Source organism: Streptomyces sp. NPDC048383 (assembly GCF_040651775.1).
In the GTDB taxonomy this organism is placed as follows: Bacteria; Actinomycetota; Actinomycetes; order Streptomycetales; family Streptomycetaceae; genus Streptomyces.
In genome coordinates this window covers 1-54,685 of record NZ_JBEZKS010000036.1, presented here as the reverse complement: position 1 = coordinate 54,685, position 54,685 = coordinate 1, and the positions used below count along the sequence as shown (strand labels likewise).

Annotated in this window: 51 protein-coding genes and 5 tRNA genes (1 of these 56 cut by a window edge); 15 read left to right on the top strand and 41 right to left on the bottom strand. The window is 73.4% G+C overall.

What is annotated here, in order from left to right; genetic code table 11:
• The 3 genes in view from AB0D46_RS23655 to AB0D46_RS23645 are tightly spaced (at most 32 nt apart) and all read right to left on the bottom strand, a layout consistent with a single transcriptional unit that may run on beyond the window.
• Nucleotides 1-478: the 5' portion of a GNAT family N-acetyltransferase gene (locus AB0D46_RS23655; RefSeq protein WP_362880168.1), read on the bottom strand. The gene continues 347 nt to the left of window position 1, outside the view; 478 of the gene's 825 nt are visible here — the first part of the coding sequence; its start codon is at nt 476-478; its stop codon lies beyond the left edge, outside the window.
• Between the two features lie 32 nt (nt 479-510).
• A complete protein-coding gene (locus AB0D46_RS23650; RefSeq protein ID WP_362880166.1) occupies nt 511-1,329 on the bottom strand; it encodes an aminodeoxychorismate lyase in 819 nt (272 codons plus the stop codon).
• Nucleotides 1,326-2,405: a chorismate-binding protein gene (locus tag AB0D46_RS23645; protein ID WP_362880165.1), complete on the bottom strand. Its 1,080-nt coding sequence runs from the start codon at nt 2,403-2,405 to the stop codon at nt 1,326-1,328. The genes AB0D46_RS23650 and AB0D46_RS23645 overlap by 4 nt, the downstream gene beginning before the upstream one ends.
• A gap of 180 nt (nt 2,406-2,585) precedes the next feature.
• Here AB0D46_RS23645 and AB0D46_RS23640 point away from each other — a divergent pair.
• The 5 genes from AB0D46_RS23640 (at nt 2,586) to AB0D46_RS23620 (ending at nt 3,072) form a co-directional block, all read left to right on the top strand.
• A tRNA-Gly gene (locus tag AB0D46_RS23640) sits at nt 2,586-2,658 on the top strand.
• Nucleotides 2,659-2,699: 41 nt separating this feature from the next.
• Nucleotides 2,700-2,773 (top strand) — tRNA-Cys (locus AB0D46_RS23635).
• A 1-nt stretch (nt 2,774) separates the two neighbouring features.
• Nucleotides 2,775-2,846 (top strand) — tRNA-Val (locus AB0D46_RS23630).
• A gap of 19 nt (nt 2,847-2,865) precedes the next feature.
• Nucleotides 2,866-2,937 (top strand) — tRNA-Val (locus tag AB0D46_RS23625).
• Between the two features lie 60 nt (nt 2,938-2,997).
• A tRNA-Val gene (locus tag AB0D46_RS23620) sits at nt 2,998-3,072 on the top strand.
• 70 nt (nt 3,073-3,142) lie between these two features.
• Here the strand turns inward: AB0D46_RS23620 and AB0D46_RS23615 are convergent.
• The 4 genes from AB0D46_RS23615 to AB0D46_RS23600 form a co-directional block, all read right to left on the bottom strand.
• Nucleotides 3,143-3,445, bottom strand: a complete 303-nt coding sequence (locus AB0D46_RS23615; RefSeq protein WP_362880163.1) for a zf-TFIIB domain-containing protein — start codon at nt 3,443-3,445, stop codon at nt 3,143-3,145.
• A gap of 65 nt (nt 3,446-3,510) precedes the next feature.
• A complete protein-coding gene (locus tag AB0D46_RS23610; RefSeq protein WP_362880217.1) occupies nt 3,511-4,548 on the bottom strand; it encodes a phosphotransferase in 1,038 nt (345 codons plus the stop codon).
• 8 nt (nt 4,549-4,556) lie between these two features.
• Nucleotides 4,557-4,730 carry a hypothetical protein gene (locus AB0D46_RS23605; RefSeq protein ID WP_362880162.1) on the bottom strand — a complete coding sequence of 58 codons (174 nt, stop codon included), beginning with the start codon at nt 4,728-4,730 and terminating at the stop codon, nt 4,557-4,559.
• 774 nt (nt 4,731-5,504) lie between these two features.
• Nucleotides 5,505-5,690: a hypothetical protein gene (locus AB0D46_RS23600; protein WP_362880161.1), complete on the bottom strand. Its 186-nt coding sequence runs from the start codon at nt 5,688-5,690 to the stop codon at nt 5,505-5,507.
• 549 nt (nt 5,691-6,239) lie between these two features.
• On the opposite strand from AB0D46_RS23600, the gene AB0D46_RS23595 reads away from it, so the two are divergent.
• Nucleotides 6,240-7,424 (top strand): serine/threonine-protein kinase, encoded by a 1,185-nt coding sequence (locus AB0D46_RS23595; RefSeq protein ID WP_362880159.1) that lies wholly within the window; start codon nt 6,240-6,242, stop codon nt 7,422-7,424.
• A 60-nt stretch (nt 7,425-7,484) separates the two neighbouring features.
• Here the strand turns inward: AB0D46_RS23595 and AB0D46_RS23590 are convergent, their stop codons facing one another.
• The 9 genes from AB0D46_RS23590 to AB0D46_RS23550 all read right to left on the bottom strand — a co-directional run bounded on the left by AB0D46_RS23590 (nt 7,485) and on the right by AB0D46_RS23550 (nt 20,390).
• The gene (locus AB0D46_RS23590) at nt 7,485-8,300 is read right to left on the bottom strand and encodes an RNA methyltransferase (RefSeq protein ID WP_362880158.1); all 816 of its coding nucleotides are present in this window, start codon (nt 8,298-8,300) and stop codon (nt 7,485-7,487) included.
• 110 nt (nt 8,301-8,410) lie between these two features.
• A complete protein-coding gene (gene cobA / locus AB0D46_RS23585; protein ID WP_362880157.1) occupies nt 8,411-9,658 on the bottom strand; it encodes a uroporphyrinogen-III C-methyltransferase in 1,248 nt (415 codons plus the stop codon).
• A 754-nt stretch (nt 9,659-10,412) separates the two neighbouring features.
• Nucleotides 10,413-14,075: a nicotinate-nucleotide--dimethylbenzimidazole phosphoribosyltransferase gene (gene cobT / locus AB0D46_RS23580; protein WP_362880155.1), complete on the bottom strand. Its 3,663-nt coding sequence runs from the start codon at nt 14,073-14,075 to the stop codon at nt 10,413-10,415.
• Nucleotides 14,076-14,326: 251 nt separating this feature from the next.
• Entirely contained in the window at nt 14,327-15,550 is a 1,224-nt protein-coding gene (gene cbiE, locus AB0D46_RS23575; protein WP_362880154.1) for a precorrin-6y C5,15-methyltransferase (decarboxylating) subunit CbiE, read from the bottom strand.
• Nucleotides 15,551-15,628: 78 nt separating this feature from the next.
• Nucleotides 15,629-16,363 carry a GNAT family N-acetyltransferase gene (locus AB0D46_RS23570; RefSeq protein WP_362880152.1) on the bottom strand — a complete coding sequence of 245 codons (735 nt, stop codon included), beginning with the start codon at nt 16,361-16,363 and terminating at the stop codon, nt 15,629-15,631.
• Nucleotides 16,364-16,591: 228 nt separating this feature from the next.
• The gene (locus AB0D46_RS23565) at nt 16,592-17,458 is read right to left on the bottom strand and encodes a MetQ/NlpA family ABC transporter substrate-binding protein (protein WP_362880151.1); all 867 of its coding nucleotides are present in this window, start codon (nt 17,456-17,458) and stop codon (nt 16,592-16,594) included.
• A gap of 162 nt (nt 17,459-17,620) precedes the next feature.
• Nucleotides 17,621-18,289, bottom strand: coding sequence for a methionine ABC transporter permease (locus tag AB0D46_RS23560; protein ID WP_362880150.1), 669 nt, complete (start codon nt 18,287-18,289; stop codon nt 17,621-17,623).
• Nucleotides 18,286-19,350: an ATP-binding cassette domain-containing protein gene (locus AB0D46_RS23555; RefSeq protein ID WP_362880148.1), complete on the bottom strand. Its 1,065-nt coding sequence runs from the start codon at nt 19,348-19,350 to the stop codon at nt 18,286-18,288. Before AB0D46_RS23555 ends, AB0D46_RS23560 begins: the two co-directional genes overlap by 4 nt.
• Nucleotides 19,351-19,742: 392 nt before the next feature.
• Nucleotides 19,743-20,390 carry an HAD-IA family hydrolase gene (locus AB0D46_RS23550; protein ID WP_362880146.1) on the bottom strand — a complete coding sequence of 216 codons (648 nt, stop codon included), beginning with the start codon at nt 20,388-20,390 and terminating at the stop codon, nt 19,743-19,745.
• Nucleotides 20,391-20,458: 68 nt separating this feature from the next.
• On the opposite strand from AB0D46_RS23550, the gene AB0D46_RS23545 reads away from it, so the two are divergent.
• Both AB0D46_RS23545 and AB0D46_RS23540 read left to right on the top strand, forming a co-directional pair.
• Nucleotides 20,459-20,827 carry a hypothetical protein gene (locus AB0D46_RS23545; protein ID WP_362880144.1) on the top strand — a complete coding sequence of 123 codons (369 nt, stop codon included), beginning with the start codon at nt 20,459-20,461 and terminating at the stop codon, nt 20,825-20,827.
• Nucleotides 20,820-21,242 (top strand): hypothetical protein, encoded by a 423-nt coding sequence (locus tag AB0D46_RS23540; protein WP_362880142.1) that lies wholly within the window; start codon nt 20,820-20,822, stop codon nt 21,240-21,242. Before AB0D46_RS23545 ends, AB0D46_RS23540 begins: the two co-directional genes overlap by 8 nt.
• Here AB0D46_RS23540 and AB0D46_RS23535 read toward each other — a convergent pair.
• From AB0D46_RS23535 to AB0D46_RS23525, 3 genes are all read right to left on the bottom strand, one after another.
• Nucleotides 21,232-21,738 (bottom strand): GNAT family N-acetyltransferase, encoded by a 507-nt coding sequence (locus AB0D46_RS23535; protein WP_362880216.1) that lies wholly within the window; start codon nt 21,736-21,738, stop codon nt 21,232-21,234. The two genes, AB0D46_RS23540 and AB0D46_RS23535, sit on opposite strands and share 11 nt — an antisense overlap.
• A gap of 37 nt (nt 21,739-21,775) precedes the next feature.
• Nucleotides 21,776-22,309 (bottom strand): sigma-70 family RNA polymerase sigma factor, encoded by a 534-nt coding sequence (locus tag AB0D46_RS23530; protein WP_362880141.1) that lies wholly within the window; start codon nt 22,307-22,309, stop codon nt 21,776-21,778.
• 109 nt (nt 22,310-22,418) lie between these two features.
• Complete coding sequence (locus AB0D46_RS23525) at nt 22,419-23,609, bottom strand: glycerophosphodiester phosphodiesterase (protein ID WP_362880139.1); 1,191 nt, start codon at nt 23,607-23,609, stop codon at nt 22,419-22,421.
• Nucleotides 23,610-23,908: 299 nt separating this feature from the next.
• Between AB0D46_RS23525 and AB0D46_RS23520 the strand changes: the two genes are divergently transcribed.
• Complete coding sequence (locus AB0D46_RS23520) at nt 23,909-24,538, top strand: lysophospholipid acyltransferase family protein (protein ID WP_362880137.1); 630 nt, start codon at nt 23,909-23,911, stop codon at nt 24,536-24,538.
• A gap of 28 nt (nt 24,539-24,566) precedes the next feature.
• On the opposite strand, the gene AB0D46_RS23515 is transcribed toward AB0D46_RS23520, so the two are convergent.
• The 3 genes from AB0D46_RS23515 to AB0D46_RS23505 form a co-directional block, all read right to left on the bottom strand.
• Nucleotides 24,567-26,051, bottom strand: coding sequence for a membrane-associated oxidoreductase (locus AB0D46_RS23515; RefSeq protein WP_362880136.1), 1,485 nt, complete (start codon nt 26,049-26,051; stop codon nt 24,567-24,569).
• A 77-nt stretch (nt 26,052-26,128) separates the two neighbouring features.
• Complete coding sequence (locus AB0D46_RS23510) at nt 26,129-27,673, bottom strand: MFS transporter (protein WP_362880135.1); 1,545 nt, start codon at nt 27,671-27,673, stop codon at nt 26,129-26,131.
• Nucleotides 27,673-28,221: a helix-turn-helix domain-containing protein gene (locus AB0D46_RS23505; protein ID WP_362880133.1), complete on the bottom strand. Its 549-nt coding sequence runs from the start codon at nt 28,219-28,221 to the stop codon at nt 27,673-27,675. Before AB0D46_RS23505 ends, AB0D46_RS23510 begins: the two co-directional genes overlap by 1 nt.
• 101 nt (nt 28,222-28,322) lie before the next feature.
• Here AB0D46_RS23505 and AB0D46_RS23500 point away from each other — a divergent pair, with 101 nt between their 5' ends.
• Entirely contained in the window at nt 28,323-28,874 is a 552-nt protein-coding gene (locus AB0D46_RS23500) for an HAD domain-containing protein (protein WP_362880131.1), read from the top strand.
• A 52-nt stretch (nt 28,875-28,926) separates the two neighbouring features.
• Here the strand turns inward: AB0D46_RS23500 and argH are convergent, their stop codons facing one another.
• Nucleotides 28,927-30,354 (bottom strand): argininosuccinate lyase, encoded by a 1,428-nt coding sequence (gene argH / locus AB0D46_RS23495; RefSeq protein ID WP_362880129.1) that lies wholly within the window; start codon nt 30,352-30,354, stop codon nt 28,927-28,929.
• Between the two features lie 97 nt (nt 30,355-30,451).
• Nucleotides 30,452-31,645 (bottom strand): argininosuccinate synthase, encoded by a 1,194-nt coding sequence (locus tag AB0D46_RS23490; protein WP_362880127.1) that lies wholly within the window; start codon nt 31,643-31,645, stop codon nt 30,452-30,454.
• 368 nt (nt 31,646-32,013) lie between these two features.
• On the opposite strand from AB0D46_RS23490, the gene AB0D46_RS23485 reads away from it, so the two are divergent.
• The gene (locus tag AB0D46_RS23485; protein ID WP_362880126.1) at nt 32,014-32,730 is read left to right on the top strand and encodes a L,D-transpeptidase family protein; all 717 of its coding nucleotides are present in this window, start codon (nt 32,014-32,016) and stop codon (nt 32,728-32,730) included.
• Nucleotides 32,731-32,765: 35 nt separating this feature from the next.
• On the opposite strand, the gene AB0D46_RS23480 is transcribed toward AB0D46_RS23485, so the two are convergent.
• The 7 genes from AB0D46_RS23480 to AB0D46_RS23450 all read right to left on the bottom strand — a co-directional run bounded on the left by AB0D46_RS23480 (nt 32,766) and on the right by AB0D46_RS23450 (nt 39,380).
• Complete coding sequence (locus tag AB0D46_RS23480) at nt 32,766-33,302, bottom strand: arginine repressor (RefSeq protein WP_362880124.1); 537 nt, start codon at nt 33,300-33,302, stop codon at nt 32,766-32,768.
• A gap of 7 nt (nt 33,303-33,309) precedes the next feature.
• On the bottom strand, nt 33,310-34,521 hold the full coding sequence (locus AB0D46_RS23475; protein ID WP_362880123.1) for an acetylornithine transaminase: 1,212 nt from the start codon (nt 34,519-34,521) through the stop codon (nt 33,310-33,312).
• Entirely contained in the window at nt 34,518-35,471 is a 954-nt protein-coding gene (gene argB / locus AB0D46_RS23470; RefSeq protein WP_362880121.1) for an acetylglutamate kinase, read from the bottom strand. The genes AB0D46_RS23475 and argB overlap by 4 nt, the downstream gene beginning before the upstream one ends.
• A complete protein-coding gene (gene argJ, locus AB0D46_RS23465) occupies nt 35,468-36,640 on the bottom strand; it encodes a bifunctional glutamate N-acetyltransferase/amino-acid acetyltransferase ArgJ (RefSeq protein ID WP_362880119.1) in 1,173 nt (390 codons plus the stop codon). Before argJ ends, argB begins: the two co-directional genes overlap by 4 nt.
• Nucleotides 36,641-36,716: 76 nt before the next feature.
• Nucleotides 36,717-37,745 carry an N-acetyl-gamma-glutamyl-phosphate reductase gene (gene argC / locus AB0D46_RS23460; protein ID WP_362880118.1) on the bottom strand — a complete coding sequence of 343 codons (1,029 nt, stop codon included), beginning with the start codon at nt 37,743-37,745 and terminating at the stop codon, nt 36,717-36,719.
• 212 nt (nt 37,746-37,957) lie between these two features.
• On the bottom strand, nt 37,958-38,818 hold the full coding sequence (locus AB0D46_RS23455; RefSeq protein WP_362880116.1) for an SGNH/GDSL hydrolase family protein: 861 nt from the start codon (nt 38,816-38,818) through the stop codon (nt 37,958-37,960).
• Nucleotides 38,805-39,380 carry a PadR family transcriptional regulator gene (locus AB0D46_RS23450; RefSeq protein WP_362880114.1) on the bottom strand — a complete coding sequence of 192 codons (576 nt, stop codon included), beginning with the start codon at nt 39,378-39,380 and terminating at the stop codon, nt 38,805-38,807. Before AB0D46_RS23450 ends, AB0D46_RS23455 begins: the two co-directional genes overlap by 14 nt.
• 89 nt (nt 39,381-39,469) lie before the next feature.
• Between AB0D46_RS23450 and AB0D46_RS23445 the strand changes: the two genes are divergently transcribed.
• Nucleotides 39,470-39,904: a nuclear transport factor 2 family protein gene (locus AB0D46_RS23445; RefSeq protein WP_362880112.1), complete on the top strand. Its 435-nt coding sequence runs from the start codon at nt 39,470-39,472 to the stop codon at nt 39,902-39,904.
• Between the two features lie 258 nt (nt 39,905-40,162).
• Here AB0D46_RS23445 and AB0D46_RS23440 read toward each other — a convergent pair whose 3' ends face one another.
• Entirely contained in the window at nt 40,163-40,606 is a 444-nt protein-coding gene (locus AB0D46_RS23440) for a hypothetical protein (RefSeq protein ID WP_362880110.1), read from the bottom strand.
• Between the two features lie 118 nt (nt 40,607-40,724).
• Nucleotides 40,725-42,188, bottom strand: a complete 1,464-nt coding sequence (locus AB0D46_RS23435) for a PLP-dependent aminotransferase family protein (RefSeq protein ID WP_362880109.1) — start codon at nt 42,186-42,188, stop codon at nt 40,725-40,727.
• On the opposite strand from AB0D46_RS23435, the gene AB0D46_RS23430 reads away from it, so the two are divergent.
• Complete coding sequence (locus AB0D46_RS23430; RefSeq protein WP_362880107.1) at nt 42,187-43,227, top strand: DMT family transporter; 1,041 nt, start codon at nt 42,187-42,189, stop codon at nt 43,225-43,227. The genes AB0D46_RS23435 and AB0D46_RS23430 overlap by 2 nt on opposite strands.
• A gap of 61 nt (nt 43,228-43,288) precedes the next feature.
• The gene (locus tag AB0D46_RS23425) at nt 43,289-43,486 is read left to right on the top strand and encodes a DUF1918 domain-containing protein (protein ID WP_281209903.1); all 198 of its coding nucleotides are present in this window, start codon (nt 43,289-43,291) and stop codon (nt 43,484-43,486) included.
• Between the two features lie 15 nt (nt 43,487-43,501).
• On the opposite strand, the gene AB0D46_RS23420 is transcribed toward AB0D46_RS23425, so the two are convergent.
• Complete coding sequence (locus AB0D46_RS23420) at nt 43,502-44,794, bottom strand: family 10 glycosylhydrolase (RefSeq protein ID WP_362880106.1); 1,293 nt, start codon at nt 44,792-44,794, stop codon at nt 43,502-43,504.
• 154 nt (nt 44,795-44,948) lie between these two features.
• Between AB0D46_RS23420 and AB0D46_RS23415 the strand changes: the two genes are divergently transcribed.
• Nucleotides 44,949-45,851, top strand: coding sequence for a 3-hydroxybutyryl-CoA dehydrogenase (locus AB0D46_RS23415; RefSeq protein ID WP_362880105.1), 903 nt, complete (start codon nt 44,949-44,951; stop codon nt 45,849-45,851).
• 42 nt (nt 45,852-45,893) lie between these two features.
• On the opposite strand, the gene AB0D46_RS23410 is transcribed toward AB0D46_RS23415, so the two are convergent.
• From AB0D46_RS23410 to AB0D46_RS23380, 7 genes are all read right to left on the bottom strand, one after another.
• Nucleotides 45,894-46,430 (bottom strand): NUDIX hydrolase, encoded by a 537-nt coding sequence (locus tag AB0D46_RS23410; protein WP_362880103.1) that lies wholly within the window; start codon nt 46,428-46,430, stop codon nt 45,894-45,896.
• Nucleotides 46,431-46,483: 53 nt separating this feature from the next.
• Entirely contained in the window at nt 46,484-47,821 is a 1,338-nt protein-coding gene (locus AB0D46_RS23405; RefSeq protein WP_362880102.1) for a transcriptional regulator, read from the bottom strand.
• Nucleotides 47,822-48,261: 440 nt separating this feature from the next.
• Nucleotides 48,262-48,471, bottom strand: a complete 210-nt coding sequence (locus AB0D46_RS23400) for a hypothetical protein (protein WP_362880100.1) — start codon at nt 48,469-48,471, stop codon at nt 48,262-48,264.
• Nucleotides 48,472-48,658: 187 nt separating this feature from the next.
• The gene (pheT, locus tag AB0D46_RS23395) at nt 48,659-51,187 is read right to left on the bottom strand and encodes a phenylalanine--tRNA ligase subunit beta (protein WP_362880098.1); all 2,529 of its coding nucleotides are present in this window, start codon (nt 51,185-51,187) and stop codon (nt 48,659-48,661) included.
• A complete protein-coding gene (pheS, locus tag AB0D46_RS23390) occupies nt 51,187-52,314 on the bottom strand; it encodes a phenylalanine--tRNA ligase subunit alpha (protein ID WP_362880096.1) in 1,128 nt (375 codons plus the stop codon). Before pheS ends, pheT begins: the two co-directional genes overlap by 1 nt.
• A 161-nt stretch (nt 52,315-52,475) precedes the next feature.
• Nucleotides 52,476-53,663, bottom strand: coding sequence for an ATP-binding protein (locus AB0D46_RS23385; protein ID WP_362880094.1), 1,188 nt, complete (start codon nt 53,661-53,663; stop codon nt 52,476-52,478).
• Between the two features lie 55 nt (nt 53,664-53,718).
• Nucleotides 53,719-54,576 carry an RNA methyltransferase gene (locus tag AB0D46_RS23380; protein ID WP_362880093.1) on the bottom strand — a complete coding sequence of 286 codons (858 nt, stop codon included), beginning with the start codon at nt 54,574-54,576 and terminating at the stop codon, nt 53,719-53,721.
• Between the last annotated feature and the right edge of the window lie 109 nt (nt 54,577-54,685).

Below are 54,685 nucleotides of genomic sequence, written 5' to 3'. Positions count from 1 at the left end.
CCTCGGGCGACAGGCCCCGCTCGACCCAGCTCGCGGCGTACGCCTCCCGGGCCCGGGCGTTCCAGAGCTCGTACTCGGCCTCCGTCATCGGGCGGCCGAGGACCCCGGCGGAGAGCGCGGGCGGTTCGGCGGGCAGTTCCTTGGCCATGTTGCGGCTGTACTCGACGTACCCGAGGGCCGCCGCGAGGCGCAGGCCGCCCGCGGAGCCGGCCGGTACGGCGATCCGCACGCGTCGACAGCCCCAGCCGCGCATGACCTCCTCCGCGGCGAGCGCGGCGACGGTGGCCCGTCCGCGCCGGCGGTCCGGTTCGTCGATGACCAGGTCGCGGATCTCGCCGACCGTCGGCCCGAAGGGCGTGTCGGCGGCGATCAGGAGCCTCCCGACGCGCCGGCTGTTGACCCGGACCTCGTACGGGCGCGAACGGGCGCCGCCCTCGCTCTGCTGAAGCGGCCCGCTCGGCCGCAGGGTGGTGGTCATCGTCGATTTCTACCCGCCCGGCGGCCCCGTGACTACGGGTCGAGGTCGGAGGCCGCGCGCTCGTCGAAGACCCGCATGGCCTTCGCGGTGACCGGGCCGGGGGCGCCCAGGGTGCGGCCGTCGACGCGGTGGACGGCCTGGACGTCGCGCAGGCTGGAGGTGAGGAACACCTCGTCGGCGCGTTCCAGGACCTCGAAGGGGAGGTCGGTCTCCCGGGCTCCGGTCCACTCGACGGCGAGGGCCCGGGTGATCCCGGCGAGGCAGCCCGAGGCCACGGGCGGGGTGTGCAGTTCGCCGTCCAGGACGACGAACACGTTGGAGCCGGTGCCCTCGCAGAGCTGCCCGACGGTGTTGGCGAAGAGCGCCTCGGACGCGTCCTGTCGGTGCGCCCGGGCCAGGGCGACCACGTTCTCCGCGTACGAGGTGGTCTTCAGGCCGGTCAGCGGGGAGCGCTCGTTGCGGACCCAGGGGACGGTGATCACCGCGGTGCTGTCGGGCCGGCGGACCGTGTCGCCGAGGGCGACGACCAGGGTGGGGCCGGTATCGCCGCGGTCGGAGCCCAGCGGGGACAGGCCGCCGGTGTAGGTGATCCGCAGCCGGCCGAGCGGGACCGGATCGGCCTCCAGTACCGCGGCGCAGGCCCGACGCACCTCGTCGAGGTCAGGGTCGGGCAGCCCGAGGCCGCGGGCCGAGCGGGTCAGTCGGTCGAGGTGACGGGTGAGGGCGAAGGCGCGGCCGTGGTGCGCCTTCAGCGTCTCGAAGACGCCGTCGCCCACGGTCAGGCCGTGGTCCAGGACGGACACCTTCGCGTCCTCGGCGTCCCGCAGTGCTCCGTCGAGCCAGATCCTCACCGTACGGTCCCTCCACTCAGGTCGTGCGTCTCGTGTGTGCCCGACGCTACAGCGAGCAGCCGGGCGGCCTTGAGTTCCGTCTCCGCCCACTCGCGGTCGGGGTCGGAACCCCAGGTGATCCCGGCGCCGGTACCGAAGCACAGGCGGGGTCCGCCGGGTGCCTCGCGGTCGATCCAGAACGTACGGATGCCCACGGCCAGCCCGGCGGTGCGCCGGTCGGCGTCGACCCAGCCGATGCCGCCGCAGTAGGGGCCGCGCGGGGCGGTCTCCAACGCTTCGATGATCCGCAGCGCGGAGGACTTGGGCGCGCCCGTGACCGAGCCGGGCGGGAAGGTCGCGGCCAGCAGCTCGGGCCAGCCGGCGCCCTCGGCGAGTTCGCCGCCGACCGTGGAGACGAGGTGGACCAGGCCCGGGTGCTCCTCCACCGCGCACAGCGCGGGAACCGTGACGGACCCGGTGGCGCAGACCCGGCCGAGGTCGTTGCGGACGAGGTCCACGATCATCACGTTCTCGGCGTGGTCCTTGGGGAGCAGGTCGGCGGCGGTACGGCCGGTGCCCTTGATCGGACCGGACTCGACGTGGCGCCCGGAGCGGCTCAGGAACAGTTCCGGGGAGGCGGTGGCGATCTCCACGCCGTGCGCGGGCAGCCGAATCGTTCCTGCGTAGGGGGCGGGGTTGCCGCGCGCGAGGAGGCTCGTCAGGGCGTCGACGTCGGCGGTGTCCGGGTCGGGCAGCGGGGCGGACAGCACGCGGCAGAGGTTGGCCTGGTAGACCTCCCCGGCCGCGATGTGCTCGCGTATCCGGCGGACGCCGCCGACGTACGCGGCCCGGTCCAGGGAGGAGGACCACTGGTCCCGCCCGGGCCCGGACCAGGCGCCCGGCACGGGCGGGGGCACGGGATCGGGACGCACGTCCCCGAAGCGCGCGCAGACCAGCCGGCCCTCGAAGTCGGCGGCCACCGCCCAGAACCCGGTGGAGTCGAGGGCGGAGGCGTCGCTGGTGACGTCTCGGAGGTCGGTCGCGAGGAGGCCGCCGAAGCGGGCCAGGGGAGGCAGGTCGTGAGGCAGGTCGTGCACGGCTGCGAGTCTATGACCGGTGACGTGATGGCGCCGGAGAGGTGACGCTCGGGTGACCGGCGGTGATCGTGCGGCAGCACGCTGCGGAAACGTGTTTTTGAGCTGGCCCGGGAATCCGCTAGAGTTCAACACGTCGCCAGGGAGCGAAGGGGGAACACCCCGGAGCACACACGGTGACCTGCGGACGTAGCTCAGTTGGTAGAGCACCACCTTGCCAAGGTGGATGTCGCGAGTTCGAGTCTCGTCGTCCGCTCGAAGTGGGGGATTTCTTCCCGATAACCCCCGCGGCTCCATGGTGGAGTGGCCGAGAGGCGAGGCAACGGCCTGCAAAGCCGTCTACACGGGTTCAAATCCCGTCTCCACCTCCAAGGACGATTAGCTCAGCGGGAGAGCGCTTCCCTGACACGGAAGAGGTCACTGGTTCAATCCCAGTATCGTCCACTGGTCCGCAAGGATCCCCGCGCGATTAGCTCAGCGGGAGAGCGCTTCCCTGACACGGAAGAGGTCACTGGTTCAATCCCAGTATCGCGCACGCAGTTCACTGCAACGTGTGTAGTACCGTTCGACCTGCGGCTCGCGAGCCGTGGAGCCCGCGCGATTAGCTCAGCGGGAGAGCGCTTCCCTGACACGGAAGAGGTCACTGGTTCAATCCCAGTATCGCGCACCACCCGGAAGCCCCGGCCGTCGAAAGACGGTCGGGGCTTCCGCGTTGCCGGATCCGGGCCGGTCCGGGCTCGTCAGGAGGAGAACAACATCCGGCCGAAGCCGCCCTTGTGGTGGCCGTGGTGCCCGTGCCCGCCGTGCTGGGGGGCTCCCCAGGCGGGGGCGGGGGCGGCGTGCTGGGCCGGGTAGGGCGCCGGCGGTGCGGCGGGCGGCGGGACCTGGGGGTACTGCTGGGCCGTGTACTGGGATTCCAGCCGGGTCAGCGCCTCCAGCTCCCCGTAGTCGAGGAAGATGCCGCGGCAGCCGCTGCACTGCTCTATCTGAACGCCGTTGCGGTTGTACGTGTGCATCATCGCGTGACACTTCGGACACTGCATGAACCGATCAACTCCTCGCCGTCTGCGTCGACACCGGACGCATACCCGGTGACGGGGCCCTCACCCTACGACGGGGCCCCCGGCTCCAACTCCGCCGGGATCGCGGCGATTCGGGCACAGGAATCCACCATCAGCCGTTCCGCACCGTCGAGCGGGCGCCGTTCGACCGCCGCCTTGGCCAGGGCCAGCGCCCCGCCCTGCACGGTCAGCGCCCGCGCGGCCAGGTCGAGTTCCGGCCAGGGATCGGTACCGGGAGGGCCGGCCGCCGGCCCGCCGGCGGCGCGGTAGGCGTCCAGGAAGCGCAGCCACACCTCCGGGGCGAGTAGCCCGGCCGCGTACCAGGCCGCCGGGCGGGCCAGGTCCCAGGCGGGGGTGCCGAGTCCGAGGTCGTCCACGTCGATGAGCCGCCAGGGGCCGCCGGGCGCGGGGTGCCGCACCAACTGCCCTAGGTGGAGGTCGCCGTGGCACAGCGTCCCGCCGGGCGGGGCCGCCCGTTCGCCCCGGACCCAGTCGGGCAGGGTCGCGGCGGCCGCCCGCACGGCCCGGGCCCCCGGGGCCGGACCCGGGAGGTGCGGGGGAAGCCGCCGGGGCGCGGGGGCGGGGGGCTCCGTGGGGTGGGGTGCGGTGGCGGGCGCGCCGCCCTGCGGGTGGGCGGGGTCCGGGGGGTGGTGGCCCGGGCCGGGCGGGACGGCTCGGGCGAGGCGGCGCAGGGCGCGGGCCAGCTTGGCGGGGCCGCGCATCGGCGGGACCGGGCCGGGGAGGGCCTCCGGCGGGGTGCGGTGCAGGGCGGCGAGCAGTCGGGCGGCGGCCTCCCAGGGGGCGTCCTCGGGGCGTTCCGGGTCCACGGGGGTCCCGTACGGCCAGAGGGAGACGGGGCGGCCGTGCACGGTACCGGTCCGCAGCGGGGGCAGCAGCACCCCGGCCAGCGGGCCCGCTCCGGCGATCCGCAGCCGCAGGGCGAGGGCCTCCGGGTCGGTGTCGGGGGCGTGCGCCTTGGCGACGGCGTCCCCGCAGCGCACCACGGTGCCGTCGTGCCGGTCGGCGAGGAGCGCGTACGGGTGGCCGCTGCCGCCCGACCCCCAGGCGGCGAGCGCGGCGGGCAGGACGGCGCTCACGGGGCGGCCTGCCGGTGGCCGGGGGGCCCGGCCGGCACGGTCCCGGTCCCGGTGCCGGTGCCGGTGCCGGTGCCGGTGCCGGTGCCGGTGCCGGTGCCGGTGTACGGGCGTACGGCTGCGGCTGCGGCTGCGGCGCGTGTGGTCGTGCCCGGCGCGGTGTCCCGGATCATCCGGCCCCCTTCTCCCACCAGGAGGGTACGACCGATCCCGCCCCGGAGCCGGGTGGCGGCGGGGAACCCCCCGGGATGTCGCCGCGTGGGTGGGGCGACATCCCGGGAGGTTCCCCCGGTCGGCGGCCGCGCGGGGCCGCGGGGCCGCGGCCGGGCCGGACGGTGGGGCCGACACCCGGACGGCCGGTCGCTGCCCGAGGGGCCGGGTCGGTACCGGGACGGACGGAACGGCGCCCCAAGGGCGGGTCGGGACATGGGCAGGCGGGTCGGAGCCCGAAGCGTGGGGTCGGTACCGGCCGGCCCGACGGGGGTTCGAGGGGCGGGGCGGTGCCTGAAGGTGGGGTCGGGGCTTCGGCCCGCTTTCCTCCGCGCCGGGCAGGTTCCCGTGCGGTCCGCTGTCACGGTGACGGGACGGGTCCGCGACCCGGCAGCGGTGGGGAGGGAGGTTGTGCGGTCGGCGGCGGGGCGCGAAGGGGAGGCCGTCCGACACGGCCGGTACGGGTCACGGCGGCGGCGTCCGGGGTGGGGCGAGTGGTCCGGCCCGTGGCGTCGGGTTCGGCCTCGGGCGGGGGCGCTTCCGCGGTGACGGGCCGGGGTTGCGAACGCCGGCGTACGACCCGTGCGGGGTCGGGGTGTTGAAAAGGGTGCTGCCCGTCCGGCTCCCCAGCCGGACGGGCAGCACCCTTCACCTGCCGTCCGTCGCGCCCCCGTCCCCACGGGGTTCGACAGGCCGATGTCCCGGCCCGGGCCGCTCTCCCGGGCCCGGGGCGCCGCTCAGCGCCCCAGCATCACGCCCACGGACGACGCCTGTGCCACCACCTGTTCGAAGCCTCCGAAGAGGAAGAGCAGGACGGCGGCCAGGGGGAGCACCATCGCCGCGGCCACCAGCGGGTGACGCGTACCGGACTCATGGCCGTTGAACGCGAATGCCTTGCGTCCCTGCCGTGCGATGTCCGCCATGGTCCTCTCCCTGTCGTTTGGCAGCGGCGGGCTTGACCTCGGGGGACGAGTGCGACACCCGCCGCTTGTCTTCAACACTAGGCGGGCGAACGGCTGCCGGCCTCATGCCCTCGTACCCATTGCCGGGCCTCCGGGAGGATGACGCACCCGCCCCCGACTACTCCCCTGGGTGGAGACGACTCCCCCGTTGTGAGGGTCTTCCCGGAGGGGATGACCGGAGGGTAGTGACTTCGCTCACTTCCGTCACTCCCCGCGCACGCGTGTCCTCGTGCGGGACGTTGACGCGCCCCTGCGGCCGTTCGGCCCGGTGCGGGCCGCGTCCGCTCGTGAGGGCGGGCGGGTGGGCGGCCAATCGCCTTGCGGCGGAGGCCTCTTGGGGAATGTCACGGGTTCCGGGCAAAGAGTGCCCGATCGGGCGGCGCAACCCCCAAGTGGCCTGCTCCGCACAGACGATCGAATCCTGCGGCGAGGGCGCGGCCTCTGAGCGCGCATGGCGGATGGTCCGTAAGCTGTGCCAGGTCAACAGGACGACCGGTCAGCGGGGTGGACATGGCGATGATGCGGCTCCGGCGCGAGGACCCGCGTGTCGTCGGCTCGTTCAGACTGCACCGACGGCTCGGTGCGGGCGGCATGGGCGTGGTCTACCTGGGCTCCGACCGGCGCGGACAGCGCGTCGCCCTCAAGGTGATCCGACCCGATCTCGCCGAGGACCAGGAGTTCCGTTCGCGCTTCGCGCGCGAGGTGTCCGCCGCCCGGCGGATCCGCGGCGGGTGCACGGCGCGGCTGGTGGCCGCCGACCTGGACGCGGAGCGGCCCTGGTTCGCGACGCAGTACGTACCCGGCCCCTCGTTGCACGACAAGGTGGCCGAGGAAGGTCCGCTGACGGCCGCGCAGATCGCCGCGATCGGCGCCGCGCTGTCCGAGGGCCTGGTCGCCGTGCACGAGGCGGGGGTGGTCCACCGGGACCTGAAGCCCTCGAACATCCTGCTCTCCCCCAAGGGTCCCCGGATCATCGACTTCGGCATCGCCTGGGCCACCGGCGCGAGCACGCTCACGCACGTGGGCACCGCCGTGGGCTCCCCCGGTTTCCTCGCGCCCGAGCAGGTGCGCGGCGCCGCCGTCACGCCGGCCACCGACGTGTTCGCGCTGGGCGCCACCCTCGCCTACGCGGCGACCGCCGACTCGCCCTTCGGGCACGGCAGTTCAGAGGTGATGCTGTACCGGGTCGTGCACGAGGAGGCGCACCTCCAGGGGGTGCCGGACGCCCTCGCCCCCCTGGTCTCGGCGTGTCTGGCCAAGGACCCGGAGGACCGGCCGACCACCCTCCAGCTGTCGATGCGGTTGAAGGAGATCGCCGCCCGCGAGGCGCAGGGGCTCGGCGACGGCAGGCCGCCGGCGCAGCGCGCCCGGGTGGAGCGGCCGACGGGGCGGCTCGCCGACGAGTACGCCGAGCAGCGCACGGAGCGTCGCACGGGGGGCGGTACGCCCACGCCGCGGGCGCGGGGGCCGCAGAGCGGACCGCACTCGCGGCCCTCGTCCCCGCGCAACCAGCCGGGTTCGACGGCGGGGCGCACGGGCGGGCGTACGGCCGGTGGGCGGCAGGCGCCGCGGACGACCGGGGCGGGGCGGCGGCCGTCGCGGCCGGATCCGAAGCTGCTGCGGCAGCGGCTGATCGTGTTCGTCGTGGTGACGCTCGTCGTCGCCCTGGGCATCGCCCTCGCGCAACGGCTCTGAGAACGCGTCGGCGGACCGGCCTCGGCCGGTCCGCCGACGCGTGCGTGTCGTGCGGCGGGGTCACGACCCCGAGGCGCCGGCCACCGCGTAGAAGGCGACGGCCGCGGCCGCGCCCACGTTGAGCGAGTCGACGCCGTGCGCCATCGGGATGCGGACCCATTCGTCGGCGGCGACCAGGGCCTGGGTGGACAGGCCGTCGCCCTCCGCGCCGAGCATGAGCGCGACGCGGTCCAGGGTGCGGGGGGCCGCCCCGTCGATCGGCGTCGCCTTCTCGTGCGGGGTGAGGGCGAGCAGTTTGAAGCCGGCTTCGCGGACCGAGTCGAGGCTCTTGGGCCAGGCTTCGAGGCGGGCGTACGGGACGGAGAACACCGCGCCCATGGAGACCTTCACCGAGCGGCGGTAGAGCGGGTCCGCGCAGTCGGGGGACAGCAGGACGGCATCCATGCCGAGGGCGGCGGCGCTGCGGAAGATGGCGCCGATGTTGGTGTGGTCGTTGACGGCTTCCATGACGGCCACGCGGCGGGCCGTGGACAGCAGTTCCTCGGCCGTGGGCAGCGGCTTGCGCTGCATGGAGGCGAGGGCGCCGCGGTGCACGTGGTAGCCGGTGACGCGTTCGGCGAGCTCCGGGCTGACGGCGTAGACCGGGGCGGGGAGTTCGTCGATGACGTCGCGCATGACGTCGACCCACTTGGCGGAGAGCAGCATCGAGCGCATCTCGTACCCGGCGTCCTTGGCCCGTCTGATGACCTTTTCGCCCTCGGCGATGAACAGGCCTTCCGCGGGCTCGCGCCGGCGCCGGAGTTCGACGTCGGTCAGGCCCGTGTAGTCGCGCAGGCGCGGGTCGTCGGGGTCTTCGACGGTGATGAGATCAGCCACAGGGTGATACTGCCTTGTCCTGGGTGTGGTGCCAACGGCCTGTCAGGCGCCGGCGGTGGGAGTACGGGTCGGGCCCGAGCCGGGGGCGGGGTCGGGCCCGACCCGGGGGGTCACTGGGTCGCGGGGGTCGCCGGGGTCGCGGGGGTGCCGACGCGGACGACCTCGCCGATGACGATGACCGCGGGCGGGCGGACCTGCTCGGCGCGGACGGTCTCGCCGACGGTGGCCAGGGTGGCGTCCACCCGGCGCTGGGTCGCGGTGGTGCCCTCCTGGATCACGGCGACGGGGGTGTCGGCGGAGCGGCCGTGTCGGACCAGGGCGGCGGCGATCAGGCCGATCTTGTCGACGCCCATCAGGATCACCAGGGTGCCGGTCAGCTTGGCGAGGGAGGCCCAGTCGACGAGGGAACGCTCGTCGTCGGGGCCGACGTGGCCGCTGACCACGGTGAACTCGTGCGCGACGCCGCGGTGGGTGACCGGGATGCCTGCCGCGCCGGGCACCGAGATGGAGCTGGAGATGCCGGGGACGACGGTGCAGGCGATGCCCGCCTCCGCGAGGGCCTGGAGTTCCTCCATGCCGCGGCCGAAGACGTACGGGTCGCCGCCCTTGAGGCGGACCACGGCCTTGCCGGCCTTGGCGTGCTCGATGAGGGCGTTGTTGATGGCCTCCTGGGCCATGAAGCGGCCGTACGGGATCTTCGCGGCGTCGATGACCTCGACGTGCGGCGGGAGTTCGTCGAGGAGGTCGCGCGGGCCGAGCCGGTCGGCGATGACCACGTCGGCCTCGGCGAGCAGGCGGCGGCCGCGGACGGTGATCAGGTCCGGGTCGCCGGGTCCGCCGCCGACGAGGGCGACGCCGGGGGCGCTCTTGTGGCGGTGGCCGGGCGCGACGAGGGAGCCGTCGCGCAGGCCCTCGACGACGGCGTCGCGGACGGCGGCCGAGCGGCGCGGGTCGTTGCCCGTGAGCACGGCGACGGTGACGCCCTCGACGCGGCCGGTGGCCGGGGTCCAGGCGGTGGCGGCGGAGGCGTCGTCGGCGCGGACGCACCACACGCGCTCGCGTTCGGCCTCGGCGGACGCGCGCTCGTTGTCGTCCCGGTTCTGGGTCGCGATCAGGGCGTACCAGGCGCCGGCGAGGTCGCCGTCCTGGTAGCGGCGGCGCTCCCAGCGGATCTCGCCGGTCTCGGCCATCGCGTCCACGGAGGGGGTCGCGGACGGGGAGATGAGCAGGACGTCGGCACCGGCGGCGATCAGCGCGGGCAGTCGGCGCTGGGCGACCTGACCGCCGCCGATGACGACGACGCGGCGCCCGGCAAGCCGGAGGCCGACGGGATAGGCGGGGTATGCCGGGTTTGCCATGGCGGTTGCGGCTCCTGATGCGGCGGAGGGGTTGCGTGCCGCTGCGGCGCTGGAGCGGCGGGGGGACTGACGTGCGGTTTGTGGTCCGGGTCCACCTTACGGCGCGGCTGCCCTGGCCGGGCGGGGCGGGTGCCCTGCCCGCCGGGGGGCGGGTGGGTCGGGGTGGATGGGACCGGTGCCCTGCCCACCGGGGGCGGGTGGGTCGAGCCGGGCGGGACCGGTGCCCTGCCCACCGGGGGCGGGTGGGTCGAGCCGGGCGGGACCGGTGCCCTGCCCGCCGGGGCGCGGGTGGGTCGGGCCGGGCGGGACCGGTGCCCTGCCCGCCGGGGCGGGGGTGGGTCGGGTGGGCGGGCGGGACCGGTGCCCCAGGTGGACGGAGATGTGGGCGCGGGACGGATGGGTCGGGGGCCTTGGCCGGACAGGTGCACGGGGCCGGGCATGCGGACGGGGAGCGACGTGAGTCGGGCGGGGGGCCCGGACGGGCCTGCGGGCTGAGGTGGGAGCCGTGGGGCGGGTACGACGGACAGCCGGGGCGGGAGTGGTTGGCCGGTCCGGTGCTGGGGGCGCCGAAGACGTCCGCGATCGCCGAGCCGGATCCGGCGGGTGGGCGCGGGGCGGACGACGGGCGCCGGAGTCGTTCCGTCGGAGACGGAAGCGCTGGGGCGCGGGGCCGTGGAGGGGGTGTACCCCGGGGTGCGGGGGGATGGGGCGAGCCCGGTTCCTGGGGGAACCGGGCTCATGGGGGACGGGCGGGTTACTTCTCCGTCACGCCCGCCGAGTCGAAGGTGGCCACCTCGTGCATCGCGCGGGCGGCGCTCTGGACCAGCGGGAGGGCCAGGAGGGCGCCCGTGCCCTCGCCGAGGCGGAGGTCCAGGTCGACCAGCGGGCGCAGGCCGAGCTTGTTCAGGGCCGCCACGTGGCCGGGCTCCGCGCTGCGGTGACCGGCGATGCACGCCGATAGGGATTCGGGGGCGATGGCGCGGGCCACCAGGGCGGCCGCGCCGGCGCTGACGCCGTCCAGGATCACCGGGGTGCGCAGGGAGGCGCCGCCCAGGAGCAGGCCGACGATCGCCGCGTGCTCCAGGCCGCCCACGGCCGCGAGGACGCCGATCGGGTCCGCCGGGTCCGGCTGGTGGAGTTCCAGGGCGCGGCGTACGACCTCGACCTTGCGGGTGTGGGTCTCGTCGTTGATGCCGGTGCCACGACCGGTGACCTCCGCCGGGTCGACCCCGGTGAACACCGAGATCAGGGCTGCGGACACGGTGGTGTTCGCGATGCCCATCTCGCCGGTGAGGAGCGCCTTGTTGCCGGCGGCCACGAGGTCGCGGGCCGTCTCGATGCCGACCTCGATGGCCGCGATGGCCTCCTCGCGGCTCATCGCGGGGCCGACGGAGAGGTCGGCCGTACCCGGGCGGACCTTGCGCGGGAGCAGGCCGGGGGTGGCGGGGAGGTCCCCGGCCACGCCGACGTCGATGACGCAGACCTCGGCGCCGACCTGGTTGGCGAAGGCGTTGCAGACGGCCCCGCCGCCGAGGAAGTTGGCGACCATCTGGGTCGTGACCTCCTGCGGCCACGGGGTGACGCCCTGGGCGTGGACCCCGTGGTCACCGGCGAAGATCGCGACGGCGGCGGGCTCGGGGATCGGCGGCGGGCAGACCCGGGAGAGCCCGGACAGTTGGGCGGAGATGATCTCCAGCATGCCCAGCGCCCCGGCGGGCTTGGTCATGCGCTTCTGCCGCTCCCAGGCCTCGCCGAGCGCCTTCGCGTCGAGCGGGCGGATGCCGGCGACGGTCTCGGAGAGGAGGTCGTGCGGTGCCTCGCCGGGCAGCGCGCGCCGCCCGTACGTCTCCTCGTGGACGACCCAGGCCAGCGGGCGGCGCTGGGACCAGCCGGCCTGCGCCAGCTCCGGCTCCTCGGGGAACTCGTCGACGTAGCCGACACACAGGTAGGCGACGACCTCCAGGTGCTCCGGCAGGCCGAGGGCGCGGACCATCTCGCGCTCGTCGAAGAAGCTGACCCAGCCGACGCCGAGGCCTTCGGCGCGGGCGGCGAGCCACAGGTTCTCGACGGCGAGGGCGGAGGAGTACGGGGCCATCTGCGGCTGGGTGTGCCGGCCGAGGGTGTGCCGGCCGCCGCGGGTGGGGTCGGCGGTGACGACGATGTTCACCGGGGTGTCGAGGATGGCCTCGATCTTGAGTTCCTTGAACTGCTTCGCCCGGCCCTTGGGCAGCGACTTGGCGTACGCCTCGCGCTGGCGCTGGGCGAGCTCGTGCATGGTGCGGCGGGTCTCGGCCGACCGGATGACGACGAAGTCCCAGGGCTGCGAGTGGCCGACGCTTGGGGCGGTGTGGGCCGCCTCCAGGACGCGCAGCAGCACCTCGTGCGGAATCGGGTCGGTACGGAAACCCTTGCGGATGTCTCGGCGCTCGCGCATGACGCGCAGGACGGCCTCGCGCTCGGCGTCGGCGTACCCGGGGGCCGCCTCGCCGGCGGACACGGCGACGGCCTCGGGAAGACCGGCCGGCTCGGGCTGCTCCACGACCTCGGGGGCGTCGGCCGGCTCGGGTGCGTCGGTCGCCTCGATCGGTACGGCGACGGTGACGGGGGCGACGGGGGCGGGCGCGGCCTCGGTGTCAGGGGCGGCCTGCTCCACGGCCCCGGCGGACTCCGCGACGGCGTCGGCGTCGGGGGCGTCGGCGGGAACGGGCTCGGCCGGTACGTCGGCCTGCGCGGCGAGCGGCACCGGTACGTCGGCCGGCGCCTCGGCCGGTACCGCTCCGTCGGCCGGCGCCTCGGGCGCAGCGGCCGGGGCGGGCTCGGGCTGCGGCTCGACGGGGGCCTGGACCGCCGTTTCTGCGGGGGCCGGCTCGACCGGTGCCTCGGCGACGGGCTCGGCGGGAGCCTGCGGAGCCACGGCCGGAGCGGGGGCCTCGGGGGCCACCGGCTCGGCCGGGACCTCGACGGCGGCCGGCGCTTCGGGGGCCGGGGGCGCCTCGGGCCGGTCGGTGGTCTCCGGGAGCCGCGCCGCGACCGGCTCGGCCTCGGGGGTCACGACGGCCTCGGGGGCCACGACGGCTTCCGGGGCCTCGACCTCGGGGGCCGGGGCCTGCGCGACCGGCTCCGGTACGGATTCCGACGCCGGCTCCGGGGAGGCGACGGGCTCGGGCTGCGGCTCGGCGGGCTGCTCGGGCCGCGGCTCGGCGGGCTGCTCCGGCCGCGGCTCCGGAACGACCTGCTCCGGAGCGACCTCGGCGGCCGGATCGGGCGACGGGACGGCCGGGGCCTCCGCCTCCACCTCGGGCTCCTCGGGCGCGGGCGCGACGACGGCCTCGGGCACGACGGCCTCGGGCACGACCACCGGTTCCGCCGCGGGCTCCTGCGACGGCTCCCCCGCGTCGGCAACGGCAACCGCGACGGGGCCGGCGGCCGGCAGGTCGTCCGACACCGGGTCCGCGACGGGTACCGGCTCGGCGGCGGCGGGCTCCGTCGCCCACGGGGTCCCGGCCTGCGCCGGGATCTCGGCGGACTGCTGCGGGGCCGGGGCCGGTTGGGCGGCGGGCTCGGCGTGCGCGAAGTCGAAGTACTCGGGGCCGGTGGTCGGCGGTCCCGCGTGACGTACGGGCACGGGCTGCGGCACGGCCGCCGGGCTGGGCGTGGGCACGACCTGGGCGGGGGCCGCCACGGGCGCCGCGGCCGGGCCGCGGTCCGCCAGGGAGCGGACGACTCCGCCGGTGGCCTCGGGCACGGGCGGGCCCATGTGCAGCGGGCGGCGGGCCGGGGTGACCGGTGCCGCGGGCGCGGCGGCGGGCGGGGGCACGAGCAGGCCGCCGAGGTCGAGGGCGCCCGAGTCGCGGCCGCCGGTCTCGTGGGCGCCGGCGCTGTAGGCGGCGGGCTCGGCGTACGCGTCGGGGAAGCCGGTCACGGGGAAGGCGGCGTGGGGCGACGAACCCTCGGGGAAGGAACCCTCGGGGAACGAGTCCTCGGCGTAGGCGCCCTCGGGGAAGCCGGTGCCGGGCTCGCCCTCGGGGAAGCCGGTGCCCGGCTGCGCGGGCGGCGGGTAGCCGGCGTCGGCGTAAGGCGCGTCGGGGTAGCCGGGGTGCGGGTAGCCCGGCGTGGGGTGCTGCGGGTACTCGGTGTAGACGGGCTCCGCGGGGAAGTCGGCGGGGAAGGCCGGCACCGGCGGGACCACCTGCGGGTCGCTCCAGGAGCCCTGGCCGCTCGGCATGAGGAGCAGTTCCTCGTCCTCCGCCTCGGCCGGGTCGTCCACGAGGTCCTGGAAGGCGTAGCCCGCGGGAACCTGGGGCGGGACGGGGGGCAGCGGCGGATGGGGCGGGACCGGAGCGGGGATGCCCTGCTGATCCACCATGCCCGCGTCGTCCGGGTGGCCCTCGCCCGGAACCTGGCCGGTGTCAGTCATGCGTACCCCTCGCCCATCGATGTCGCCTCTTCGATCGCCCGGTGGCCCGAGGGGCCGCCGAGCGGAGTTGCCGTTCGGGGTGGCCGTGCGACCCGTTCGCCGCACCCGCGCCCCGCACAACAACTCCTGAGCATTGTCGCGCTCGTCGGCCACCGTGTCGGCCATAAACCGGCGCGGCCGGCTGTGGACTGCGCCACGTCAGCGTGCCGCAGGGCAGTACGACGATCGGCCAGCCTACCCCGGGCTCCGCCCTAGCGGCTCACGGGGCGTTCGGCTGCCAGCAGGAACACGACGGAACGGTCCTGTTCGGCCCAGGTGCGGGTGTCGAGGCCGACGGACTGGAGGAGCGCGCACTCGACGACGTACCCGTGTTCGGTGAGGGCGCGGCCGATGGCCTCGGCCTCGTCGCGCGTGGAGGCGTGGCTGACGATCCGTTCGGGGCGTCGATCGGCGACCGCGGCGACGACTTCCGCTCCCCCGCCGCCGACGCGGACGACGTCGGGTTCGGGCAGGTACTCCAGTACGACGGGTGCGCGGCCGACGAGGACCTGGAGTTGGACACCGCGCTTGCGGGCGGCGGCGGTTGCGCGATCGCAGGCGCGCGGGTCGGCGTCGACGGCGATGACGGCTGCGCCGAGGGCGGCGGCGTCCACGGCGAGGCCGCCGGAGCCGGTCCCGATGTCCCAGACGAGGTCGCCGGTGCGGGGGCCGAGGCGGGCGAGTTGCGCGGCGCGCAGCTGCGCCGACTCGCCCTCGCCGGTGGTGCCGGCTTCCGCCGGGAGGTCCTGGGGGCGTGCCCAGCCGCGGCCGCCGACGAGGCCGGGGTGGCTGCCGAGGAGCCAGGCGGCTTCGGCGGGGACGGCGGAGTGTCCGGCTCCGCCGATGACGATGACGACGTTCGGGTCGCGCCAGGTGTGGTCGGCGACCTTGTCGGAGGTGAGGACGGTGACGCGTTCCCGGTCGGTGCCCAGCTCCTCGCAGATGACGAAGGTGCGGTGGACCCCGTCGAGCAGCAGGGCGAGTTCGACGGGCCCGGCGCCGGGCGAGGTGAGGACGGCGACCTTGCCGTGGGCCCGGCAGACGTTGACGGCCCGGCGCAGGGTACGGGGGTGGGCGACGACGACCTGGGCGTCGTCCCAGGGCATGCCGGCGCGAGCGAAGGCGGCGGCGACGGCGGACACCGCGGGGACGACCTCGACCTCCAGGCCGTGTTCCGGGGCGCGCAGGGTGCGTACGACGCCGAAGAAGCCGGGGTCGCCGTCGGCGAAGACCACGGCGGTGCCGCGGTGGCCGGCGATGCGGCGGGCGGCGAGGCTGAGGCTGCCGAGGCGGATGCGTTCGGCGGTGGGCGGGACCTCGGGGAGCGCGAGGTGGTGCGCGGCGCCGGCCACCAGGGTGGCGGCGGAGAGGGCGGACCTGGCGGCCGCGGTCAGCGGCGAACCGTCCCAGCCGATCACCGTGACCCGGTCGGCCATCGTCGTCAGTCTCCTGGGGTGGGGGGTGTGCGGAACTGCGTCGCGGGGTCGGGCACGGTGAGACTACCCGGTCACGGGTCAGTGCCAGTCGGCGCCGACGGCGTACCCGCCGGCGTCGGCCCGCCGGCCGTAGGCGTACTGGTCCACGTCACCGGAGCGACCGGGGTGTCCGGAGCGGCCCGAACCGTTCCCGTGGACCTCGTATCCGTCGTACCCGTCGGAGTCGTCCATCTCGTCGAGGTCCTCGGGGACGAGGCTCCAGACGATGAGGTCGGTACGGGTCTCGGTCCAGCCGCCGTCGGCCGTCTGGGCGCGCACTATCCAGGCGTTGCGCAGGACGCCCTCGCTGATGCAGCCGATCTTCTGGGCGACCTGCTGGGAGGCGGTGTTGTCGGCGGCGGTGCGCAGTTCGAGGCGTTCGAAGTTCCGGTCGCGGAAGAGCCATTGGGCGACGGCGAGCACGGACTCGCTGGCGTAGCCCTCACCACGGGCCCACGGTGCGGTGACGTAGCCGACCTCGGTGGTGCGGGTGTGCCAGTTGGTGTTCTGGAGGTGGACGATGCCGACGAGTCGCTGGGTGAGGAACTCGGTGACGGCGAAGACGATGCCCCGGCCCTCGGTGCGTTCCGCGTGGGCGTGACGGGTGGCCCAGGCGTGGGCCTCGGCGTGGGTGTAGGGGTGCGGTACCGAGGTCCAGGCGGTGATGTGTTCGTCGTTCATCATCTCGGCGAGCGCGGTGACGTCCTCTTCCTCGAAGGCGCGCAGCACCAGCCGGTCCGTGCTGATGGTGACGTCCGGGAAGGTGGTAGTCATGCGCAGCTCCATGCCTGAGACCGTGGGGCGACCGTGGTGCGGGACCGTTCGTGCGGGTCGTAGGCCACAGCATGCAGCATCCGCCCGGGGATGTGCAGGGCCGGGCTGCCCGGAAGCGGGCAGCCCGGGGCCCCGTGCGCCCACGGGTTCGGCCCCGCGCGCCCCGAAGGGTGCGCGGGGCCGGAAACCCGCCGTCGACCGGGCGGTATCCCGTCGCGGGGTGGTGCGTCAGGAGGCGGCGGGGGCGCCGAAGGCCGGGGTGACCGAGCCCTGGTACTTCTCGTCGATGAACTTCTTGACCTCGTCGGAGTTCAGGAGCTTGGCGAGCTTCTGGACGCGCGGGTCGTTCTGGTTGCCGTCCTTGACCGCCAGGAAGTTGGCGTACGGGTTGCCCTCGGCCTTCTCCAGGATGAGGGAGTCCTTGGCCGGCGACAGGTTGGCCTCGATGGCGTAGTTGCCGTTGATGATCGCGGCGTCGACGTCGTTCAGGGCGCGCGGGACCGTGGCGGCCTCCAGCTCCTTGAACTCCAGGCCCTTCTTGTCGGTGATGTCGGACAGCTTGGCGCTGGTGCCGACACCTTCCTTGAGGGTGATCAGGTTGTTCGCGGCGAGCAGCTGGAGCGCGCGGCCCTCGTTGGTGGTGTCGTTCGGGACCGCGATGGTCTGGCCGGCCTTGATGTCGGCGACGGACTTGACCTTCTTGGAGTAGAGGCCGAGCGGCTCCAGGTGCACGTTCACGACGGGCACGATGTGCGTGCCGTTCTTCTTGTTGAAGTCGTCGAGGTACGGCTTGTGCTGGAAGTAGTTGCCGTCGACCTGGCCCTGCTCGGTGGCGGTGTTGGGCAGGACGTAGTCCGTGAACTCCTTCACCTCCAGCTTGAGGCCGTCCTTCGCCGCGAGCTTGTCCTTGACGAAGTTCAGGATGTCGGCGTGCGGGCTCGGGGAGGCCGCGATGACCAGCGGCTTGCTCTCGTCGACCTTGGCGCCGGCCTTCGTGGCCGAGCCCGGGTCCGAGGAGCTGCCGCAGGCGGTGAGGCCGAGGGCGAGCGCGGCGGAGGCGGCGGCGAAAGCGGTGAGCTTGATGTTCTTGCGCACGAAGAGTGCCTTTCTGGCTGCGGGGACCGGGGTGCCCGCTGGGTGGTGGCCCAAGCACGACAAGTGCGGGCTCTCTTTTCTGGGGAAAACTCGTGGGGTGGAGCTGTCGCGGCCGCCGGGGGCGCTCGGGTGAAGGGGTTCCCGCGCCCCGCGCCCGCCGCGTCAGGCCGTACGGCCCCTGCGGGACAGGACCCGGACGGCGCCGTCGCCGATCAGCTGGATCACCGTCACGAGGGCGATCAGGATGACGACGGTGGCGACCATGAAGCCGGTTTCGAAGCGCTGGAAGCCGTAGGTGATGGCCTTGGATCCGAGCCCTTCGCCGCCGACGGCGCCGGCCATCGCCGAGTAGCCGATCAGGGTGATCAGGGTGGTGGTGACGGCGGCGATCAGCGAGGGCAGGGCCTGCGGCAGCAGGACCTTGCCGACCAGGGTCGGGACGCCGCCGCCCATGGACTCGACGGCTTCGACCAGGCCGTGGTCCACCTCGCGGACGGCGGTCTCGACGAGCCGCGCGAAGAAGGGGATGGCTCCGATGGACAGCGGGACGATCATGGCGGTGGGGCCGATGAAGGTGCCGACGACCGCGGTGGTGAAGGGGATCACGGCGATGAGCAGGATGATGAACGGCAGCGAGCGGCCTATGTTCACGATCACGCCGAGGACCTTGTTGAGCGGCTGGTTCCGCAACAGGCCGCCCTTGTCCGTGAGGACGAGCAGCACGCCGACGGGCAGTCCGCCGAGGACGGTCACCAGGGTGGACCACAACACCATGTAGAGGGTGTCGTAGGTGCCCTGGGTGAGCAGGGGCTGCATCTCGGACCAGGTCACTTGGCACCATCCTCGACCAGTGCGGCCAGCTCGGAGTCGACGTCCGGCGTCGTGGGGTCTTCGTCGACGACGTCGACCTGGAGGCCCTGCTCGCGCAGGAAGCCGACGGGGACCACGTTGTCCTCGTAGCGGCCCGGGAGTTCGATGCGCATGCGGCCGACCTGCCGGCCGGCGACGGTGTCCATCGCCGCGCCGAGGATCGAGATGTCGATGTTGTAGGTCCGCGACAGCTGGGAGATGACCGGCTGGGTCGCGGCGTCGCCGTGGAAGGTGACGTCGACGACGGTGCGGTCCGGGCCGGTGGCGACGCCGCTGACCGGGAAGAGCTCCCCGGCGAGTTCGGAGCCTGGGGTGGCGAGCAGTTCGGGGACGGTGCCGGACTCGATGATCCGGCCCCGCTTCATCAGGGCGGCGGAGTCGCAGACGGCCTTGACGACGTCCATCTCGTGCGTGATGAGCAGGACGGTCAGGCCGAGCTGTTGGTTGAGGTCGCGCAGCAGTTGGAGGATCGAGCGGGTGGTCTCGGGGTCCAGGGCGCTGGTGGCCTCGTCGGAGAGCAGCACCTTGGGGTCGCCGGCCAGGGCGCGGGCGATGCCGACGCGCTGCTTCTGGCCGCCGGAGAGCTGGGCGGGGTAGGCCTTGGCCTTGTCGGCGAGGCCGACGAGGTCGAGGAGTTCGGCGGCCTTGCGGGACCGCTCGCGGCCGGAGACGCCGAGGATCTCCAGCGGCAGTTCGATGTTGGCCTGCACGGTCCGCGAGGACAGCAGGTTGAAGTGCTGGAACACCATGCCGATGCGGCTGCGGGCCTCGCGGAGCTCCTTGCCGGCGCGCCGGCCGCGGCCGGCCAGCGCGGTGAGGTCGACGCCGTCGACGCTCACCGTGCCGGTGGTGGGGCGCTCCAGCAGGTTCACGCAGCGGATGAGGGAGGACTTGCCGGCTCCGCTCTGGCCGATGACTCCGTACACCTCGCCCTCGCGGACGTGGAGGTCGACGCCGTCCAGGGCGGTGACCTCGCGGCCACGGGACTGGTAGACCTTCGTGAGGCCCGATGTGGTGATCACAGGAATTCCGTCGCTGTCGAGTGCACGGCGCAGCGGGTGCCGGGCACGGGGCAAACATCTGGGGACGCGATACGGGTCCAACCGTCACAAAAGGATGGTTTCGACGCGTGCGCGGGCGGAGCGGATCCGTACGGCCGGTCAGGGACCGGCGTGGTGGCGGAGCGGCTCGGCCTGTCTCGCTTCGGGGCGCGGGACTGCAGGAAGAGGGGCCCTCAGAAGGCGCACATTCGACACATACAACGAGCACCGGGCGTCATCGTCGCCTCGGTCGCAAGGGTGCGGCTGCTCGTCGTGGTCATGGATGCAAGTAAAGCAGACATGGCGACTCACCGATCAACACTGTCCGTATAGCGGACGGATTTCGGCCGCATTCCGGACAACACCGGTCAGCGTCAGTCGGTCGTCCCAAGGGTGACTCCCGTGTCGGTGACCAGTGCCGACACGGCCGACAGGTCCCGTACGACCACGTCCGCGACGAGCTCCTCGGCCGGGTGCGTTGTGGTCAAGGCCACGGTCCTCATGCCGGCGGCGCGGCCGGCGGCCAGCCCCGCGGGGGCGTCCTCGAAGACGACGCAGCGGGCCGGATCGACGCCCAGGCGGCGGGCGGCGAGCAGGAAGGGCTCCGGGTCGGGCTTGCCGCGCGTGATGTCGTCGGCGGCCACCAGCTCGGGGAAGTCGATGCCCACCTCGCGCAGCCGCGCCTGGGCGAGCGGGCGGGTCGCGGAGGTGACCACGGCCCAGCGACCGGCGGGCAGCGCGGACAGCAACTCCTTGGTCCCGGGGAGCAGGACGACGCCGCCGGGGACGTCCGCCACCTCCAGGGCCTCGATGCGGGCGAGGGCCTCGGCGTGCACCTCCTCGGGGAGCAGCTCGGCGATGATCTCCGTCGCGGGGCGGCCGTGCAGCACGACCCGGGCGAAGGCCTCCTCGTTGATCCCGTACTCCCGGGCCCAGCGGGCCCAGCAGCGGTGGACGGAGTCCATGGACGACACCAGGGTGCCGTCGTTGTCGAACAGCAGGGCTTCGGCGTGCATCTTCATGCCTTCCAGCAAAGCCCGGGCGCAGGGGTGAGCGCATCGGGTCTTTCGGCCCGTAATACCCTCGCTGCATGCTCGACGCCCTGACGGTCGCCATCGGCGCGGCCGCCCTCGCCCTCGCCGCCTGGTGCGGCCACGCCGCCTGGCGGGACCAGCCGACCAAGGACTGGCACTTCATCGGCATGGCCGTGGTGACCGTACTGGTCCTGGCCCAGCTGGTGATCGGCCTGGTCCAGCTGGGCCGGGGGGAGAGGCCCGGACAGGGCACGGTGATCTTCGTGGCCTACCTGCTGGGCGCGTTCGCCGCGGTCCCGGCCGCCGGGATGCTCTCGCTGACCGAGCGGACGAAGTGGGGCTCGGTGACGGTGGCCGCGGGCGCGGTCGTCCTCGCCGTGCTCGAAGTACGGCTCTACGACATCTGGGGAAGCACCGGTGCCTGACACCCGCACGACCGCGACCGACCCCGCCGGACGCCGGCGCCTGGTCTCCGGACCGGGGCTGCTGCTGGTCTGGCTGTACGCGGTGATGGTGGTCGGCGCCGTCTCGCGCTCGGCCTACCAGATCTCCACGGAGTTCGACCGGGCCCCGCTGGCGTACTCGCTGTCGGGGGCGGCCGCGCTGGCCTACGCCTTCATCACGTACTCGCTGGTGCGGGGCGGGGAGCGGGCCCGCAGGGCGGCCCTGGTGTGCTGCGGCGTCGAGCTGGCGGGCGTGCTGGCCGTGGGCACCTGGACCCTGGTCGACCCCGGGGCCTTCCCCGACGCGACGGTCTGGTCGGACTTCGGGATGGGCTACCTGTTCATCCCGGTGATCCTGCCGATCACCGGGATGCTCTGGTTGCGGTCTAGGCGCTGACCGCGAAGTCGGTGGCGTCCTTGGCTTCCTTCTCCAGGATCACCAGCACCACGCCGTCGGAGGCGGTGCGGTTGCCCACGGCCAGGTAGCCCGCCTTGCGGTAGAGCCGCAGGTTCGACTCGCTCTTGTGGCCCGTGTGCAGCCGGAACCGGGTCGGGGACGTCCGGTCCGCGAGGGCCCGCTCGACGCCGCGCAGCAGGCGGGCGCCGAGGCCGTGGCCCTGGAGTCGCGGGTGCACGCACAGTTTGGCGATGCTCGCCGTGCCGTCCTCGCCGGAGCGGCCGCGCACCGTACCGACCACCTCGTCGCCGAGCCGGGCCACCAGGACGGTGTCCGTGGCCAGCTCCGCCTTCAGGGAGTCCAGGGACTGGGTGAGCGGCTGGATGAGGTAGTTGCCGTAGAGCTCGGCCTCCCGCTGGAACGCCAGATACTGCAGCTTGAAGATCTGCTCGGCGTCCTCGGCGGTCGCCGCCGAAATCGTCACGCTCATGCCCATGTGCGCATGCCTCCCGCTCACCTGCCGGCCCTTTGGTCTACCGCTCCTTTCCCCGCAGGCCAGGAGCCGCAACCTCTGCAGCGAGCATTCTGCGCAGACATCCCAGGCAACGGGAACGGACGGGCCCCAAACTTCCTTGTGAGATACCCAACTCTCCTGCGATTTCACGGTAAGTGAGGTCCCTCGGCGAAAGAAGTGCTCCCATCAGTTCCGGACAACGTCCGGGGAGCCGGGCCACCGCCGAGCGCAGGGCCCGGTGGTCCTCGCCGTGCAACAGGGCGCCTTCCGGCTCCCCTCCGGCGTCGGCCGGCGATCCGCCGTACGGAACCTCGCGCCGGGCCCGGCGCCGCGCGAGCCGGGCCTCGGCCCGCACCGCCCGGCGCAGCCAGCGGGCCCGGCCGGTACGGCCGGTGGGGTCGGGGTCGCGCGGGCCGTGCTCCAGCAGCCTTACCCAGACGGCCTGTTCCAGGTCGGCGGCGTCGACCCCGGCGGCCGGGGCTTCCGCGGCGGCCTCGGCGGAGAGCAGCGGGCCGAGCTCGGTCAGGAGGTCGGAGTCCTTCAGGAGGTCCATGCCGGGCGGGACGCGGGGGCCGGTCCGTACGGTTTCCCCGCCGGGCCCGGCCCACCCGTACGGGGACGGGGGCCTGCCGGTTGACGCCGCCGGCGGTCGGTCCGCTTCGTCAGCGGTGGGCGCCGCGGCCCGGGCGGAAGGCCTCCGCGGCGAGCAGTCCGGTGTCCGGGTTGTCGGTGAAGATGCCGTCGATGCCCTGTTCGAAGTACTTCGCGTACGCGCCGAAGGCGTCCCCGTACGCGGCCGGATCGGTGCCCCTGCGGTATTCGGCGGGCAGGAAGGTGTTCTCGTTGCGCGCGGTGTAGGGGTGCAGGAGCAGACCGCGGGCGTGGGCGTCCTTGACCAGGGTGGTGGGCGTGCCCAGCCTTCCGGCCGCGTCGCGCGGGATGACCAGGTCCAGGGTGGGGCCGATGCCCTGGGCGAAGCCGGAGATCCACTTCAGCCCCTCGGGCTTGACGAGGTCGGCGACGGTACGGGGGTCCTTGGCCACCTCGAAGTCCCAGGGCCGGGTGTTCGCGGCGGAGAGCAGCACCACGCGCGGCGCGGACACCAGGCGGGAGAGCCGCTGGATGCTGGAGGGTTCGAAGGACTGCAGGAAGAGGGCGGCGTCCCGCCCGTCGCGTCCGTAGCGGCGCAGGAGCCGGGCGAGCGGCTCCTCCAGGCCGAGTCCCAGGCCGCGGAAGTAGGTGGGGTGCTTGGTCTCGACGTGCAGCCAGACCTGCTTGTCGCGCCGCCGGCCCTCCCGGTTCGCCCAGCGCAGCACCTCTTCGAAGGTGGGGACGGCCCAGCGGCCGTCGTAGAGGGTGTTGCGCTGGCGGACCGCCGGGATCCGCTCCTTGGCGCGCAGGGTCTTCAGTTCGGCGAGGGTGAAGTCCTCGGTGAACCAGCCGGTGACGGAGACCCCGTCGATGGACTTGGTGGCGCGCCGGGCGGCGAAGGCGGGATGGTCGGCGACGTCGGTGGTGCCGCCGATCTCGTTCTCGTGGCGGCAGACCAGGTGGCCGTCCTTGGTGGGGACGAGGTCCTGTTCGATCACGTCGGCGCCGAGGTCGAGGGCCAGCTGGTAGGAGCCCATGGTGTGCTCGGGCCGGTAACCACTGGCGCCGCGGTGGCCGATCACGGTCGGGACCGGCAGGTCCCGGTAGCCGCCGCCCCCGCCCTGTCCGTCGACGGCCTGTGCGCCGGCCCGCTCGCGGTCGGCCGCTGCGGCCGTGCCCGCCCCGAGGGCGGTGATCGAGGTTCCGGCCGCCAGGACCGCCGCCCCCAGGACCGTGCGCCGCACTGCCCCACCCTGTGTCATCCGTGCACTCCTCGGTCTGAAAGGGGCTCGCTCCCCCGGGGTTCCGGGTGTCCTGCGGCCCGAATCGGCGTGCCGATGGTAGGCAAGGGAGGGTGTCGGGAACGCGGTCCACCGCGGAACATGGCGGAAACGTGCGTCAACATCGCGTATCCGCCTCGTGAACCCGATGTGCGATCAGGGCTGACCCGCGAGTATCGTCCTCACCTGCACTACCGCCGTGTGGTGCCAAACCGCTTTTCGATGCCGGAGGGCTCACGTTGTTCCGTACCGCGCTCATCAAAGCCACTGTCGGACCGGTCATGCGCCTGATGTTCCGCACCCGCGTGGAGGGCATCGAGAACATTCCCGGCACCGGTGCGGTGATCCTCGCGGGCAACCACCTCACCTTCATCGACTCGATGATCCTCCCGCTGGTCTGCGACCGTACGGTCCACTTCATCGGCAAGGACGAGTACGTGACGGGCAAGGGCCTCAAGGGCCGCCTGATGGCGTGGTTCTTCACCGGCTCCGGCATGATCCCCGTCGACCGTGACGGTGCGAACGGCGGGGTCGCGGCCCTGATGACCGGTCGACGCGTCCTCGACGAGGGCAAGATCTTCGGCATCTACCCCGAGGGCACCCGCTCCCCCGACGGCCGGCTGTACCGGGGCCGCACCGGCATCGCGCGCCTGACCCTGATGACCGGCGCCCCGGTGGTCCCGTTCGCGATGATCGGCACCGACAAGCTCCAGCCCGGTGGCGCGGGCATGCCCCGCCCGGGGCGGGTCACCGTCCGCTTCGGCGAGCCGATGGAGTTCTCCCGCTACGAGGGCATGGACCGCGACCGCTACGTGCTGCGCGCCGTCACCGACTCGGTGATGGCCGAGGTCATGCGGCTGTCGGGCCAGGAGTACGTGGACATGTACGCCACCAAGGCGAAGGCCGCCTGACCCCGTCCGACGCCCGCCCGGCGCCGGTTCACTGCCGCTGGAGCGACCGGCTGACGCCCGCCGCCGTCGTGGTGGCGAGGATCCAGCCGGTCACGACGAGCAGGTACGACAGCCACTGGTACCAGCCGCCCGGCGCGTACGCGGACTCCTGCCCGAAGCCGACGATCGGCACCATCAGGTCGATCGTGTAGAAGACCGCGTTGAAGTCGGGGGCCTCCCCCGGTTTCAGGGCCCTCGGCGGGTGCAGTCCGTAGGCGATCGCCCCGGTCATGAGCAGCGCCGCCAGCCAACCCGCCGCGCGCAGCGGCCGGAATCCGTACCCGACGGTGACGTCCTGGAGCAGTCCCCACAGCCGAGCGGGCCGGGGCAGGGTGTGGCGGTGTCGGCGGAGCTTGGCGAGCTGCACGGTCCGGGCGGCTCCCTCGTCGCCGACCGTGCGGTAGGCAGCGGCCAGTTGCTCGTAGGCGTACGGGAGGTAGCCCGACTCCTCCCGCTCCAGGGCGGGCAGCCGTTCGGCGGCCGGCAGGTGCGGGGCGAGCGTGCGGTAGGTGAGGCCGTCGATGCGCAGGTGCTGCGGCCAGGTCCCGGGCGGCACGTGCAGCAGGTCGAACTGGGAGCGGCGCAGGTTGACGGCGCCCTCGACGGTGGGGCAGCCGCGCAGCCAGACCTCGCCGATCACGCAGCTGGAGGCGCGCAGCGCGACTCCGCCGGGGTTGCGCAGGCGGGTGTGGGCGAGGTTGAGCTGGCCCGGTATGCGGGAGCCGGTGAGGTTGATCCGGCCCCGGAACTCCGCGCGCATCGCGCGCAGGTCGCTGCCGACGGTGAGGTTCTCCGCGTGCAGGGCGGTGTCCCCGGGGGCGAGCAGCCGGGCGTCGTCGAGGTTGATCTGGCCGCCGACGGTGGATCCGTTGGCGCGCAGTTCGCCGTACACGGTGGCCCCGACGGCGATGACGTCGGTGCCGATCTCGGCGTGGTTGAACTGCAGCGGCGGTTCCGCGGCCTCCTCCGGGTCGCCCTCGCCGGGCCGGACGCCGATGACCGACCTCGACAGGAACAGGCCGCCGGCTATCCGGGCTCCGGAGAGCCGGACCGGTCCGGTGAGGCGGCAGCAGGACAGTTTGAGCGCGACGTCGAAGCGGGCCATGCCGGCGGTCAGGCCGGGGAGGGTGGAGTCGTTGACGACGAAGGTCTTGAGCTGGGCCCCGTAGAGCACGGGCCGGAGCTCGAACCAGCAGGCGCGCAGCCGGACGGGGTGGTCGACGACGGCGTACTTGAGGTTCAGCGGGCCGGTGATCCGGGCGCCCTTGAGGTTGAGTCCGGGGACCCGGCCCTCGACGCGGGGGCCGTTCAGCAGCAGGGCGGTGAGCACCTCGGCGCGTACGGTCCGCTCGGGACCCCAGCCCGCCCCGGCGGCTGCGGTCTCTTCGGGATCCGTCCGGAAATCGACGCGGGCGCCGCGCGGGAAGGCGTGCCACACGCGGAGTTCGGCCGGGGTCAGGTCGTTGATCTCCATCGCCGGGATGGTGTCCCGCTGCTCCGCGCGCTGTCAACCACGTGCGGGACACCGCCCCTTGGCGTGCTGACGGTAGGTCAGTGTTCCAGGCCGTCCTGGAGCTTCTGGCCCCTGAGCAGGAACCAGGCGGCCACCGCGGTGGCGAGCAGGACGGCCGCGCCGACGCCGGAGGCGAGCCGCAGGCCGTCGACGAAGGCCTCCTGGGCGGAGCCGACCATCTGCGAGGCGGTCAGCGGGTCCAGGGTCTTGGCGGCCTCCACCGCGCCGCCCAGCGACTCGTGCGCGGCGTCCGCGACGGGGGCGGGGACGCCGGCCGGTGCGGTGAAGCTCTGGTAGACGCCGGTCACGATGGAGCCGAGCAGGGCGATGCCGAGCGCGGCGCCGAGTTCGTACGCGGTCTCGGAGACGGCCGAGGCGGATCCGGCCTGCTCCTTGGGGACGCTGGAGAGGATCACGTCGGCGGTGACGGTGAAGGAGAAGCCCGCGCCGAGGCCGACGACGAGCAGGGCCGCGCCGAGCAACGGGTAGCCGGTCTCCTTGTGGATCACGGTGAGCGCGGCGAGCGCCAGGCCGATGGCGGCGAGACCGCCCGCCACGATGCCCCGTACCGAGTACTTGCGGGCGTAGCGGCCGGCGACGAGGCCGGTGACGACCGCGCCGATGGCGGCGGGCAGTTCGGCCAGGCCCGCCTCCAGGGGGTCGCGGCCCTGGACCAGCTGGAGGAACTGGGAGAGGAAGAAGACCAGGCCGGAGAGGCCGAAGACGGTGAGGAGGTCGGCGAGGACCGCCCCGGAGAAGCCGCGGTGTTTGAAGAGCCGCATGTCGAGGAGCGGGGACGGCAGGGTGAACTGGCGCCGGACGAAGGCGTGGAGGCAGCCCGCCCCGATGACGGCGGCGGCCCACACGCCCCAGGTGAGACCGTGGGTGGCGACTTCCTTGACGGCGTAGACCACGCCGATGATGCCGATGAGCGACAGGGCGACGCTGACGAGGTCCCAGGGTCCGGCCACCGGGTTCTTGGACTCGGGCAGGAGCTTGATGCCGACGAGCACCAGTGCGATCATCACCGGCAGGTTGATCAGGAAGACCGAGCCCCACCAGAAGTGCTGGAGCAGGGCTCCGCCGACGACCGGTCCGACGGCCGCGCCGGCCGAGGCGGTGGCGCCCCAGATGCCGATGGCGAGGCTGCGTTCCCTCGGGTCGTGGAAGATGTTGCGGATCAGCGCGAGGGTGGACGGCATCAGGGTGGCGCCGGCCACGCCGAGCAGGGCCCGGGCGGCGATCATCATCTCGGGGCTGGTCGCGTAGGCGTTGAGCACGGAGACCGCGCCGAACGCGGTGGCGCCGACGAGCAGCAGTTTCTTGCGCCCGATGCGGTCGCCGAGGGAGCCCATGGAGACGAGCAGTCCGGCGATCACGAACGAGTAGATGTCGCCGATCCAGAGCAGCTGTGTGCCGGACGGCTTGAGGTCCTCGCTCAGGGCAGGAGTGGCGAGGCCGAGTACGGTGGCGTCCACCGCGACCAGCAGCACGGCCAGGACGAGGACGGAGAGGGCGAGCCAGCGTCCGCGGCCCGCGCCCTCCGCTCCGGTCCGCCGGTTCAGCTGTTCGGTACGGCTCATCACTCCACACTCCGTCGTGCGCCACCGAGCAGCAACTCGATGATCATGTACTGGAAGTCCTTGGCGGCGACCCGGCCGTCCACGACGGCCCAGGCGCAGGAGCCGATGAGGCCGTAGAGGGCCTCGGTCAGCCAGGCGCTGCTCAGGTCGATCCTGATGTCGCCCTCCTGCTGTCCGCGCCGGAAGAGCGCGCTGACGCGGGCGTCGAGGCGGGCCCAGCCCTCGTTGACCTGGTCACCCTCGAAGAGCTGGTTCTCGGTGACGAGGAAGGCCAGCAGCTGGGCGTTCGGCTCGGCCTCGGCGACCAGTCGCCGCAGCGCGTCCACCGCCGTGCCCTCGTCGAGACGGGCGTTGTCGAAGGCGACCTCGAACGCGTGGATGCCGAGTTGCTCCAGGGCCCGTACGAGGGCGTCCCGGCCGGCGAAGTGCCGGTGGAGGGTCGCGCGGCCGATTCCGGCGGCGCGGGCGACCTCGTCCATCGTCGCGGTCGATTTGCGGGAAAGCAGGGCGGCCGCAGAGCGGAGCACCTGGTTACGATCCATGGCCATGAGACAAGCATAACCCGAATGAGACGCATCCGTCTCATTCTCTTCCGATCGATGATCAAAAATGAGCTGCCGGATCGGCGGCCGAGAGGGATCCTTCCGTGATGAAGCCACTGTTGCTGATCGACGTCGACGGCCCGCTGAACCCGTACGCGGCCCGGCCCCAGCGCCGCCCCGAGGGCTACAGCACCCACCGGATGCGGCCGACGGGCTGGCGGGAGTCCGAGAGCGCCAGGCCGCTGCGGGTCTGGCTGAACCACGACCACGGCGCGGAGCTGCGCGCGCTGGCGGAGTCGTACGAACTGGTCTGGGCGACGACCTGGAAGGACGAGGCGAACGACTGGATAGGCCCGCCCCTGGGGCTGCCCCGGCTGCCGTTCGTCGACTGGCCGCAGATGCACGGGCGGGCGCCGCGCGGCACGTTCTGGAAGACGCAGTACGTCCTGGAGTACGCGGGCGGGCGGGAGTTCGCCTGGATCGACGACGACATCGGCGACGCGGACCGCGAGTACGTCCGGGCGCGCCACCCGGCGCACGCGCTGCTGATGCGGATCGACGAGCGGTTCGGCCTGCTGCGGGAGGACTTCGACGCCCTGGCCGCCTGGGCCGAGGACCGGACGCCGGGCCGGCCCGTGGCGGGAGCCCCGACGCCGTGAGGGGGCGGTGGGCGCCGACCGGCTCCCACCGCCCCCTTCCGGGCGCGGACCGCTACTGCTTGTGGATCGCCCAGGCGTGCTGGATGACCAGGTCGGCCTTCAACTCGGTGAGCTGGACGGCGACGGCCGACGGGGCGGTGCCGCCACGGCCGTTGCGGGAGGCCAGCGCGCCCTTGACGTTGAGGACGGTCCGGACCTCGGGGGTGAGGTGCTCCGAGATCTTGGCGAACTGGTCGTCGGTGAGCTGGTCGAGCTCGATGCCCTCGCCCTCACAGACCTTGACGCACTCGCCGGCCACCTCGTGCGCCACCCGGAACGGGACGCCCTGCTTGACCAGCCACTCCGCGATGTCGGTCGCGAGGGAGAAGCCCGCCGGCGCCAGCTCCTCCATCCGCTCCCGGTTGATCGTCAGCGTCGCCATCATGCCGGTGAAGGCGGGCAGCAGGACTTCCAGGGTGTCGCAGGAGTCGAAGACCGGCTCCTTGTCCTCCTGGAGGTCACGGTTGTAGGCCAGCGGCAGCGCCTTGAGCGTGGCCAGCAGACCGGTCAGGTTGCCGATGAGGCGGCCCGACTTGCCGCGCGCCAGCTCCGCGATGTCCGGGTTCTTCTTCTGCGGCATGATCGACGAGCCGGTGGAGAAGGCGTCGTGGAGGGTGACGAAGGAGAATTCCTTCGTGTTCCACAGGATGATCTCCTCGGCGATCCGGGAGAGGTTGATCCCGATCATCGCGGTCACGAAGGCGAACTCGGCGACGAAGTCCCGGGAGGCGGTGCCGTCGATGGAGTTGCCGACCGAGCCCCGCTCGAAGCCCAGGTCGGCGGCCACCTGCTCCGGGTCCAGGCCCAGCGAGGAGCCGGCCAGCGCGCCCGAGCCGTACGGGGAGACGGCGGTGCGGGTGTCCCACTGCCGCAGCCGCTCGGCGTCCCGGGACAGGGGCTGCACATGCGCCAGTACGTGGTGGGCGAACAGGACCGGCTGCGCGTGCTGGAGGTGCGTGCGGCCCGGCATCGCCACGTCCGGGTGCGCCTCGGCGAGGCCGATCAGCGCGTCCTGGAGGTCGGCGATCAGGCCGCCGATGATCCGCGCGTGGTCGCGCAGGTACATCCGGAAGAGGGTGGCCACCTGGTCGTTGCGGGAACGGCCGGCCCGCAGCTTGCCGCCGAGGTCGGGGCCGAGCCGCTCCAGCAGGCCCCGCTCCAGGGCGGTGTGGACGTCCTCGTCGGCGACGGTGCCCACGAAGGAGCCGTCGGCGACGGCGGCTTCGAGCTGGTCGAGGCCGGCCGTCATGCGGTCGAGCTCCTCGGAGGTGAGCAGGCCCGCCTTGTGCAGGACGCGGGCGTGGGCGCGCGAGCCGGCGATGTCGTACGGGGCGAGGCGCCAGTCGAAGTGGACCGACGCGGAAAGCTTCGCGAGGGCTTCGGAGGGACCGTCGGCGAACCGGCCGCCCCAGAGCCGGACGTCACCGTTGTTGCTGCTCACAGCTACTGCTCCTCATGAGGGTGGTGGTGCGACGACCTCCCCGTCGCGGAGGTAACGGGGAGGCCGTCTCGTACTGCGTGGTGGAGAACGACCGGGATCAGCCGAGGTCGCGGCGTGCGGCGATCTTCGAGGAGAGACCGAAGATCTCGATGAACCCCTGGGCCTTGGACTGGTCGAAGGTGTCGCCCGAGTCGTAGGTCGCCAGGTTGAAGTCGTACAGCGACTCGTCCGACCGGCGGCCGGTGACGACGGCCCGGCCGCCGTGCAGGGTCATCCGTACGTCACCGCTGACGTGCCGGTTCGCTTCGTCGATGAAGCCGTCCAGGGCCCGTTTGAGCGGCGAGAACCACAGTCCGTCGTAGACCAGCTCGCCCCAGCGCTGCTCGACCTGCCGCTTGTAGCGGGCCAGTTCGCGCTCCACGGTGACGTTCTCCAGCTCCTGGTGGGCGGTGATCAGCGCGATCGCGCCCGGAGCCTCGTACACCTCGCGGGACTTGATGCCGACGAGACGGTCCTCGACGATGTCGATCCGGCCGACGCCCTGGGCTCCGGCGCGCTCGTTGAGCCGCTGAACGGCCTGGAGGACGGTGACGGGCTCGCCGTCGAGGGCGACCGGGACGCCTTCCTCGAAGCTGATGACGACCTCGTCGGCCTCGCGGGGCAGCGCCGGGTTCGCGGTGTACTCGTAGACGTCCTCGATCGGGGCGTTCCAGATGTCCTCCAGGAAGCCCGTCTCGACGGCCCGTCCGAAGACGTTCTGGTCGATCGAGTACGGGGACTTCTTGGAGGTCGCGATCGGCAGCCGCGCCTTCTCGGCGAAGGCGATGGCCTTGTCCCGGGTCATGGCGTAGTCACGGACCGGGGCGATGCAGGTGAGGTCGGGGCCGAGGGCGGCGATGCCGGCCTCGAAGCGGACCTGGTCGTTGCCCTTGCCGGTGCAGCCGTGGGCGACGGTCGTCGCGCCGTGCTTGCGGGCGGCGGCGACCAGGTGCTTGACGATGGCGGGCCGCGAGAGGGCGGAGACCAGCGGGTACCGGTCCATGTACAGGGCGTTCGCCTTGATCGCCGGGAGGCAGTACTCGTCGGCGAACTCGTCCTTGGCGTCCGCGACCTCGGCCTCGACCGCGCCGCAGGCCAGGGCCCGCTTGCGGATGACGTCGAGGTCCTCGCCGCCCTGACCGACGTCCACCGCGACGGCGATGACTTCGGCGCCCGTCTCCTCGGCGATCCATCCGATGGCGACGGAGGTGTCCAGTCCGCCCGAGTAGGCGAGTACGACGCGCTCGGTCACGGCTGCCTCCATGCGGTGTGTACGCGTCGGACCGATGGGTTCGGCGCGGGTCGTTCGGGGTGGTTCGCGTTTCTTCGCGGTTCGCCGGATGAAAGGTCATTCAACGACAGGCATAACTATGCACTACTCCGTATGTTTCGTCAATCGAGCCCATAAGGGGAGGTCAGCCGGGGTGTCGGGGACCTAGGCCGCGCCCATCCAGCCACTCCCGCCCCTCGGCCTGTGCCACGACGATCCCCGGCCGGACGCCCGCGGAGCGGGGGCGCGACGGGCCCGGCCGGTGCCGGTGGGGCGTACGGGTGCACCGGATCGGGGTCCGGCGGCCGGCCTGCGTCGCCGCCGCCGCTCGCGCCCGTACCGTCGGACGGATGCTGCGTACCGCCCTCGCCACCGGCTCGCTGATCGCCGCCGCCCTGCTCCCGCACGGCCCGCAGAGCCCCCACGGCCCCCACGGCCCGACGCCGTTGCCCGCCCGCCTCGCCGACACCGGCGGCGGGAGCCAACTGATCACCGCCGTCGCGCCCGACGCCGGATCCACCACCGGCGTGCTGACCTGGTGGGACCGGCGCGCGGGCCGCTGGTACGAGGCCGGCAGCGCGCCCGCCCGGTTCGGCGCGAGGGGCCTGACCGAGGGCGCGACCCGGATCCAGGGCACGAACACCACCCCGACGGGCCTGTACGGGCTCCCCTACGCCTTCGGCATCGCGCCCGCGCCGGCCGGGACGTCGTACGCGTACCGGCGGGTGACGGACCGTTCGTGGTGGTGCCAGGACAACGCCTCGGGCAGCTACAACCGCTGGGTCGAGCCGCTGCCCGCCGACTGCGCGGCGGGCGAGGCCGAGCACCTGGTGACGTACGCGCGCCAGTACGCGCACGCCCTGGTGGTCGACTTCAACTACGACCGGCCCGTCCGGGGCCGGGGCGCCGGCATCTTCCTGCACGCGAACGGCAAGGGCGCCACGGCCGGTTGCGTGTCCGTCCCGGAGGGCGCGATGCGCCGGATCCTCCGCTGGGCCGATCCCCGCCGCGCCCCGCACCTGGCGATCGGCACGGGGGCGGGCCCGCTGGACGTGACGCGGTACTGAGGCGCCCGGGACCGGGCGGGCATGCCGCCGGGGCCTCAGCTTTCCTTCTGCGCCAGTTTCAGGAGGTGGTCTGCGAGGGCCTGACCGCCGGCCGGGTCGCGGCTGATCAGCATCAGCGTGTCGTCGCCCGCGATGGTGCCGAGGATCGCCTGGAGTTCGGCCTGGTCGATCGCCGAGGCGAGGAACTGGGCCGCTCCGGGCGGGGTGCGCAGGACCACGAGGTTCGCGGAGGCCTCCGCCGAGATCAGCAGCTCCCCGGAGAGGCGCCGCATCCGTTCCTCCTTCGCCGACTCCCCGAGGGGGGCCTGCGGGGTGCGGAAGCCGCCCTCGCTGGGCACCGCGTAGATCAGCTCGCCGCCGGTGTTGCGGATCTTCACCGCGCCGAGCTCGTCGAGGTCCCGGGAGAGCGTCGCCTGGGTGACGCTCAGCCCGTCGTCGGCGAGCAGCTTCGCCAGCTGGCTCTGGGAGCGGACCGGTTGCCGGTTGAGGATGTCCACGATCCGGCGGTGGCGGGCGGTGCGGGTCTGCGGTACGGACTGGCCGTACTGCTCGTGTTCCTGCGCGTGACTCATCGTCGTCTCATTCTCCGGATCGTCCCGCTGCGTCGAGGATGCCGGGCAGGGCCCCGAGGAACGCGTCGACCTCGGCCTCGGTGATGACGAACGGCGGCATCAGTCGTACGACGTCGGGGGCGGGCGCGTTGACCAGGAATCCGGCTTCCTGAGCCGCCTGCTGCACCTTCGGTGCGAGCGGCTCGGTCAGCACGATACCCAGCAGGAGGCCGGCGCCCCGGACGTGGGAGACCAGTGGGTGGCCTTCGCCGTCGAGCAGGCCTTCGATTCCGGAGCGCAGGCGTTCGCCGCGCTCCTTCACCCGGTCGAGCAGTCCGTCGGCGGCGATGGTGTCGATCACGGCGAGGCCCGCCGCGCAGGCGACGGGGTTCCCGCCGAAGGTGGTGCCGTGCTGGCCGGGCTGGAGGAGACCGGCGCTCGCGCCGAAGGCGACGACGGCGCCGATCGGCAGGCCGCCCCCCAGACCCTTCGCGAGGGTGACGAGGTCGGGCTCGACGCCCTCGTGCGCCTGGTGCTCGAACCACTGGCCGCAGCGGCCGATGCCGGTCTGGACCTCGTCGAGCGCGAGGAGCGTGCCGGTGGCCCGGGTGATCTCGCGGGCGGCCGTCAGGTAACCGGCCGGCGGGACGACCACCCCGTTCTCGCCCTGGATCGGCTCGATGAGGACGAGCGCCGTCTCCGCGGTGACGGCGGCCCGCAGGGCCTCCACGTCCCCGTACGGGACGTGCGTGACGTCGCCGGGCAGCGGCAGGAAGGGGGCCTGCTTGGTCGGCTGGCCGGTGAGCGCGAGCGCGCCCATGGTCCGGCCGTGGAAGCCGCCGGTGGTGGCGACCATGTGGGTCCGACCCGTCAGCCGGCCGAGCTTGAAGACGGCCTCGACGGCCTCGGCTCCGGAGTTGCAGAAGAAAACCCGGCCTTCGCGGCCGAAGAGCTGGAGGAGCCGCTCGCCGAGCGCGAGGACCGGCTCGGAGGCGTACAGGTTGGAGACGTGGCCGAGGGTGGAGATCTGCTGGGTGACCGCCGCGACGATCGCCGGGTGGGCGTGCCCGAGGGCGTTCACCGCGATGCCGCCGACGTAGTCGGTGTACTGCTTGCCGTCGGCGTCCCGGACCTGGGCGCCCTCGCCGCGCACGAGCGCGAGCGCGGGGGTGCCGTAGTTGTTGGTCAGCGCGTCCTGCCAGCGGGCGCCGTAGCCCTCGTTGCCCGTTGCCGTCGTCATGCCGTTCCCCCCTGCGGTCCGTGGTTCCGTGCGGACTGTGCGCCCTGGTGTCCGTCGGGCACGACCATCGTGCCGATGCCCTCGTCGGTGAAGATCTCCAGCAGGATCGAGTGCTGGACGCGCCCGTCGATCACGCGGGCGGTGCCGACGCCGCCGCGGACGGCGTGCAGGCAGCCCTCCATCTTGGGGACCATGCCGCTCGACAGCTCGGGCAGCAGTTTCTCCAGCTCGCTGACGGTGAGCCGGCTGATGACCTCGTCGCTGTTCGGCCAGTCCGCGTAGAGGCCCTCGACGTCGGTGAGGACCATCAGGATTTCCGCGCCGAGCGCCGCGGCCAGGGCGGCCGCCGCCGTGTCGGCGTTCACGTTGTACACGTGGTGGTCGTCGGCGCTGCGCGCGATGGAGGAGATGACCGGGATCCGGCCGTCGGCGAGCAGCGCCTCGATCGCTCCGGTGTCGATCGCGGTGATCTCGCCGACCCGGCCGATGTCGACGAGTTCGCCGTCGATCTCCGGGCTGTGCCGGGTCGCGGTGATGGTGTGGGCGTCCTCGCCGGTCATGCCGACGGCGAGCGGCCCGTGCTGGTTGAGCAGCCCGACCAGCTCGCGCTGGACCTGACCGGCCAGCACCATCCGTACGACGTCCATGGCCTCGGGCGTGGTGACGCGCAGGCCCGCCTTGAACTCGCTGACCAGGCCCTGCTTGTCGAGCTGGGCGTTGATCTGGGGGCCCCCGCCGTGCACGACGACGGGCCGCAGGCCGGCCTGCCGCAGGAAGACGACGTCCGTGGCGAAGGCGGCCTTCAGCTCCTCGTCGATCATGGCGTTGCCGCCGAACTTGATCACGACGATCTTGCCGTTGTGCCGGGTGAGCCAGGGCAGGGCCTCGATGAGGATCTCCGCCTTGGGCAGGGCCGTGTGCTTGCGGGCACTTCCGGTGGCGCCGCTCATGAGGAGTACGCGCTGTTCTCGTGGACGTACTCGGCCGTCAGGTCGTTGGCCCAGATGACCGCGGCTTCGGTGCCGGTGGACAGGTCGGCGGTGATGCGGACCTCGCGGCCCTTCATCGAGACCAGGTCGCGGTCCTCGCCGACGGAGCCGTTCTTGCAGACCCAGACGTCGTTGATGGCCACGTTCAGCCGGTCCGGGTCGAAGGCCGCCTTGGTGGTGCCGATGGCGGAGAGCACCCGGCCCCAGTTGGGGTCCTCGCCGTGGATGGCGCACTTGAGCAGGTTGTTGCGGGCGATGGACCGGCCGACCTCGACCGCGTCGTCCTCGGTGGCCGCGCCGACGACCTCGATGCGGATGTCCTTGCTGGCCCCCTCGGCGTCCCCGATCAGCTGGCGGGCGAGGTCGTCGCAGACGGTCCGTACGGCGCGGGCGAAGTCCGCGGCGGCGGGGGTCAGGCCGGAGGCGCCGGAGGCGAGCAGCAGCACGGTGTCGTTGGTCGACATGCAACCGTCGGAGTCGATCCGGTCGAAGGTGGTGCGGGTCGCGTCGCGCAGGGCCCCGTCCAGGGCGGCGCTGTCGAGGTCCGCGTCGGTGGTGAGCACCACGAGCATGGTGGCCAGGCCCGGGGCGAGCATGCCGGCGCCCTTGGCCATGCCGCCGACGGTCCAGCCGTCCTGGCCGGCGGTGGCCGTCTTGTGCACGGTGTCGGTGGTCTTGATGGCGACGGCGGCGGCCTCGCCGCCGTCGGCGTCGAGGGCGGCCGCGGCCGCGTCGATGCCGGGCAGCAGCTTGTCCATGGGGAGCAGTACGCCGATCAGGCCGGTCGAGGCGACCGCGATCTCACCGGCGTTGAACTCGGCGCCGAGCCCCCGGGCGTTGAGGACCTCGGCGGTCTTCTCCGCGGTGGCGTGGGTGTCCTGGAAGCCCTTGGGGCCGGTGCAGGCGTTGGCGCCGCCGGAGTTGAGGATGACGGCGCTGACGGCGCCGCCGCGCAGGACCTGCTCGGACCAGTGCACGGGAGCGGCCTTGACGCGGTTGGAGGTGAAGACGCCCGCGGCGGCCAGTCGCGGCCCGTGGTTGACCACGAGGGCCAGGTCGGGGTTGCCGTTCGCCTTGATCCCGGCGGCGATGCCCGCCGCCGTGAATCCCTGTGCTGCCGTGACGCTCACTGCATCTCCTTGTTCGCTCCGCCGCCGCTGCGGCTGGTGTCGCTGTCGCCCGTCGGGCCGGCCGTGCGGGCGTGGCTCACGGTGCGACTCCGACGGCGGAAAGTCCCAGTGCCTCGGGCAGGCCGAGGGCGATGTTCATGCTCTGCACCGCGCCGCCGGCGGTGCCCTTCGTGAGGTTGTCGATCGCGCTGATGGCGATGATCCGTCCGGCGGACGCGTCGAGGGCGACCTGGACCTGGACGGCGTTGGAGCCGGTGACGGCCTTGGTGGTCGGCCAGCCGCCCTCGGGGAGCAGCCGGACGAACGGCTCGTCGGCGAAGGCCTTCTCGTAGGCGGCGCGCAGCGATTCGGCGGTGGTGCCGGGGAGGGCCTTGGCCGAGCAGGTGGCGAGGATGCCGCGCGGCATGGGCACGAGGTTCGGGGTGAAGGAGACGCTGACGCGCTGTCCGGCCAGCGGCGAGAGGTTCTGCACCATCTCGGGCGTGTGCCGGTGCACGCCGCCCACGCCGTACGGGGTCGCGGTGCCCATGACCTCGGAGCCGAGCAGGTTCGCCTTGAGCGCCTTGCCCGCGCCGGAGGTGCCGGTGGCGGCGACGATCACGGCCTCGGGTTCGGCGAGGCCGGCCTGGTAGGCGGGGTACAGGGCGAGGGAGACGGCCGTGGGGAAGCAGCCGGGCACCGCGATGCGCTTGACGCCCGCCAGGGCGGAGCGGCAGCCGGGGAGTTCGGGCAGGCCGTAGGGCCAGGTTCCGGCGTGCGGGGCTCCGTAGAAGGCGTCCCAGTCGGCGGAGTCCTTGAGCCGGTGGTCGGCCCCCATGTCGATGACGAGTACCTCCTTGCCGAGCTGGGCGGCGACGGCGGCGGACTGGCCGTGCGGCAGCGCGAGGAACACCACGTCGTGGCCCGCGAGGACCTCGGGCGTCGTCGCCTCCAGGATCCGGTCGGCGAGCGGCGCGAGGTGCGGCTGGAGCAGGCCGAGGGGCTGTCCGGCGTTGGAGTTGCCGGTGAGCGCGCCGATCAGCACCTCGGGGTGCGACAGGAGCAGGCGCAGGACCTCACCGCCCGCGTATCCGCTCGCACCGGCCACCGCTACACGTACCACCATCGGATCCTCCTCATCGATGGCATGACTATACGTAGCCCCGCAGTTTTATGCAAAGCAAAGCCCGGGAGGGGGTGGGTGTGGTGTGGGCCTGGTCCGGTGCGGTGGCGTCGCGGCCTGTGTCAGCGGGTTGTGTCAGCCGGTGGTGGGGTCAGGCGTTCCTCCGAGCGGTGACCGGCGGGGGCGGACGTCCATTATTGCGCCGGAGCCACGCCCTACGAGGCTCCCGGCTCCGCAGGCCCGCCTGCGACCCGGCCGGCGGCCCCGGCACCGGGCGGCACCGACTCCGCCCCTACCGGGAGCACCGGCAGCAGTTCGGGGCGCTTCGCGCTGCGGCCGTCGCCCGAGGAGCGGCCGCGCAGGCGGCGTCCGAGCCAGGGGCCGAGGAACCCGGCCGCCCAGACCACCTCGGTCGAGACGACCCTCAGGGCGGACGGATCGGGGCGCGCCGGCAGCGGGTGGGACCAGCTGTCGTCGCTGCCCGGCACCCCGAGCGCCTCGGCCAGCGCGGCGGCGATCCTGGCGTGGCCCAGCGGGCCCGCGTGGAGCCGGTCGACCGCCCACAACCGCGGGTCGGCGGCCACGTCGGACAGGGCGGTTTCGGCGACCACGACCCCGTGCCGGGCGGCGGCCTCCCGGATGTGGGCGTTGAACGCGAGCACGCGGGGCCGCAGCGGTCGGGCCGCGGGGGCGATCCGCCCGATGTCGGGGAAGGTCGCGGTGGCGACCTGCGCCCCGGCGGCGGAGAGGGCGGCGAAGGCCTCCTCGACCTGCCCCGCCACCCGCGCGGCGTCGAACCCGGGCCGCAGCAGGTCGTTGACCCCCGCTATGACGGTCACCAGATCGGGGCGCAGCGCCAAAGCCTGCTCCACCTGCTCGGCGACGACCTGTCCGGCGAGCCGGCCCCGGACGGCGAGGTTGGCGTACAGCAGGCCGGGGTTGGCGACCGCGAGGTGTTCCGCGAGCCGGTCGGCGAAGCCGCGCAGGCCCACGACGTCGTCCCCGTCGCCGACGCCCTCGGTCTGGCTGTCGCCGAGGGCGACGTAACGCGCGTACCCGGTCTCAGTCCTCGGCACGGGTGGTTCCCCCTTCACGCAGCCGCAGGACGGAAGCCGCCCGCAGGCACCAGTCGCGGTGGCCCTGCTCGAAGGCCAGACCGCGCAGGCAGGTCAGATAGGCGCCGGCCCGGGGGCCCGTACGCAGGTACTCCTCCTCGGTGCTCCGCCCGCGCAGGTTGCGCAGCAGTTTGCCGAGGAACTCGATCTTGCGGTCGGCGGCCACCGCCCGCTCCTCCAACTGGGCGATCACCGCGGCGGCCCCGATGCTGTCGGACGCCTGGACCTTGACGAGGAGGTCGTCACGGATGACCGAGCTCTTCACCTCGGCCACGGCGAACGCCTCCAGCTCGGCGCGACCGGCCCCGGTGACCTTGAACAGGCGCTTGTTGGGCCGGGATTCCTGGACCACCTCCCGACCCGTGACGAGGCCGGCCTTCTCCAGCTTGCCGAGCTCGGCGTACACCTGCTGGGGCAGGGCGTGCCAGAAGTTGGCCACGCCGACGCCGAACTCCTTCGCCAGTTCGTAGCCGCTGTACTCGTCGTCCAGCAGTGCCGCGAGTACGGCATGCCGCAAGGCCATCGAGGATAAGCCCCTTCCCTTCTCCGGTCCGTCAGCCGCATGATACTCAAGAAAGTGATTAGTCATATTCATGAGTAGGAGGAGGGGTCATGGAGACTGCCGAACGCTTCCGCGCCGCCGTCGAGAAGGGTGATCCGGGCGCCCTGGACGATCTGTTCACGGACGACATCCGGCTCTACAGCCCGGTGAAGTTCAAGCCCTTCGAGGGCAAGCCGATGGTCCTTGGGCTCTTCGGGGTCCTGCTGCGCACCTTCGAGGAACTGCGCTACCTCGGGCGCCTGGACGGCGCCGCCGAGACGAGCGCGGACGGACGGGAGGCCCCGTCGGTGATCCTGCCCTTCCGGGCCCGGGTGGACGGCAAGCAGATCCACGGCATCGACCTCCTCCAGTTCGACGAGGACGGCCGGATCAAGGAGTTCACCGTCATGGTCCGCCCGCAGTCCGCCGTGCAGACGTTGGGCCGGGCGGTCCTCGCCGGCCTGGTGGCGGACGGCCTGGCCCCGGCTCCCGACCCGGCCGGCTGAGCCGAAGCGGCGGACGGGGGACCTCCGGCCCGGACGGCGGACGGCCCGGCCGACGGGCCGGCGCGGGCTCACGACCGGGCCGGTTCAGCCCCGTTCGGGGCGGGCCCGTTCGGGGCGGGCCCGTTCGGGGCGGGCCCGTTCGGGGCGCGCCGCCGGCGCCGCATGGAGGCCGGGGAACACCTCGACGCCGTCGCCGGCCGACCGGCGCCGGGCGTCCACCGCCCGCTCAGCCCCGCCGCCACCAGAAGTCGGGAACGGTCACCATCGCCACGACCAGCAACACCCCCGCCCCGGCCGCGACGACCGCGCCCACGGGTCGGCGACGGCGGCCAACCACAGCAGCGGGGCCGACATGAGGAAGACCATCATCCCGCCGAGGGCGCCGATCACCGACCAGGGAACCAGGACAGCCCCGACGACGCCCGCCGCCCGCACGAACGGGACCCGACGCCGACCCAGAAGCAGCGGGAGCGCGACGAGGCCGGCCACCACGGCGCAGAGCACCAGGTAACCGGGTCCGTCCACGAAGCGGTCGAATTCGAGCGCCGGCGGCACGGGTGACAGCAGCGCGCACACGGCGAGGGCGTACTGCCACGGGTGGGCCCAGTCGCGGGCACCGCGGCCGAATCCGGCGTGCGCTCCCCCGCCCGTCACCGCACCGACCTCCACGGCCGCCCCCTCGCCCCGGACGCCCGTCCGCATCAATGAACCCGTTCGACTGAACGCGTTCAAACCAGCCGACCGCGACGGCCCGGGCCGCCGCCTCGTCACCGTCGGGTCGTACGTCGTGCGCTCCGGCCAGGACAGCGCCCCGGGCACCTCAACCGACGCGATCGGCGGGGCCCGCCCCCCGGTCCAGGGCGGTCCGCAACCGCCGTACGGCCTCCACGAGTTCGTCGGAACCCGGGACGCCGGAGAAGCTGAGGCGGACGTGCGGGGCCGGTGGCTCCGCGCAGAAGTAGGGGCGGCCCGGGGCGACCGCGACCCCGGCGCGCAGGGCCGTCGCCGCGAACTCCGCGTCGTCGCCGGGCCCACCGGGCCGGGCCCACAACTGGTAGCCGCCGGAAGGCAGATGGGGCACTTCGACGGCGGGCAGTTCACGGCGCAGGGCCCCGGCGAGCACGTCCCGCCGATGCCGCAGTTCCGCGGCGACGGCGCGCAGGTGGCGGGGCCAGGCGGGCGCCCCGACCAGTTCGAGGGCGGCTTCCTGGAGGGGCCGCGACACGAAGAAGTTGTCCACGACCTGAATGGCTCGCAGCCGGTCCAGTACGGGGCCGCGGGCGGCGATGGCCCCGACCCGCAGGCTGGGTGAGGTCGGCTTCGTCAGGGAGCGGACGTGCACCACCACGGCGTCCGGGTCCTCCGAGGCGAGGGTGGCGGGCAGCGGGCCGCTGTCGTCGTGGGCCAGGTAGCGGGCGTAGTCGTCCTCCACCACGAAGGCACCGGCGGCGCGCGCGATCCGCAGCACCTCGGGCCGCCGCGCGGCGGACAGCACCGCCCCCGTCGGGTTCTGGAACACCGGCTGGCACACGAAGACCCGCGCGCCCGTCGCCTCGAAGGCGGCGGCCAACAGCTCCGGCCGGACCCCGTCGGCATCGACCGGGACCGGTACGGGCCGGCAGCCCGAGGAGCGGGCGATGGCCAGCAACCCGGGGTAGGTGGGCGACTCGACCAGCACCGGACTGCCGGGCGGGGCAAGCGCCCGCAGGGCGGTGGTGAGGGCGCTCTGCCCGCCCGCCGAGACCAGCACGTCGGCGGCCCGCACCGACGCGGCGGCGCCGCCGATCTCCCGCGCGAACCAGTCGCGCAACTCCGGCAGCCCCTCCACCGGCGGGCGCCCCCACGCCCCGGGCCGGCGTCCGGCCCGGGCCAGGGCCGCCGCCATGGCCCGCTCGGGCTGCATCGAGGGGTGCAGGTAGCCGCCGTTGAGCTCGATGACCCCGGGCGGCGGCGTGACGAGCGAGATCATCACCCCGGAGGCGTCCACCGAACGCGGGACGACGTCCCCCGCGCCCTCGGCGCTCAGGGCGACCTCCTGCCAGGAGGTGTCGGCCGGCGCGGGCGCCGTCGTACGGGGCCGGGACCGGAACGCCCCGGCGCCGGGGCGGGTGACGACCAAGCCCTCGGCGGCGAGCTGGGCCAGCGCCCGGGTCACCGTGACGGGGCTGACCCGAAACCGTTCCACCAGGGCCCGGCTCGACGGCAGCTTTCCACCCACCGGATAGCGGTCCAGCTCGGATTTCAAGCTTTCCGCGAGTTCCGCCACACTGCTACGCTCGTACATGACAGCACAGAATAGCGCTACTCGCCCCACCTCGATAGCGGTCCGCCCCACCACCGGCCCCGGCCGGGCCGCCGGAACCGGCGCCGACGCGGGTACGGCCACGGGAAGCGGCGCGAAGACGGGCGCGGGGAGCGACACCGCCACCGGCCCGGGGAGCGCGACCGGCACCGCCACCGGCCCCGCCGGCAGCCGCTCGGGCACGCTGCTCGCCCTGCTCGGAGTCGTCGCGTTCTCGCTGACCTTCCCCGCCACCGCCTGGGGCCTGGAGAGCTTCGGCCCCTGGTCGCTCGTCGCGCTGCGCAGTCTCCTCGCCGCGGCCATCGCCGGGGTCTTCCTGCTCGCCGGCCGGGTCCGGCCGCCCGCCCGTGCGCACTGGGCCGGGCTCGCCGTCGTGGCGGGCGGCGTGGTGGTCGGCTTCCCGCTGCTGACCACCCTGGCCCTGCAGACCTCGACCACGTCGCACGCCGCCGTCGTCGTCGGGCTGCTGCCGCTGACCACCGCCGCGCTGTCCGCCGTGCGCACCGGCGCCCGCCCCTCGCGGCGGTTCTGGGTGGCGGCCGTCGCCGGCGCCGCGATCGTGCTGGGCTTCACCCTCGCCCAGAGCGGCGGCAGCGCATCGGTCGGGGACGCCTACCTCTTCGGGGCGCTGCTGGTGTGCGCCGCGGGGTACACCGAGGGCGCCCGGCTCGCGCGGACGCTGCCGGGCTGGCAGGTCATCGGTTGGGCCCTGGTGCTGTGCCTGCCGCTCAGCGCGGCCGGATCCGTGCTCGGTCTCGCGTACGAGCCGGTGCACCTCACCGGCCACGGGCTGATCGGGTTGGTGTGGGCGGCGGCCGGGTCCACCTTCCTCGGTCTGTACGTCTGGTACCGCGGGATGGCCGCGATCGGCGCCCCGCGCGCCAGCCAGCTCCAGCTCGCCCAGCCGCTGCTGACCCTGCTGTGGTCGGTGGTCCTGCTGGGCGAGGAAATGTCCCCCGCCACTCCGCTGGCCGCCTGCGCCGTGCTCGTCTGCATCACCGCGACCCAGCGGGTCAAATAGCCCCGAACCGCCCTAAACTGCTATCACCGGATCGGATCGGACCACCGTCGAGGAGGTCACTATGCACGCCACCGAGGGCGACCAGATCGTGCAGCACGGCAGGGTGGTCGGACAGAACGACAAGGTCGGCGAGATCACCCAGATCCTGGGGGAGAACGGAACCCCGCCCTACCGGGTCCGCTTCCAGGACGGCCACGAAGCGCTCATGGCTCCCGGACCCGACTGCGTGGTCCGCCACCCCGCCGACCCCGCCCACTGACGGGCGGCACCGGCTTCAGCGCGGCGGCACGGCCGTCGGGTAATGGTCGGCGATGACCTCGGCCATCGCTCCGTTGGGGTCCGCGACCACCTGCTTCGCCGAGAAGTAGACGTGGCCGCGGACCTCCGCGTGGTTCCGGGCCAGCCGTACGTGCCGGGACAGCTCCGCCGGGTCCCGCCAGGCCGGCGTGGCGCTGCGGGCGTCGCAGCGGTACAGCGCCTCCCCCACGTACAGGTCCACCCCCGTGCCGCGGACGGTCTCCGCCCACCACGGCACGAGCGCGGCGTAGTCGGCGGTCGGGTGGCCGATGTGCCAGTACACCTGAGGGGCGATGTAGTGGAGCCAGCCCTCGGTGACCCACTTGCGGGTGTCCGCGTAGAGGTCGTCGTACGTCGCCACCCCCGCCCGGGTCGGCGAACCCAGGGGGTCCCGGTCGGAGTTGCGCCAGACCGCGAACGGGCTGACCCCGAAGCGGGCGGCGGGCCGTACGGCGCGCACCTTCTGCGCCATCTCGCGCACGAGGGTGTCGGTGTTGTTCCGCCGCCAGTCGGCGCGCGAGGCGAAGCCGGAGCCGTACCGCGCGAAGGCGTCGTCGTCGTCGAAGTACTGACCGGCGACCGGGTACGGGTAGAAGTAGTCGTCCCAGTGCACCCCGTCGACCGGGTAGCGTTCGACGGCTTCGAGCATCGCCCGCTGCACGAAGTCACGCACCTGCGGCAGCCCGGGGTTGTAGTAGAGCTTGCCGCCGTACGGGACGGTCCAGCCGGGGTTGCGGCGCGCGGGGTGCGCGGCGACCAGCCGGCCGGGGTCGGTGTGGTTGGCGACGCGGTACGGGTTGAACCAGGCGTGCAGCTCCAGCCCGCGCGCGTGCGCCTCGGTGACCGCGGTGCCCAGCGGGTCCCAGCCCGGGTCGCGGCCCTGCTGCCCGGTCAACCACTGCGACCAGGGCTCCCGCGTCGAGGGCCACATCGCGTCGGCCGTGGGCCGGACCTGGAGGATCACCGCGTTGAGCCGGCGCTCGACGGCGGTGTCCAGCAGCGAGAGCAACTCCGCGCGCTGAGCCGTGGCCGACAGCCCGCTCCTGGAGGGCCAGTCCACGTTCTCCACGGAGGCGATCCACATGCCGCGGAACTCGCGGGCCGGCCCCCGGGCCGCCGCCCCTTCCGCCCCCACCCGCTCCGCGGGCGCCACCACCCGTTCCGCCGGCGTCGCGCTGCCGCGCACCGCGGCCGCCGGGCCGGCCACCGCCGTGGAGGCCAGCGCCCCCGCCGCTCCGGCCAGTAGCTTCCGCCGTCCGATGTACGTCATGTGACGACTCCGTTCCGTTGCGTGACAATGCGTTGCGTGCGCCCAGCATGCCCGCCCCGGCCCGCCACATCGCTCAACGTCGGGGGTAACGTCGGGGGGCGTGGCGGGCGTCGGAACGCAGTTACCACTGTCGAGTACGGGGGACCCGCGATGGATGAGCAGCGAAAGGCACGACGTGACGGACCTCTCTACCCTCCCGACCGACATCACCCGGGTCGGCGTGGTGGGCTGTGGCCAGATGGGCGCGGGCATCGCCGAGGTGTGCGCCCGCAGCGGTCTTGAGGTGATGGTCGCCGAGACCACCGGCGAGGCGCTGGAGATCGGGCGGACCAGGCTGCACAACTCCCTGACCAAGGCCGCCGAACGCGGCAAGATCAGCGAGCAGGAGCGGGACGACACCCTGGCCCGCCTCAGCTTCACCACGGACCTCGGCGAGTTCGCCGACCGCGACCTCGTCATCGAGGCGGTCGTCGAGAACGAGCAGGTCAAGACGGAGATCTTCCAGGTCCTCGACCAGGTGATCACCCGCCCGGACGCGATCCTCGCCTCCAACACCTCTTCCATCCCGCTGGTGAAGCTGGCCGTCGCGACCTCGCGTCCGGACCAGGTCATCGGCATCCACTTCTTCAACCCGGCGCCGGTGCAGAAGCTCGTCGAGCTGATCCCCGCGCTGACCACCGGCGAGGAGACCGTCAAACGGGCCGAGGCCCTGGTGCGGGACGTGCTCGGCAAGCACGCGGTCCGCGCCCAGGACCGTTCCGGCTTCGTCGTCAACGCGCTGCTCGTGCCGTACCTGCTCTCCGCGATCCGGATGTTCGAGTCCGGCATCGCGAGCCGCGAGGACATCGACAACGGCATGGAACTGGGCTGCGCCCACCCGATGGGCCCGCTCAAGCTGTCCGACCTGATCGGCCTGGACACCATCGCCTCGATCGCCGACTCGATGTACGCCGAGTACAAGGAGCCGCTGTACGCCGCTCCCCCGCTGCTCCAGCGCATGGTCGACGCCGGCCGGCTCGGCCGCAAGACCGGCTCGGGCTTCTACCCGTACGGCTAGGGCGGACGGGACGGCCGGCCCGCGCGGGACCGGCGCCCCTCCCTACGGGCGCCCCGGCCGCAGGTGGTGCAGCAGGAGCAGCCCGGCCGCCATGTTGGCGGCCGGGATCTCCCCGCGCGCGATCATGTCCGGCACCAGCTTCAGCGGGACCCACTCGCGGCGCGAGGACTCGAACGCGTCCTGCGGGTCTCCGGTCCAGGTCGCGCCGTCCGACCAGTAGAGGTGGTGGCGGGCGTCGGTCAGGCCGTTGGACGGCTCGACGGTCATCAGGTGCCGCAGCGGGCCCGGCCGCCAGCCCGACTCCTCCTCCATCTCCCGGGCCGCCGCGCACGCGATGTCCTCGCCGTCCTCGACGACCCCGGCCGGCAGTTCCCAGCCCCAGCTGTCGGTGATGAACCGGTGCCGCCACAGCAGCAGCACCTCGTTGGCCTCGTTGACGGCGGTGGCGACGGCGACCGGCCGCAGCCTGATGACGAAGTGGTCCAGGTGCCGGCCGTCGGGGAGTTCCACGTCGGCGAGGTTCACGTCGAACCAGCGATTCTTGTACACGGTCTGCTCACTCAGGTTCGTCCACTGCACGGTCTTGCCACCTTTCGGTTCGGTTGGTGGCAACATCGCAGCAGTTCACGTCCTCACAGGGGAACGCGCAACGCCTCGTCGATCAACTGGGCCGTCTCCTCCGCACCCGCCGAACCGCTGGTCAACAGCTGTGCGCGGACCGTCCGCAGCCGGTCCCGCAGCCGCAGCGACTCCATCCCCTTGGCCCGCTCTGCCATTTCGACCGCTGCCGCCACCGCCCCGTCCGCCTCGCCCTGCCGCAACTGGATCTCGCACAGCATCGCCAACCGGTGCACCCGGCCCCGATCGTGCGCCGGGGTGCCCACGGCCTCGACCGCCTGCGCGTGCGCCGCGCGCAGGTCGCCCAGGCTGAGCAACGCCTCGGCGACCTGTACGTTCACCAACCCGGGCTGCACGTACCCGGTCTCGTCCGGCTCGGTACCGGGCCGGATCCGGCCCGCCGCGGCCTCGGCGCGCCGGATGCAGGACAACGCCGCCGCCGTCTCGCCGAGTCGGGCGTACGCCTTGGCCTGCATCGCGTACAGGTCGGCGGCCAGGGCCGGAGTGGTGTGCCGACCGGCGGCCCGCAAGGCGGCCTCGGCGAAGGCGACGGCCTGCCGGTGGTCGCGCAGGTGCAGGGACTGGTTGACCAGCAGGGCGATCACGTACGCGCCGAGCCCGCGGTCCCCGCTGGCCTTCGCCAGGCGCAGCGCCTGGTGGAAGTAGCGCTGGGCGAGCCCGTGGGCGTCGGAGTCGTACGCGCAGATCCCCGCCACCGCCACCAGGGAGCCGGTGGCCCGGTACAACAGGCGTCCGACCGGGTCGGGGTAGCCGCCGCGCAGCATCGGAGCCGTCTCGTTGCCGAGGAAGCGCACGATCCGGTCCCGGGTGGCGACACCGCCGGCCCGCCGGTACATCAGCTCGTAGTGCGCGCGGGCGGCGCGCAGGATCTCGATGTGCTCGGGGCCGATCCGGTGCGGCCCCTGCCGGGACACGTCCGCGTCCTCCGGCGGGTTCTCCCACTCCCACACCGGGATCACGGCCGAGGTGCCGGTGATCGCCTCGGCGGTGAGCCGGCCGGGCCGGCCCGGTTCGTCGGAGCGCCACAGGGCGGTGGCACGGTCCACGAAACCGCTGAGTCCGGCCGTGTGCGGGGCCGGCCGGCCGGGCAGGCCGAGTCCGATGTCGTCGAGCGCCACCGGGCGGTGCAGGCGTCCCCCGAGGACCTCGCAGATCAGGTCGGGCACCTGACCTCGGGGCCGCTGCCCCTTCAACCACCGGGAGACAGCGGTGTGTTCGTAGCGCAGCGCGAGTCCCCGGGTCCGGCCCGCCTGGTTCACGTGCGCGGCGAGTCCGGCGTGGGACATGCCCGCCTCGGCGAGGAGGGCATCGAGCAGGGCGTTGGGCTGCATGGGCCCTCCAGGGGCTCGTCGGAATTCAGGCTAGCGGGTGGGTACTTCACGCGGGGCACGGTGCGCCGAATTCACACGGGGTGCGAATCGAGTACGCGCATAAATGCGATCCGCACCCTGCCGCGCGAGGGGCCCGGCGCGCTTCACTGAAGAGCCTCGCCAATGAGGCCGCTCGGGTCGTCGGCTCCCCCTCGTACAGTGCGACGACCCGGCACCGCGCCGCCCGCCTTGCTGTCTGCCCGACACTCCATGGCAGGCGGGCGGCGCGCCACGGCTGCTCCGGGCCCCGGTCGGTCGCCGGGCCCCGGCAGCCGGGCCGTATCCGCACCGGGCCCGTCCACCGGCCCGGTGCGGAGCGGCACCACCGGTGCCGGTGGCGAACGGTCCGGTCCGAAGTCGGGGTCCGGTCCCGCCGGCGGGGATGGGCACGGCCGGGTCGCTCAGTCACGGTCGTTGCGCGGCGCCGGCCGGGCGACGTCGTCGCCGAGCCGCCCACCGGTGTCGCGCGCCGGCGCGGCGTGCACGCCCGCGACCAGCCGCGCGGGCGTGAGCGCCGGCGCCCGCGCGAGGGGCCCGACCGGACCCCCGGGCGCGACGGACACCGCGACGCCCGCCCCGCGGGGCAGGGGCGTGTTCCCGCGCGTGATCATCCGTAGGTCGCTCCCCTCCGGCCCTGCGGCCGGAACGATTGTGTCGACCTCCAGACGTACCGGACACGGGCCTCCGGGCTTCTCACCCGAACGAGTGAGCTGAGGCGCAGGCCCCGGGAAAGCCGCAGGGGCACGTCCGGTGTCCCGGACGTGCCCCTGCCTGCCTGTTCCCCCTACGTCGGCGCGCTCACGCGCCGCGCAGCACCGCTCCGGTCCGCTCCGCGGCCAGCGCCACCGCCGCGTCGCGGGCGGCCGTGGACTCCTCGGCCGTCAGCGTGCGGTCGGGCGCGCGGAAACGCAGCGCGTAGGCCAGCGACTTCTTGCCCTCGCCGACCTGCTCGCCGGTGAACACGTCGAACAGCCGCAGGGACTCCAGGAGTTCACCCGCGCCCTTGCGCAGCGCGGCCTCCACGGAGGCGGCCGGCACGGACGCGTCGACGATCAGCGCGACGTCCTGGGTCGCCACCGGGAAGGTGGAGATCCTGGGCGCCCGGAGGGCCTCGCCACCGGCCGCCGCGAGGCGGTCGAGGTCCAGCTCCATGGCGCTGGTACGGGCCGGCAGGCCCATCGCCTTGACGACCCGGGGGTGCAGCTCGCCGGCGTGACCGATGACCGTCTCCACCCCGTCCAGGGTGACGACGAGCTCGGCGCACCGGCCGGGGTGCCACGGGCCGTACCGGCCCTGACGGACGACCAGTTCGGTGCCGGCCTCGACGGCCAGCTCCCGGGCGGCCTGGACCGCGTCCGCCCAGTCGGCCGGGCGGCCCTTGCCCCACCAGCCGGCCTGCTCGCGGCCACCGGCCAGCACGACCGCGGCGAACCGCGGCTGCGCGGGCAGGGCCGCGTTCAGGGTCTCGATCTCCTCGTCGGTGGGACGCCGGTCGACGGGCAGTCGCACGGCGACGCCCGGCTGCGCGTCGGCCCGGAAGACCGAGCCGGTCTCGAAGAGCGCGAGGTCGTGGCTGCCCCGGCTGTCGTTGCGGCGCAGCGCGCCGAGCAGACCCGGCAGCAGCGTGGTGCGCAGCGCCGGCTCCTCGTCGGAGATCGGGTTGACCAGCTTGACGACCTGACGGGTGACGTCGTGGGCCGGGAACTGGAGCTGGTCCAGGACCTGCTCGCCGATGAACGGGTAGCTCAGGGCCTCGACGTAGCCGGAGCCGGCCAGCGCGCGGCCGACGCGGCGGTGCAGCTGCTGCCGGGCGGTCAGACCGCGGCCGGAGGGCACCTGCGGGAGGGTGGACGGGAGGTTCCCGTAGCCCTCCAGCCGGATGACCTCCTCGGCGAGGTCGTTGGGCTCGGCGAGGTCGGGCCGCCACGAGGGGACCGTGACGACGAGCTCGTCCTGGCCGTAGACGTCGCAGCCGATCTCCTGGAGGCGACGGACGACGGTCTCGCGGCCGTAGTCCATGCCCGCGACGCGGTCGGGGTGGTCGGCGCTCATCGCGACGGTGCGCGGGGCGCCCGGTGCGGTGAGCTCGGTGACCCCGGCCTCGGCGGTGCCGCCCGCGAGGAGCACGAGCAGGTCGACGGTCCGCTGGGCGGCCGCGGCGGCGGCCTGCGGGTCGACGCCCCGCTCGAAGCGCTTGGAGGCCTCCGAGGAGAGCTTCATCCGGCGGGCGGTGCGCGAGATCGTGATGGCGTCGAAGTGCGCGGCCTCGATGACGACGTCCGTGGTGCCCGTGACCTGTCCGGTCTCGGGGTCGGTGACGGAGTCGGCGATCTCGGTGTTGGCGCCGCCCATGACGCCGGCGAGCCCGATCGGCCCGCTGTTGTCGGTGATCACCAGGTCCTCGGCGTCGAGGGTGCGCTTGACGCCGTCGAGGGTGGTGAACTTCTCGCCCTGCTCCGCGCGGCGGACGCCGATGGCGCCGTCGAGACGGGAGCGGTCGTAGGCGTGCAGCGGCTGACCGAGCTCCAGCATGACGTAGTTGGTGACGTCGACGGCGAGCGAGATCGGGCGCATGCCCGCCTTCTGGAGGCGGCGCGTGAGCCAGATCGGGGACCGGGCCTCGGGGTCGAGACCGGTCACCGTGCGGGCGGTGAAGCGGTCGCAGCCGGCCGGGTCGTCGATCTTGACCAGGTAGCCGTAGGAGTTGGGCGCCGGGACGTCGAGCAGCGCCGGGTCGCGCAGCGGCAGGCCGTAGGCGGTGGCGGCCTCGCGGGCCACACCGCGCATCGACATGCAGTAGCCGCGGTCCGGGGTGATGTCGATGTCGAGGACCTCGTCGACGAGCTGGAGCAGCTCGATCGCGTCGGTGCCGACCTCGTACTCGGGCGGCAGCACGATGATGCCGTGCGTGCCGTCGTCGCCCATGCCCAGCTCGTCGCCGGAGCAGATCATGCCGTGCGAGGTCTTGCCGTAGGTCTTGCGCGAGGCGATCGCGAAGTCCCCGGGCAGGACGGCGCCGGGCAGGACCACGACGACCTTGTCGCCGACGGCGAAGTTCCGGGCACCGCAGACGATCTCCTGCGGCGCGCCGGTGCCGTTGGCGGTGCCGACGTCGACGGTGCAGAACCGGATCGGCTTGCGGAAGCCTTCGAGCTCCTCGATCGTCAGGACCTTGCCGACGACGAGGGGGCCCTTGAGGCCGCCGCCGAGCTGCTCGACGGTCTCGACCTCCAGGCCGGCGTCGACGAGCTTGGCGGCCACGTCGCGGCCGGTCGCACCTGCGGGGAGGTCGACGTACTCCCGCAGCCAGGAAAGCGGGACGCGCATCAGATCTCACTCCCGAACGGTCGGGTGAAGCGAACGTCGCCCTCGACCATGTCTCGCATGTCTTCCACGTTGTGACGGAACATCAGCATCCGCTCGATGCCGAACCCGAAGGCGAACCCGCTGTACTTCTCCGGGTCCACGCCGCAGGCGGTCAGCACCTTGGGGTTGACCATGCCGCAGCCGCCGAGCTCGATCCAGCCCTCGCTGGAGCAGGTGCGGCACGGGCGGTCGGGGTTGCCCACCGACGCGCCGCGACACACGTAGCACTGCATGTCCATCTCGGCGGACGGCTCGGTGAAGGGGAAGAAGTGCGGGCGCAGGCGCGTGGTGGTGCCCTCGCCGAACAGCTCCTGGACCATGTGGTCCATGGTGCCCTTGAGGTCCGCCATGGTCAGGCCCTCGTCGACGGCGAGCAGCTCGACCTGATGGAACACCGGGGTGTGCGTCGCGTCGAGCTCGTCGGTCCGGTACACGCGACCGGGGCAGACGATGTAGACGGGGGGCTTGCGCTCCAGCAGCGAGCGCGCCTGCACCGGGGAGGTGTGGGTGCGCAGCACGACGCCCGACTCGTCGCCCTCGGTGCCTTCCGGCCCCCGGACGAAGAAGGTGTCCTGCATCTGGCGCGCGGGGTGGTCGGGCGTGAAGTTGAGGGCGTCGAAGTTGAACCACTCCGCCTCGACCTCGGGGCCCTCGGCGACCTCGTACCCCATGGCCACGAAGATGTCCGCGATGCGGTCCATCAGCGTGGTCAGGGGGTGCCGGGCGCCGGAGGGGATCCGGTCGTGGGGCAGCGTGACGTCCACCGCCTCCTCGACCAGCACCCGCTCGTCGCGCTCGGCCTCCAGCTCGACCGTGCGGGCCCCGAAGGCCTTGTTCACGGCGCCACGGGCCTGACCGACGCGCTTGCCCGCCTCGGCCTTGGCCTGGGGCGGCAGGGCGCCGATCTCGCGGTTGGCGAGCGCCAGGGGCGAGCGATCGCCCATGTGCGCGGTCTTCGCCTCGCGGAGCTCGTCGAGGTCGCCGGCGGACGCGAAGGCGGCGAGCGCCTCGTCCCGCATGCGCTCGATCTCTTCCGGTTTCAGTGCCTCGACCTCGACAGGGTCGTACGACTTGTTCGGTGCCGACATCTCTTCCCGTACTTCCGATGGCTGGCTGGTGGTCCCCGCACGACTCGATCGAAACGTCTCGCCGCGATCGGCACGTGGACACAAAGGTGCCAAAGGACGAGTCTAAAGGTCGTCGGGGGTGTGAGGCGCCCGCGGGCCGCCTGGCGAGATCCCGCGCGGTATTACTGCGTGAGGTAGGCCGGTGCGGCGACGGGCAGGATAAATCGGAACCGGGCGCCGCCGCCGGGCCCGCGGCCGACGGTGATGGTGCCGCCGTGGGCCTCCACGATGCCCTTGACGATGTACAGGCCCAGGCCGGTGCCGCCGCGCTTGCTCCCCCGCCAGAAGCGGGTGAAGACGCGGCCCATCGATTCCTCGGGGATGCCGGGGCCCTCGTCGGTCACGGTGACGGCGGTTCCCTTCTCGTGCGGCGACACGTCGATGGTGACGGTTCCGTCACCGTGGCGCACCGCATTTTCGAGCAGGTTGCCGAGGATCTGGTCGATCTTGTCGGGATCGGCCCACAGGTCGGGCAGGGGACGGCTGACCCGCACGAGGAACCGCTCGGGGGTCTGGCCGTTCGCGATGAGGGCCTGGACGTGCCGGCCCACCGCGGCGGCGAGGTCGACGGGCTGGCGGCGCACTTCGAGCCGGCCGGAGTCGATGCGGGAGATGTCGAGGAGCTCGGCGATCAGCCGGGTCACGCGGTTGGCGTCGGCGTCGACGGTCTCCAGCATGAGCCGCTTCTGGTCGTCGGTGAACCGCTCCCACTTGGCGAGCAGGGTCGCGGTGAACCCCTTCACGGAGGTCAGCGGGGAGCGCAGTTCGTGGGCGACGGTGGCGATCAGCTCGGCGTGGCTGCGCTCGGTGCGGCGGCGGGCCTCGGTGCCGCGCAGGGTGACGACGAGGCGGCTGACCGGGCCGGTCGGGTGGGTGCGCACGTACCGGGCGGACACCAGCACCTCGCGGCCGCCGGGCAGCAGCAGGTTGCGTTCGGGCTGTCCGCGCCGGGTGGCGAGGCCGCCGTAGGGGTCGGTCAGGGCCCACCAGCGGCGGCCTTCGAGGTCCTCCAGGGGCAGCGCGCGGTCGATGCGGCTGCCGAGGGCCTGGCGGGGATCGGTGGCGGTCATCCGGCCGGCGGCCCGGTTGAAGCAGATGACCCGACCCGCGTGGTCGGCGACGACGAGCCCGTCGGGCAGTTCGTCGGGGTCGAGGCCGTACCCGGCGCCGCCGCCGGCCCCCGGGGCGCCCGCCTGGTGCGGTACGCCGGGCAGGCCGTCGGGGGCGACGGCGGCCGGGCCGGGGGCGTCCCCGGGCCGCTGCCCGGCTCCGGCCGCGGCTCCCGGCAGGCTGTTCGTACCGACGGTCATGTCCCCGTACCCCACATCTCCGAGTACCGCAGTGGGCCCCCGGGCCGTCACATTACTAGCTGGGGGTCACGGAGCGGCACCCTCCGGGCGCCCGCTGTGCTCGCGCGGACGCGTAGAGACACACGGCGGCGGCCGTCGCGAGGTTCAGGCTCTCCGCCTTGCCGTGGATCGGTACCCGCACCACGGCGTCCGCAAGCGCGCGGGTCTCCTCCGGCAGGCCCCAGGCCTCGTTGCCGAAGACCCAGGCGGAGGGGCCGCCCATGGTGCCCGCGTCCAGTTCGGCGTCGAGGTCGTCCTCGCCGGCCCCGTCGGCCGCGAGGATCCGTACGCCGGCCGCCCGCAGTCCGTCCACGGCCTGCTCGACGGGAACGCCGACCGCCACCGGGAGGTGGAAGAGGGAGCCGACGGAGGCGCGTACGGACTTGGGGTTGTACAGGTCCACGGAGGCGTCGGTGAGGACCACCGCGTCGGCCCCGGCGGCGTCGGCGCAGCGCAGCACCGTACCGGCGTTGCCGGGGTCGCGGACGTGCGCGAGGACGGCCACCAGTTTGGGTCCGGCCTTGAGGATCTCCTCGAAGGGCGAGTCGAGGAAGTGGCAGACGCCGACGAGGCCCTGCGGGGTGACGGTCTGGGACACCTCGGCGAGGACCTCGTCGGGGGCGCGGTGCACGCGGGCCCCGGAGAGCAGGGCGGCCTCGACGATGTCGGCGTGGCGCTCGGCGGCCTCGACGGTGACGAACAGCTCGATCAGGGTCGGCCCCTGGGCGCCGCGGTGCTCGACGGCCTCACGGACGGCCTGCGGGCCCTCGGCGATGAACCGGCGTTCCTTGGTGCGGAAGTTGCGCCGCGCCAGGCGCCTGGCCGCGGCCACCCGCGGGGATCGGGGGGAGATCGGCTCGTCGGGGTAGCCCATGGGTCTCAGCGGTTCTCTCTACGGGGTCCGGGCGGGGAAAGCACGCGGACCCGCAGGCGAGAAGCCTGCGGGGCCGCGGTTGGGGGGCGGGGGGCGGCGGCGGGGGGAG

Bases quoted from the DNA above. Each gene is read 5' to 3' on its own strand.
- AB0D46_RS23615 (WP_362880163.1), bottom strand. From the start codon at position 3,445: ATGCAGTGTCCGAAGTGTCACGCGATGATGCACACGTACAACCGCAAC.
- AB0D46_RS23605 (WP_362880162.1), bottom strand. From the start codon at position 4,730: ATGATCCGGGACACCGCGCCGGGCACGACCACACGCGCCGCAGCCGCA.
- AB0D46_RS23600 (WP_362880161.1), bottom strand. From the start codon at position 5,690: ATGGCGGACATCGCACGGCAGGGACGCAAGGCATTCGCGTTCAACGGC.
- AB0D46_RS23595 (WP_362880159.1), top strand. From the start codon at position 6,240: ATGGCGATGATGCGGCTCCGGCGCGAGGACCCGCGTGTCGTCGGCTCG.
- cobA (WP_362880157.1), bottom strand. From the start codon at position 9,658: ATGGCAAACCCGGCATACCCCGCCTATCCCGTCGGCCTCCGGCTTGCC.
- cobT (WP_362880155.1), bottom strand. From the start codon at position 14,075: ATGACTGACACCGGCCAGGTTCCGGGCGAGGGCCACCCGGACGACGCG.
- cbiE (WP_362880154.1), bottom strand. From the start codon at position 15,550: ATGGCCGACCGGGTCACGGTGATCGGCTGGGACGGTTCGCCGCTGACC.
- AB0D46_RS23570 (WP_362880152.1), bottom strand. From the start codon at position 16,363: ATGACTACCACCTTCCCGGACGTCACCATCAGCACGGACCGGCTGGTG.
- AB0D46_RS23550 (WP_362880146.1), bottom strand. From the start codon at position 20,390: ATGAAGATGCACGCCGAAGCCCTGCTGTTCGACAACGACGGCACCCTG.
- AB0D46_RS23545 (WP_362880144.1), top strand. From the start codon at position 20,459: ATGCTCGACGCCCTGACGGTCGCCATCGGCGCGGCCGCCCTCGCCCTC.
- AB0D46_RS23535 (WP_362880216.1), bottom strand. From the start codon at position 21,738: ATGGGCATGAGCGTGACGATTTCGGCGGCGACCGCCGAGGACGCCGAG.
- AB0D46_RS23530 (WP_362880141.1), bottom strand. From the start codon at position 22,309: ATGGACCTCCTGAAGGACTCCGACCTCCTGACCGAGCTCGGCCCGCTG.
- AB0D46_RS23525 (WP_362880139.1), bottom strand. From the start codon at position 23,609: ATGACACAGGGTGGGGCAGTGCGGCGCACGGTCCTGGGGGCGGCGGTC.
- AB0D46_RS23520 (WP_362880137.1), top strand. From the start codon at position 23,909: ATGCGCCTGATGTTCCGCACCCGCGTGGAGGGCATCGAGAACATTCCC.
- AB0D46_RS23515 (WP_362880136.1), bottom strand. From the start codon at position 26,051: ATGGAGATCAACGACCTGACCCCGGCCGAACTCCGCGTGTGGCACGCC.
- AB0D46_RS23510 (WP_362880135.1), bottom strand. From the start codon at position 27,673: ATGAGCCGTACCGAACAGCTGAACCGGCGGACCGGAGCGGAGGGCGCG.
- AB0D46_RS23505 (WP_362880133.1), bottom strand. From the start codon at position 28,221: ATGGCCATGGATCGTAACCAGGTGCTCCGCTCTGCGGCCGCCCTGCTT.
- AB0D46_RS23500 (WP_362880131.1), top strand. From the start codon at position 28,323: ATGAAGCCACTGTTGCTGATCGACGTCGACGGCCCGCTGAACCCGTAC.
- AB0D46_RS23485 (WP_362880126.1), top strand. From the start codon at position 32,014: ATGCTGCGTACCGCCCTCGCCACCGGCTCGCTGATCGCCGCCGCCCTG.
- AB0D46_RS23480 (WP_362880124.1), bottom strand. From the start codon at position 33,302: ATGAGTCACGCGCAGGAACACGAGCAGTACGGCCAGTCCGTACCGCAG.
- AB0D46_RS23475 (WP_362880123.1), bottom strand. From the start codon at position 34,521: ATGACGACGGCAACGGGCAACGAGGGCTACGGCGCCCGCTGGCAGGAC.
- argB (WP_362880121.1), bottom strand. From the start codon at position 35,471: ATGAGCGGCGCCACCGGAAGTGCCCGCAAGCACACGGCCCTGCCCAAG.
- argC (WP_362880118.1), bottom strand. From the start codon at position 37,745: ATGGTGGTACGTGTAGCGGTGGCCGGTGCGAGCGGATACGCGGGCGGT.
- AB0D46_RS23450 (WP_362880114.1), bottom strand. From the start codon at position 39,380: ATGGCCTTGCGGCATGCCGTACTCGCGGCACTGCTGGACGACGAGTAC.
- AB0D46_RS23445 (WP_362880112.1), top strand. From the start codon at position 39,470: ATGGAGACTGCCGAACGCTTCCGCGCCGCCGTCGAGAAGGGTGATCCG.
- AB0D46_RS23440 (WP_362880110.1), bottom strand. From the start codon at position 40,606: ATGCGGACGGGCGTCCGGGGCGAGGGGGCGGCCGTGGAGGTCGGTGCG.
- AB0D46_RS23430 (WP_362880107.1), top strand. From the start codon at position 42,187: ATGACAGCACAGAATAGCGCTACTCGCCCCACCTCGATAGCGGTCCGC.
- AB0D46_RS23435 (WP_362880109.1), bottom strand. From the start codon at position 42,188: ATGTACGAGCGTAGCAGTGTGGCGGAACTCGCGGAAAGCTTGAAATCC.
- AB0D46_RS23425 (WP_281209903.1), top strand. From the start codon at position 43,289: ATGCACGCCACCGAGGGCGACCAGATCGTGCAGCACGGCAGGGTGGTC.
- AB0D46_RS23420 (WP_362880106.1), bottom strand. From the start codon at position 44,794: ATGACGTACATCGGACGGCGGAAGCTACTGGCCGGAGCGGCGGGGGCG.
- AB0D46_RS23415 (WP_362880105.1), top strand. From the start codon at position 44,949: ATGAGCAGCGAAAGGCACGACGTGACGGACCTCTCTACCCTCCCGACC.
- AB0D46_RS23405 (WP_362880102.1), bottom strand. From the start codon at position 47,821: ATGCAGCCCAACGCCCTGCTCGATGCCCTCCTCGCCGAGGCGGGCATG.
- AB0D46_RS23400 (WP_362880100.1), bottom strand. From the start codon at position 48,471: ATGATCACGCGCGGGAACACGCCCCTGCCCCGCGGGGCGGGCGTCGCG.
- pheT (WP_362880098.1), bottom strand. From the start codon at position 51,187: ATGCGCGTCCCGCTTTCCTGGCTGCGGGAGTACGTCGACCTCCCCGCA.
- pheS (WP_362880096.1), bottom strand. From the start codon at position 52,314: ATGTCGGCACCGAACAAGTCGTACGACCCTGTCGAGGTCGAGGCACTG.
- AB0D46_RS23385 (WP_362880094.1), bottom strand. From the start codon at position 53,663: ATGACCGTCGGTACGAACAGCCTGCCGGGAGCCGCGGCCGGAGCCGGG.
- AB0D46_RS23380 (WP_362880093.1), bottom strand. From the start codon at position 54,576: ATGGGCTACCCCGACGAGCCGATCTCCCCCCGATCCCCGCGGGTGGCC.